General features: G+C 28.0%; 67 protein-coding genes (2 of these 67 running past the window's edge). 19 read left to right on the top strand and 48 right to left on the bottom strand.

The annotated features are described in order from the left end of the window. On the top strand, positions 1-907 hold the 3' portion of the coding sequence (locus ACKU4C_RS05455) for a PAS domain S-box protein (RefSeq protein ID WP_321315133.1). The gene continues 1283 nt to the left of window position 1, outside the view; only the last 907 of its 2190 coding nucleotides appear in the window; its start codon lies beyond the left edge, outside the window; it ends in the stop codon at positions 905-907. On the opposite strand, the gene ACKU4C_RS05450 is transcribed toward ACKU4C_RS05455, so the two are convergent. The 3 genes from ACKU4C_RS05450 to ACKU4C_RS05440 all read right to left on the bottom strand — a co-directional run bounded on the left by ACKU4C_RS05450 (position 904) and on the right by ACKU4C_RS05440 (position 2019). Continuing rightward, on the bottom strand, positions 904-1221 hold the full coding sequence (locus ACKU4C_RS05450; RefSeq protein WP_321315132.1) for a cupin domain-containing protein: 318 nt from the start codon (positions 1219-1221) through the stop codon (positions 904-906). The genes ACKU4C_RS05455 and ACKU4C_RS05450 overlap by 4 nt on opposite strands. A gap of 2 nt (positions 1222-1223) precedes the next feature. After that, positions 1224-1625, bottom strand: coding sequence for a DUF2391 family protein (locus ACKU4C_RS05445; protein ID WP_321315131.1), 402 nt, complete (start codon positions 1623-1625; stop codon positions 1224-1226). A gap of 61 nt (positions 1626-1686) precedes the next feature. Beyond that, positions 1687-2019 carry a hypothetical protein gene (locus ACKU4C_RS05440; protein ID WP_321315130.1) on the bottom strand — a complete coding sequence of 111 codons (333 nt, stop codon included), beginning with the start codon at positions 2017-2019 and terminating at the stop codon, positions 1687-1689. 161 nt (positions 2020-2180) lie between these two features. Between ACKU4C_RS05440 and ACKU4C_RS05435 the strand changes: the two genes are divergently transcribed. Next, positions 2181-2471, top strand: coding sequence for a DUF3144 domain-containing protein (locus ACKU4C_RS05435; protein WP_321315129.1), 291 nt, complete (start codon positions 2181-2183; stop codon positions 2469-2471). Positions 2472-2476: 5 nt separating this feature from the next. Here ACKU4C_RS05435 and ACKU4C_RS05430 read toward each other — a convergent pair whose 3' ends face one another. The 8 genes from ACKU4C_RS05430 to ACKU4C_RS05395 form a co-directional block, all read right to left on the bottom strand. Next, on the bottom strand, positions 2477-4276 hold the full coding sequence (locus tag ACKU4C_RS05430) for a UvrD-helicase domain-containing protein (RefSeq protein ID WP_321315128.1): 1800 nt from the start codon (positions 4274-4276) through the stop codon (positions 2477-2479). A 93-nt stretch (positions 4277-4369) separates the two neighbouring features. Continuing rightward, positions 4370-5014: an adenylate kinase gene (locus ACKU4C_RS05425; RefSeq protein WP_321315127.1), complete on the bottom strand. Its 645-nt coding sequence runs from the start codon at positions 5012-5014 to the stop codon at positions 4370-4372. 75 nt (positions 5015-5089) lie between these two features. Next, positions 5090-5380 (bottom strand): hypothetical protein, encoded by a 291-nt coding sequence (locus ACKU4C_RS05420; RefSeq protein ID WP_321315126.1) that lies wholly within the window; start codon positions 5378-5380, stop codon positions 5090-5092. 104 nt (positions 5381-5484) lie between these two features. Further along, entirely contained in the window at positions 5485-6366 is an 882-nt protein-coding gene (locus ACKU4C_RS05415; RefSeq protein WP_321315125.1) for a GGDEF domain-containing protein, read from the bottom strand. 192 nt (positions 6367-6558) lie between these two features. Next, positions 6559-6681, bottom strand: coding sequence for a hypothetical protein (locus ACKU4C_RS05410; protein WP_321315124.1), 123 nt, complete (start codon positions 6679-6681; stop codon positions 6559-6561). 91 nt (positions 6682-6772) lie between these two features. Further along, entirely contained in the window at positions 6773-7858 is a 1086-nt protein-coding gene (locus ACKU4C_RS05405; RefSeq protein WP_321315123.1) for a N(5)-(carboxyethyl)ornithine synthase, read from the bottom strand. A gap of 272 nt (positions 7859-8130) precedes the next feature. Then, on the bottom strand, positions 8131-8556 hold the full coding sequence (locus ACKU4C_RS05400; protein ID WP_321315122.1) for a hypothetical protein: 426 nt from the start codon (positions 8554-8556) through the stop codon (positions 8131-8133). A 56-nt stretch (positions 8557-8612) separates the two neighbouring features. Further along, positions 8613-9188: a pseudouridine synthase gene (locus tag ACKU4C_RS05395; protein ID WP_321315121.1), complete on the bottom strand. Its 576-nt coding sequence runs from the start codon at positions 9186-9188 to the stop codon at positions 8613-8615. 275 nt (positions 9189-9463) lie between these two features. On the opposite strand from ACKU4C_RS05395, the gene ACKU4C_RS05390 reads away from it, so the two are divergent. After that, on the top strand, positions 9464-10087 hold the full coding sequence (locus tag ACKU4C_RS05390) for a LysE family translocator (protein WP_321315120.1): 624 nt from the start codon (positions 9464-9466) through the stop codon (positions 10085-10087). Between the two features lie 39 nt (positions 10088-10126). On the opposite strand, the gene ACKU4C_RS05385 is transcribed toward ACKU4C_RS05390, so the two are convergent. The 4 genes from ACKU4C_RS05385 to ACKU4C_RS05370 form a co-directional block, all read right to left on the bottom strand. Next, positions 10127-10555, bottom strand: coding sequence for a carboxypeptidase-like regulatory domain-containing protein (locus ACKU4C_RS05385; RefSeq protein ID WP_321315119.1), 429 nt, complete (start codon positions 10553-10555; stop codon positions 10127-10129). Beyond that, the gene (locus tag ACKU4C_RS05380; protein WP_321315118.1) at positions 10555-11241 is read right to left on the bottom strand and encodes a DUF4198 domain-containing protein; all 687 of its coding nucleotides are present in this window, start codon (positions 11239-11241) and stop codon (positions 10555-10557) included. The genes ACKU4C_RS05385 and ACKU4C_RS05380 overlap by 1 nt, the downstream gene beginning before the upstream one ends. 114 nt (positions 11242-11355) lie before the next feature. Further along, a complete protein-coding gene (locus ACKU4C_RS05375) occupies positions 11356-11703 on the bottom strand; it encodes a DCC1-like thiol-disulfide oxidoreductase family protein (protein ID WP_321315117.1) in 348 nt (115 codons plus the stop codon). 251 nt (positions 11704-11954) lie between these two features. Continuing rightward, on the bottom strand, positions 11955-12164 hold the full coding sequence (locus ACKU4C_RS05370; protein WP_321315116.1) for a hypothetical protein: 210 nt from the start codon (positions 12162-12164) through the stop codon (positions 11955-11957). 194 nt (positions 12165-12358) lie between these two features. On the opposite strand from ACKU4C_RS05370, the gene ACKU4C_RS05365 reads away from it, so the two are divergent. Further along, positions 12359-12790 (top strand): hypothetical protein, encoded by a 432-nt coding sequence (locus ACKU4C_RS05365; protein WP_321315115.1) that lies wholly within the window; start codon positions 12359-12361, stop codon positions 12788-12790. Positions 12791-12815: 25 nt separating this feature from the next. Here ACKU4C_RS05365 and ACKU4C_RS05360 read toward each other — a convergent pair whose 3' ends face one another. The 4 genes from ACKU4C_RS05360 to ACKU4C_RS05345 form a co-directional block, all read right to left on the bottom strand. Continuing rightward, the gene (locus tag ACKU4C_RS05360) at positions 12816-13433 is read right to left on the bottom strand and encodes a LysE family translocator (RefSeq protein ID WP_321315114.1); all 618 of its coding nucleotides are present in this window, start codon (positions 13431-13433) and stop codon (positions 12816-12818) included. Between the two features lie 29 nt (positions 13434-13462). Continuing rightward, a complete protein-coding gene (locus ACKU4C_RS05355) occupies positions 13463-13771 on the bottom strand; it encodes a YdhR family protein (RefSeq protein ID WP_321315113.1) in 309 nt (102 codons plus the stop codon). Between the two features lie 52 nt (positions 13772-13823). Next, a complete protein-coding gene (locus tag ACKU4C_RS05350) occupies positions 13824-14681 on the bottom strand; it encodes an SDR family oxidoreductase (protein WP_321315112.1) in 858 nt (285 codons plus the stop codon). A 61-nt stretch (positions 14682-14742) separates the two neighbouring features. Next, positions 14743-15720, bottom strand: a complete 978-nt coding sequence (locus ACKU4C_RS05345) for a chlorophyllase/cutinase-like alpha/beta fold protein (protein WP_321315111.1) — start codon at positions 15718-15720, stop codon at positions 14743-14745. A 344-nt stretch (positions 15721-16064) separates the two neighbouring features. Between ACKU4C_RS05345 and ACKU4C_RS05340 the strand changes: the two genes are divergently transcribed. Continuing rightward, the gene (locus ACKU4C_RS05340; RefSeq protein ID WP_321315110.1) at positions 16065-16793 is read left to right on the top strand and encodes a hypothetical protein; all 729 of its coding nucleotides are present in this window, start codon (positions 16065-16067) and stop codon (positions 16791-16793) included. Positions 16794-16858: 65 nt separating this feature from the next. On the opposite strand, the gene ACKU4C_RS05335 is transcribed toward ACKU4C_RS05340, so the two are convergent. Then, the gene (locus tag ACKU4C_RS05335) at positions 16859-17932 is read right to left on the bottom strand and encodes a DUF2235 domain-containing protein (protein WP_321315109.1); all 1074 of its coding nucleotides are present in this window, start codon (positions 17930-17932) and stop codon (positions 16859-16861) included. Positions 17933-18096: 164 nt separating this feature from the next. Here ACKU4C_RS05335 and ACKU4C_RS05330 point away from each other — a divergent pair, with 164 nt between their 5' ends. Then, positions 18097-18732, top strand: coding sequence for a LysE family translocator (locus ACKU4C_RS05330; protein WP_321315108.1), 636 nt, complete (start codon positions 18097-18099; stop codon positions 18730-18732). A gap of 7 nt (positions 18733-18739) precedes the next feature. Here ACKU4C_RS05330 and ACKU4C_RS05325 read toward each other — a convergent pair whose 3' ends face one another. The 10 genes from ACKU4C_RS05325 to ACKU4C_RS05280 all read right to left on the bottom strand — a co-directional run bounded on the left by ACKU4C_RS05325 (position 18740) and on the right by ACKU4C_RS05280 (position 24937). Continuing rightward, complete coding sequence (locus tag ACKU4C_RS05325) at positions 18740-19087, bottom strand: rhodanese-like domain-containing protein (RefSeq protein ID WP_321315107.1); 348 nt, start codon at positions 19085-19087, stop codon at positions 18740-18742. Between the two features lie 50 nt (positions 19088-19137). Beyond that, positions 19138-19599 carry a hypothetical protein gene (locus ACKU4C_RS05320; protein ID WP_321315106.1) on the bottom strand — a complete coding sequence of 154 codons (462 nt, stop codon included), beginning with the start codon at positions 19597-19599 and terminating at the stop codon, positions 19138-19140. A 154-nt stretch (positions 19600-19753) separates the two neighbouring features. Further along, positions 19754-20005, bottom strand: a complete 252-nt coding sequence (locus ACKU4C_RS05315) for a Txe/YoeB family addiction module toxin (RefSeq protein ID WP_321315105.1) — start codon at positions 20003-20005, stop codon at positions 19754-19756. Then, a complete protein-coding gene (locus tag ACKU4C_RS05310; RefSeq protein WP_321315104.1) occupies positions 19999-20244 on the bottom strand; it encodes a type II toxin-antitoxin system Phd/YefM family antitoxin in 246 nt (81 codons plus the stop codon). Before ACKU4C_RS05310 ends, ACKU4C_RS05315 begins: the two co-directional genes overlap by 7 nt. A gap of 196 nt (positions 20245-20440) precedes the next feature. Further along, complete coding sequence (locus ACKU4C_RS05305; RefSeq protein ID WP_321315103.1) at positions 20441-20734, bottom strand: antibiotic biosynthesis monooxygenase family protein; 294 nt, start codon at positions 20732-20734, stop codon at positions 20441-20443. A gap of 702 nt (positions 20735-21436) precedes the next feature. After that, positions 21437-22030, bottom strand: a complete 594-nt coding sequence (locus ACKU4C_RS05300) for a hypothetical protein (RefSeq protein WP_321315102.1) — start codon at positions 22028-22030, stop codon at positions 21437-21439. Between the two features lie 83 nt (positions 22031-22113). Beyond that, positions 22114-22398: a hypothetical protein gene (locus tag ACKU4C_RS05295; RefSeq protein WP_321315101.1), complete on the bottom strand. Its 285-nt coding sequence runs from the start codon at positions 22396-22398 to the stop codon at positions 22114-22116. An 86-nt stretch (positions 22399-22484) separates the two neighbouring features. Then, positions 22485-23105 (bottom strand): hypothetical protein, encoded by a 621-nt coding sequence (locus tag ACKU4C_RS05290; RefSeq protein ID WP_321315100.1) that lies wholly within the window; start codon positions 23103-23105, stop codon positions 22485-22487. A 78-nt stretch (positions 23106-23183) separates the two neighbouring features. After that, positions 23184-23411, bottom strand: a complete 228-nt coding sequence (locus ACKU4C_RS05285; RefSeq protein WP_321315099.1) for a hypothetical protein — start codon at positions 23409-23411, stop codon at positions 23184-23186. Positions 23412-23734: 323 nt separating this feature from the next. Next, positions 23735-24937 (bottom strand): hypothetical protein, encoded by a 1203-nt coding sequence (locus ACKU4C_RS05280; RefSeq protein ID WP_321315098.1) that lies wholly within the window; start codon positions 24935-24937, stop codon positions 23735-23737. 865 nt (positions 24938-25802) lie between these two features. Between ACKU4C_RS05280 and ACKU4C_RS05275 the strand changes: the two genes are divergently transcribed. Continuing rightward, on the top strand, positions 25803-25970 hold the full coding sequence (locus ACKU4C_RS05275; protein ID WP_321315097.1) for a hypothetical protein: 168 nt from the start codon (positions 25803-25805) through the stop codon (positions 25968-25970). Positions 25971-26033: 63 nt separating this feature from the next. Here ACKU4C_RS05275 and ACKU4C_RS05270 read toward each other — a convergent pair whose 3' ends face one another. From ACKU4C_RS05270 to rpmJ, 9 genes are all read right to left on the bottom strand, one after another. Beyond that, complete coding sequence (locus ACKU4C_RS05270; protein ID WP_321315096.1) at positions 26034-26465, bottom strand: energy transducer TonB; 432 nt, start codon at positions 26463-26465, stop codon at positions 26034-26036. 256 nt (positions 26466-26721) lie between these two features. Next, on the bottom strand, positions 26722-28167 hold the full coding sequence (gene guaB, locus ACKU4C_RS05265; RefSeq protein WP_321315095.1) for an IMP dehydrogenase: 1446 nt from the start codon (positions 28165-28167) through the stop codon (positions 26722-26724). Positions 28168-28190: 23 nt separating this feature from the next. Beyond that, positions 28191-29549 carry an Asp-tRNA(Asn)/Glu-tRNA(Gln) amidotransferase subunit GatA gene (gene gatA, locus ACKU4C_RS05260; protein ID WP_321315094.1) on the bottom strand — a complete coding sequence of 453 codons (1359 nt, stop codon included), beginning with the start codon at positions 29547-29549 and terminating at the stop codon, positions 28191-28193. Positions 29550-29727: 178 nt separating this feature from the next. Further along, the gene (rplQ, locus tag ACKU4C_RS05255) at positions 29728-30078 is read right to left on the bottom strand and encodes a 50S ribosomal protein L17 (RefSeq protein WP_321315092.1); all 351 of its coding nucleotides are present in this window, start codon (positions 30076-30078) and stop codon (positions 29728-29730) included. 14 nt (positions 30079-30092) lie between these two features. Then, positions 30093-31091 (bottom strand): DNA-directed RNA polymerase subunit alpha, encoded by a 999-nt coding sequence (locus tag ACKU4C_RS05250; protein WP_321315090.1) that lies wholly within the window; start codon positions 31089-31091, stop codon positions 30093-30095. A 15-nt stretch (positions 31092-31106) separates the two neighbouring features. Further along, positions 31107-31733: a 30S ribosomal protein S4 gene (gene rpsD, locus ACKU4C_RS05245; protein WP_321315088.1), complete on the bottom strand. Its 627-nt coding sequence runs from the start codon at positions 31731-31733 to the stop codon at positions 31107-31109. A gap of 10 nt (positions 31734-31743) precedes the next feature. Continuing rightward, a complete protein-coding gene (gene rpsK / locus ACKU4C_RS05240) occupies positions 31744-32136 on the bottom strand; it encodes a 30S ribosomal protein S11 (RefSeq protein WP_321315087.1) in 393 nt (130 codons plus the stop codon). Between the two features lie 10 nt (positions 32137-32146). Further along, the gene (gene rpsM, locus ACKU4C_RS05235) at positions 32147-32515 is read right to left on the bottom strand and encodes a 30S ribosomal protein S13 (RefSeq protein ID WP_320033643.1); all 369 of its coding nucleotides are present in this window, start codon (positions 32513-32515) and stop codon (positions 32147-32149) included. Between the two features lie 3 nt (positions 32516-32518). Further along, the gene (gene rpmJ / locus ACKU4C_RS05230) at positions 32519-32632 is read right to left on the bottom strand and encodes a 50S ribosomal protein L36 (protein WP_004509205.1); all 114 of its coding nucleotides are present in this window, start codon (positions 32630-32632) and stop codon (positions 32519-32521) included. Between the two features lie 333 nt (positions 32633-32965). Between rpmJ and ACKU4C_RS05225 the strand changes: the two genes are divergently transcribed. Both ACKU4C_RS05225 and ACKU4C_RS05220 read left to right on the top strand, forming a co-directional pair. Then, positions 32966-34006 carry an HD domain-containing phosphohydrolase gene (locus tag ACKU4C_RS05225; protein WP_321315063.1) on the top strand — a complete coding sequence of 347 codons (1041 nt, stop codon included), beginning with the start codon at positions 32966-32968 and terminating at the stop codon, positions 34004-34006. After that, positions 33987-34349: an HIT family protein gene (locus tag ACKU4C_RS05220; RefSeq protein ID WP_321315061.1), complete on the top strand. Its 363-nt coding sequence runs from the start codon at positions 33987-33989 to the stop codon at positions 34347-34349. The genes ACKU4C_RS05225 and ACKU4C_RS05220 overlap by 20 nt, the downstream gene beginning before the upstream one ends. Here ACKU4C_RS05220 and ACKU4C_RS05215 read toward each other — a convergent pair. The 3 genes from ACKU4C_RS05215 to ACKU4C_RS05205 form a co-directional block, all read right to left on the bottom strand. Then, entirely contained in the window at positions 34346-36988 is a 2643-nt protein-coding gene (locus tag ACKU4C_RS05215) for an ATP-binding protein (protein ID WP_321315060.1), read from the bottom strand. The two genes, ACKU4C_RS05220 and ACKU4C_RS05215, sit on opposite strands and share 4 nt — an antisense overlap. Positions 36989-37112: 124 nt before the next feature. Further along, entirely contained in the window at positions 37113-38183 is a 1071-nt protein-coding gene (gene leuB / locus ACKU4C_RS05210; protein WP_321315059.1) for a 3-isopropylmalate dehydrogenase, read from the bottom strand. A gap of 2 nt (positions 38184-38185) precedes the next feature. Further along, entirely contained in the window at positions 38186-38686 is a 501-nt protein-coding gene (locus ACKU4C_RS05205; protein WP_321315058.1) for a 3-isopropylmalate dehydratase small subunit, read from the bottom strand. 169 nt (positions 38687-38855) lie between these two features. Between ACKU4C_RS05205 and rpoD the strand changes: the two genes are divergently transcribed. Both rpoD and ACKU4C_RS05195 read left to right on the top strand, forming a co-directional pair. Then, the gene (gene rpoD / locus ACKU4C_RS05200) at positions 38856-40727 is read left to right on the top strand and encodes an RNA polymerase sigma factor RpoD (RefSeq protein WP_321315057.1); all 1872 of its coding nucleotides are present in this window, start codon (positions 38856-38858) and stop codon (positions 40725-40727) included. A gap of 1 nt (position 40728) precedes the next feature. Continuing rightward, positions 40729-41415, top strand: a complete 687-nt coding sequence (locus ACKU4C_RS05195; RefSeq protein ID WP_321315056.1) for a hypothetical protein — start codon at positions 40729-40731, stop codon at positions 41413-41415. Here ACKU4C_RS05195 and ACKU4C_RS05190 read toward each other — a convergent pair. From ACKU4C_RS05190 to hemL, 4 genes are read right to left on the bottom strand one after another with little or no spacing between them, the layout of a single operon-like run. Then, positions 41387-41938: a hypothetical protein gene (locus ACKU4C_RS05190; protein ID WP_321315054.1), complete on the bottom strand. Its 552-nt coding sequence runs from the start codon at positions 41936-41938 to the stop codon at positions 41387-41389. The genes ACKU4C_RS05195 and ACKU4C_RS05190 overlap by 29 nt on opposite strands. Next, positions 41931-42242, bottom strand: a complete 312-nt coding sequence (locus ACKU4C_RS05185; protein WP_321315053.1) for an AtpZ/AtpI family protein — start codon at positions 42240-42242, stop codon at positions 41931-41933. The genes ACKU4C_RS05190 and ACKU4C_RS05185 overlap by 8 nt, the downstream gene beginning before the upstream one ends. A gap of 12 nt (positions 42243-42254) precedes the next feature. Then, positions 42255-42572 carry a pyrimidine/purine nucleoside phosphorylase gene (locus tag ACKU4C_RS05180; RefSeq protein WP_321315052.1) on the bottom strand — a complete coding sequence of 106 codons (318 nt, stop codon included), beginning with the start codon at positions 42570-42572 and terminating at the stop codon, positions 42255-42257. Between the two features lie 10 nt (positions 42573-42582). Beyond that, on the bottom strand, positions 42583-43866 hold the full coding sequence (gene hemL, locus ACKU4C_RS05175; RefSeq protein ID WP_321315050.1) for a glutamate-1-semialdehyde 2,1-aminomutase: 1284 nt from the start codon (positions 43864-43866) through the stop codon (positions 42583-42585). A 97-nt stretch (positions 43867-43963) separates the two neighbouring features. On the opposite strand from hemL, the gene ACKU4C_RS05170 reads away from it, so the two are divergent. The 3 genes from ACKU4C_RS05170 to ACKU4C_RS05160 all read left to right on the top strand — a co-directional run bounded on the left by ACKU4C_RS05170 (position 43964) and on the right by ACKU4C_RS05160 (position 50970). Continuing rightward, positions 43964-44749, top strand: coding sequence for an energy transducer TonB (locus ACKU4C_RS05170; protein WP_321315048.1), 786 nt, complete (start codon positions 43964-43966; stop codon positions 44747-44749). Positions 44750-44816: 67 nt separating this feature from the next. Further along, a complete protein-coding gene (locus ACKU4C_RS05165; RefSeq protein ID WP_321315046.1) occupies positions 44817-45743 on the top strand; it encodes a methylenetetrahydrofolate reductase in 927 nt (308 codons plus the stop codon). Positions 45744-46695: 952 nt separating this feature from the next. Continuing rightward, a complete protein-coding gene (locus ACKU4C_RS05160; RefSeq protein WP_321315044.1) occupies positions 46696-50970 on the top strand; it encodes an ATP-binding protein in 4275 nt (1424 codons plus the stop codon). Positions 50971-51047: 77 nt separating this feature from the next. On the opposite strand, the gene speB is transcribed toward ACKU4C_RS05160, so the two are convergent. Continuing rightward, a complete protein-coding gene (gene speB / locus ACKU4C_RS05155) occupies positions 51048-51899 on the bottom strand; it encodes an agmatinase (RefSeq protein ID WP_321315042.1) in 852 nt (283 codons plus the stop codon). Beyond that, positions 51900-53006, bottom strand: a complete 1107-nt coding sequence (locus ACKU4C_RS05150) for an FtsW/RodA/SpoVE family cell cycle protein (protein WP_321315041.1) — start codon at positions 53004-53006, stop codon at positions 51900-51902. 18 nt (positions 53007-53024) lie between these two features. On the opposite strand from ACKU4C_RS05150, the gene ACKU4C_RS05145 reads away from it, so the two are divergent. The 5 genes in view from ACKU4C_RS05145 to ACKU4C_RS05125 are tightly spaced (at most 3 nt apart) and all read left to right on the top strand, a layout consistent with a single transcriptional unit that may run on beyond the window. After that, entirely contained in the window at positions 53025-54011 is a 987-nt protein-coding gene (locus ACKU4C_RS05145) for an RluA family pseudouridine synthase (protein WP_321315039.1), read from the top strand. Continuing rightward, entirely contained in the window at positions 53959-55239 is a 1281-nt protein-coding gene (locus ACKU4C_RS05140) for a hypothetical protein (protein WP_321315036.1), read from the top strand. Before ACKU4C_RS05145 ends, ACKU4C_RS05140 begins: the two co-directional genes overlap by 53 nt. A 3-nt stretch (positions 55240-55242) precedes the next feature. Next, on the top strand, positions 55243-56442 hold the full coding sequence (gene trmB / locus ACKU4C_RS05135; RefSeq protein ID WP_321315034.1) for a tRNA (guanosine(46)-N7)-methyltransferase TrmB: 1200 nt from the start codon (positions 55243-55245) through the stop codon (positions 56440-56442). After that, entirely contained in the window at positions 56435-57097 is a 663-nt protein-coding gene (locus ACKU4C_RS05130) for an ABC transporter ATP-binding protein (RefSeq protein WP_321315031.1), read from the top strand. The genes trmB and ACKU4C_RS05130 overlap by 8 nt, the downstream gene beginning before the upstream one ends. Then, positions 57084-57316: the start of a cell division protein FtsX gene (locus ACKU4C_RS05125; protein ID WP_321315029.1), read on the top strand. It continues 586 nt past the right edge of the window; 233 of the gene's 819 nt are visible here — the first part of the coding sequence; its start codon is at positions 57084-57086; its stop codon lies beyond the right edge, outside the window. The genes ACKU4C_RS05130 and ACKU4C_RS05125 overlap by 14 nt, the downstream gene beginning before the upstream one ends.

The following is a 57316-nucleotide window of genomic DNA, read 5'->3' as shown; positions in this document are numbered from 1 at the left end:
AGATTTTAAAGATACAATTGAAGATTTAATAAGCAATCCAAAAACATTTGAAACAAAACATAAAAGAAAAGATGGAACTCTTTTTGATGTTGAAATAAAAACAAAAGATATAGTTTTAGACGGCAATCCTTATTTGTATGCTGCATCAAGAGATATAACACAAAGAAATAAAATACAAGAAGAGTTAAAACAAAAAGATATGCTTTTACAACAACAAACTAGACTATCGTCCATGGGAGAGATGATAGGAAATATTGCACATCAATGGAGACAACCTCTTAGTCTTATCTCTGCAATAGCAACCTCTTATCAACTAAAAAGTGAAATGGAACAAACATCAACGCAAGAAGAAACGCTTAAAAATATGAAAAAAATCAATGATACAGTTCAATACTTATCTAAAACGATAGAAGACTTTAGAAATTTCTTTAGATCAAGTACAGAAAAAGAGATTTTTAAATTATCAAAAGTTATTAAAGATTGTGAAAATATCACCTCAGCAACATATAAAAATAATCATATAGTTTTAAAAAAAGTAATTGAAGATCCAGATATGGAATATAATGGTGCAAGTAGTATGTTAGCTCAAGTTATATTAAATCTGTTTTCAAATGCAAAAGATGTTTTAGTAGAAAAACAAATTAAAAATAAAATTGTAAAGATAACATTGAAATATGAAAATAACTCAACTATTATAAAAGTAAAAGATAATGCAGGTGGCGTTCCTGAAAATATTGTAGATAAGATTTTTGATCCATACTTTACAACAAAACATCAAAGTCAAGGTACAGGAATAGGTCTATATATGAGTTCGCAAATAATTCAAAAACACTTTAATGGGATTATTAGTGTTAGAAATGTGGAAGATGAAGATGGATTAGGTGCAGAATTTATAGTAAAAATTTAATTATAAAAAACTGCTAACCAAATAGTAACACCATCTTTTAAAGTGTATTCTACTCTATGTTTTGTTTTTGAAGGAATATTTATAAAATCTCCTTCTAGCATAGGAACTTTTTCATTTTCAAACTCAAGTATTGCTTCACCTTTTAAGATGATTACAAACTCATTTTCATCTTGACAATACCAAAAGTCTTTTGGAGAACTTTGACCATTTGATACTATTTTTTCTATTCTGACACTTTTATTTTTTATTATATCTGTAAACTGTTCATTTTTCTTATCAATTATTATATCATCAAAAATATTATCCACTAACATATCTATTCCTTGTCAAATCCATCAACAATAATAGCTCCCATAGAAGCTGGCATTGATATTACGATAATTCTTTTTATAGCAATAATTGTTTCATCGATTAAAGGTAGCTTATCAATTGCTAGAAGTATTAAAAAAACAACAACCATAGCAATCAAATATGCTATAAATACTCTAAAAATAAAAGCAAATAATCTACTTTTTACATTTCCTTGAAATATACCTTGAAAGGTGTAAAAACCAAGAAAACAAAAAGATAAAATAAGTAATAAACCTAGATTAAAAAAAGGCAAAGTTTCACTTAATCGCCAAGCCTCTTCTGAAAATGATATTGGTATTGCTAAAGCAAAAGAACCAATAATTATTTGACTAACATCTTCTAAATTAAATCTTAAATCTTTTGACATAGTTCTACTTTTAAATCTTTTTATTAAGATATAATTATATAGATTAAACTATGCTTTTATCTTATTTTTCTAAATAATCATTTTTCAGACAATTTTCACACTTGATAATATCTTCATAATTTATTTTATTAAGTTCTAATTCTTTGAATTCTTCTTTTATAATATTAATTGCATCTTCATCAGCAGAATATAAAATAGATTTTCCATCCATATTTCCGCTAACTACTTTATCGGTTTTAGAAAGTACCCTATTAAGGCTTTCTTCCCAATATTGAATTAATTCTTCATTATCCTCAATCTCATCATAACGAATATCCCATTTAAGACATAAATCAGGTAAAAGACCGCAAGTTCTTTTATCATAAAAATCTATTGTTATTCCTTGAAGTTCCATAATAAACTCCTTTTATAAATCTTATATGCATAAATTCTATAACCATATATCTTATAAAATAATTTGAATAACAACTAGTATTAATATTTAAGTTCATAAAATAATAAAACAAAAATAGAAGTAAAATTTAACTATAATTCATAAAAAATATAGGATAAAAGATGAATAATAATAATAATGGATTTTTAATAAGAGCAGACCAACATATAGCTTTAGCAAATGAACAATTAGATGAAAATACAACACAAGGGGAAGTTAGTGCATCTTTAATGTACGCTGCAGCAAGATTTAATGCTTGGATGGCTTCAACTTCATTTGAATCAAAAGAAGCGATGGAAGCTGAAAAAGAAAAAGTCATAGAGTACTTTACAGAACAATATAAATTAGCTTTAGGTGAAAATATTGATAACCATATTGAAAACTATGATTTTTCACAAAATGATGTAAAGTAATATCATCAAGATAGGATAGTCTTACTAGCTTTTTGATTGTTTTTAACTAAAGTTGATAAGATATTCTTTTCTTCTTTAGTAATCACTTCACTTTTTAATAGCTCAGCTAAGATAGCGGTTGAAGTTCGCTCTAACTTAGTAGCTATAATGGCAATATTTGTATCTTTCTTGTATAAACTTTTTAATTTTATTCTATCCTCTAAAGACCACTTTAAACCACTTTTTTTGGCCTTTCCTTTCTCTATATTTTTTGTTTCTCTAATTTTTGCAAACTCTTCATTATCCATTTTTGATAAAACAATTTTTTTATCATCTTTTTCAAACTCTTCACTTGTATCAGATATCTTTTTATCAATTAGTTTTTCAAGATTTGAATACATAAGATAATGGAAGTTTTCGCTATCTTTTACAAGTTTAGTTTTTGCTCTTGTTAAAGCCACATAAAAAAGGTTAAACTCATCAATCAATTCTTGATTTGTAAGTTTTTTTAACTCTTTTTTAAACTGCTTTAAACTTGTATATCCCATATCTAAAATCAAGTCTGCAAAATTTGGAAAGTCATCTGCTACAACCACACTATCCCATTCCAAACCTTTTGCTGTGTGAGCTGTAGTTAGAAACAAAATCTCATTTAATCTTTTATCAAAATTATTTAAATCCCTATTTTGCCAAGCTTTATAAAACTTTTGAGCTATCTCTTTGAAATCAAAAATTTGATTTTGGTATTCTTTTACTATTTTTAAAGCACTTCTTAACTCAAAATCATCTGTCTCTTTTGCATAAGAAGCTAACTGTTCTTCATCTTTAAAACCTTTTAAAAAAGGGTTTCTTCTAATCATATCTATTTCATTGTTTAGTAAATAGTAAATTTCTATACTAAGACTAAAAATCTCATCTGGATTTCTAACAGTCACAAAAGGTTTTCTTTGTTCTATTCTTTTTGAAATAACTGAGATTAGGTGAGCATTTGTCCTTGAGATATAACCAAAGGTTTTTAACTCATCATTGTTTTTATTTGATTTTATATCAACTTCTTCATCTTTGAAACTTTTTAATAAAATGTTTGCATAATTTGCAATCTCTTTATTGAACCTAAAACTTTCTGATAAATACAATTGTTTGTCACAAGAGATTTTATCAAGAGCATTTTTACTACCCCTAAAACTATATATTTGTTGATGTCTATCACCTACATATATTTTGATTTTTGAGTTTAAACAGTTAAATATACCTAGAGTTACTTCATTTGTATCCTGTGCTTCATCAAGCATCACAATATCATAGGTAAATTGTGGGATTTGTTCTTTTGAGATAAGTAGATAATAATACTTTAGATAAAAGCTATGCGTAGGTTTTAAAACACCAATTAACATATGGTCAAACATCTTTTTTGCAGTTTTATGCTCTAGGTCTTCTTCGTTTATCTTTTCTTGTGTATTGTTACAAAAATTTTCAAAGATTTTTAATGCACTTAAAGCTTTTGTATATGGTATTTCAAACTCATTTGCAATATCTATTGCTCTATAGTTTTGCAAACGACTTAAATCAATATCTGTGTATTTTTTTATTGCACTATAGGCTAAGCCATGAGTTGTTTTTACATAAGCATTGCTAGGAAAAGTAGAACTTGCCTCATTTTTAATAGCACTATTAAAAGCTAGATAGAGTATTTTTCTATCTTTATACTCATTTGCTATACATCTTAAAGTAGTAGTTTTTCCTGTACCTGCAAAAGCATTTATTTTTATATTTTTATATTTTGAGACAGCTTTTAGTATCTCTTCTTGCTCACTAGTTAAATTCATAAATCAATATTAACAAAAAATATTCAAAAGGAATAGAAATATTGCAGTTTGTAAGATTGAGTTGAAGTAAAACTTCAACTCTTTTGGATTTAATTAAGCTTCAATTGCAGAAAACATATCTGCTGTAACTTCAGATACATCTTTTGTACCATCAAGTTCTACCATAACACCCATTTTAGTATAAAACTCAATTAATGGAGCTGTTTGTTCATGATATGCACCAAGTCTACTTTTTACAGTTTCAGCATTATCATCTTTTCTAATAATAAGCTCACCACCACAGTAATCACATACATTCTCTTCTTTTGAAGGGTTAAACTCAACATGGAAAGATGCTCCACATTTTGAACATACTCTTCTACCTGTAATTCTTCCTACGATTAATTCATCTGGAACATTTAAAGAGATAACTTTATCTAAAGATATTCCCATTTTTTCCATTAATTCACTTAAAGCTTCTGCTTGAGCCAATGTTCTTGGAAAACCGTCAAGAATAAAACCTTTTTTACAGTCATCTTCTGCAAGTCTATCTTTGATAATACCAATAATAGTTGAATCAGGAACAAGTTTTCCTTCATCCATAAATTTTTTAGCTTCCATTCCCATCTCAGTTTTATCTGCAATTGCAGCTCTTAAAATATCCCCTGTAGAGATTTGTGGGATATCATACTTTTCAATTAAAAATTTTGCTTGTGTACCTTTTCCTGCACCTGGTGCACCAAATACCATTAAATTCATAGTCAATTTCCTTAGTTTTGTTGGTGTGATTGTATAAAGAAATTCGTTAAAAAAAGATAATACGAAAGAGTTATATCATTTTTTTGTTGAACAATTTGTTGATTTATTTTTAGGAGGTGGTAATAACTTATTAAAATCATAAGGAACTATATTTTTTTCTATTTGCTCTGAAAAATCATAAAGTTTAATAAAAACTCCTACTAAAATAAACCAAGCAAATATTTGATTTAAAATAATTACAGAAAAATATAATCCAACTAAAACACCTATTATTCCAATGATAATAAGATAATTATGAATTTTTTTTGATTTTGTTAATTTATAGTAATATTTAGTTTTATCTATTAACTTATTATTTTTTAACATTTTATTTCCATTTTTATTTATTTAAATAAATGTTACTATAAAATTTTAGATTGTAATTGTATTTTTTAAAATAGTTTAATTATTTAAACTATATATTAAAACTTTTAGTTTTCTATCTCTATCGTATTTTTTCCATTTCTTTTTGCTTTGTAAAGTGCAGTATCTGACCTAAAAAGAAATGAATTTACATCCTCATTTTTCTTAACTAAAGAGATACCTAAACTAGCTGTAATTTTATTAACCTTACTAAAACTATGTTTTTCAATTTTCTCTTTTATATGATTTGCTAGAGTTAGTATCGCCTCTTTTGAAGTGTGAGAAACAACAATTAAAAACTCTTCACCACCCCATCTGCCTAAAATATCTGTTTCTCTTATAGAATTTTTTAATAATAAAGAAAACTCTTTTAATAAAATATCTCCTATATTGTGACCATAAGTGTCATTTACTAATTTAAAATCATCAATATCTAATAAAATCAAACCATATTTTATATCATGTCTATTTACAATTTTTTGTATATCTTCCAAAACTAAATCAAGATAGTGTCTGTTATATAAGCCAGTCAATTTATCAGTTATAGATATCTCTTTTATTTTTTCTAATGCGCTTTCTAACTCTTGTGTTCTTTTTTTTACTTCATTTTCTAAGGATTCATTTAATCTTTTTAACTGAGTAATTTCTCTTGAAATACCAAAAATTCTTACAATATCATTTTCTTTATCAATAATAGGTAGAATTGTTGTATTCCAATATCTCGGTCCTGTATTATCAATAATATACTTCTCTTCATATGAAATTGGACTATTTTCATTAATACATTTTTTATAACGATTTGAAACTTCAAGATAAGTTTTTTCATCTAAAAATTCTTTTAAAGATACACCTTCAAAGTGTTCTTCAGGTAGGTTAAATATTTTTTTTAATGATGAATTTATTTTTTCACTAATAAATACTCCATCTTTATTTTGCCTAACAATAAACATATTATCGTTGGTTGTATTCCAAAGAGTATGAAATAAAAGTAATTCACCCTCAACAATTGATTCATTATAATTATTATGTACTAACAGTATGAAACCTTTATATTAAATAATATTATATATTTATTTTACTCTTTCTTTTGTAGATTTTATATTAATATATAAAAAAATCTCTTGTTACAATTTTACAGCATGTCAATTTTTTTGTTGTGCAATCTTTTTATTTGTTTCTTTGATAGTATCAAATCTATCTTTCATCAAAACAAACATATATCCAATTGCAATTACAACTAAACTAATAATAAAAATATTTTTCATACATTATCCTAAAATTTTTAATTATAATAACAATTTTTAATTTATATTAGGGTTATTATTTAGCTATTCTAAAATAATATCAATGCTATATTTATATGAAAAGATAAGGGTATGTATCTTCTCTTTTTTGAAATTTTAATATATTTGGTTTTTGAACTATTCCCTTTTCAATATTAATTGCTTGTCGAATAGTCTCATCTTTTTCCCAATTTTCAGATCCACCCATCACTGCTTTTAAATGTACAATTAAAGCTGCTGAGATTGAACGCGTTGCACTTTCCCAAAAATAATTTGGAGTATGATCTACAGCATAATAATCAATAGTATCTACTTTAAAAATTGGATTTTTAAAAGAAGTTGGTTTAGCAAAATAAAAACCCATCCCCTCATCACAACTAACATCAATGATTAAAGAGTTAGGTTTAAGACAAGAGTGTTCATCTTTTATAACATAATTGATTGGATTAGCAGGTTCTTGTAATGTTCCATTTATAATAATATCTGATTCACTTATAAGTTCACTCAAGGCTCTTCTTTTGCCATTGTGTTCAACTACTACCATTCGTGATTCATTCTCTTTTCCTGGCATGATTGTTACATAATTACAATCTAGAACCTCTTCCCTTACCTCATGGCTTGGGCGTTGAATACAAATTGTAATATCTCTGAAGCCATGGGCTTTTAAAGCATATATAGCTCCACGACTAACAGCACCAAAACTAAAAATAATCACTTTTCGCTGATTTCCATAATGTCCATCAATCCCTTTTATTTGCAAAGCATGAAGTACTGCACAATACCCCGCCATTTCGTTGTTTTTATAAAAAGTATGACGACCTTTTTGTCCATTAGATCCCCAAGCAAACATATCTTCAAAAGCAATAAGTGTTTGCTTACGTTCAATTGCAATCTGAGTCATTGTTTCTTGTTGTACACAATGGGGATAACCCCACAAAGTGCCACCTTCTCGAAGCTCTTTTAAATCCTCTTCTATAGGTTTTGCCAAAATAACTACACCACTTGAAGCAAATAATTCACTACGTGAAGCTATACCACCGGTTTGTTCAGCAATAACAGAATCTAAAATCCCAAAGGGTTTTCCATAGCCTTCTTCAAACACCATTTGTTTACGAATATATTCTGGAATACGTACTAAATGCTCGGGATGAATAGGCATACGTAGTTCACCCTTTTTTTTTGAAGTTCCAATAACTCCGAATTTATAATTAGTGATACTAGTTCCTTTTTTTGTGAAACTATTAAGAATAAATAAGCTTAATAGCTTTAATGATTGAAGTCTTCTGTAATAAAATTCTACTTTATGTAGAAAGAGGAGAAAAAGGGGAGAACAAACTTGTCTAACCAAGTATAATATTTATACTGTTTTAATTCACTATACCCTTTTGTTTCTAAGTTGAAGCTTGATAAATAGCTTTTAAAGTTTTTTCTTTAATATTCTAAAAAATAAAAAATTGTAATTCCTGTTTGTTTATCATAATTTTCATTTTTTTTATCTTGAAGTTTTGCAAGTATTTCTCTTGCTTTTATAAATGAGTTTGCAGAACAGATATTCTCTTTTTTATCTTCTGGTGAAATTAGTTTTTTATCATTAGTTTTTTTAAATTCTAGTGCCTTTTCTTTGTCTTTAAAAGTAACTTTTACAATATTTATCTCTCTTTTAACATCTATTGTTGCTTTCTTCTTTTCATCATCAAATCTTAATATTCTGTTTCCGTTAGATGATATTTTCATTGTTTTTGCACTTGTTATATCTTCTGTTGTTTCTAGTATTACATACTCTTTTTTGTTTATTAAAATCTCATCATTATCTAATAACTTTATCTCTTTTATAACTGTTTTTTTACCCTTAGGCATATATTTCCTTATGTTTTTTTGCCATTATAGCTGATATTTTTATTTTTGACTTTTATTTACAAATTTTCCATCAATCGTTGTTCCTCTTCAAGAGTTAAATAACGCCATTTTCCACTCTTTATATCTAATTTAAAGTTTCCAATACTTACTCTTGTTAAGTTTAATACCTTTAAAGAAGTCCAAAACTTAGGATCTTTTAAAGCTGAGAAAAGTCTTCTTATATGGCGATTCTTTCCTTCATCAATCTTAATTCTTAGTTTGGTCTTTGCTCCACCAAAACCTATTTTTTCAACACTAAGAACTTTTAGTATATCTCCCTTACTCTCTACACCTTTTATAGCACAGTTAATATGCTCTGTATTTACATATCCCCTGACCCAAATCTCATACACTTTGATACAATTTCCCGGTTTGGTTAAAGCATTTCCAGTTTTACCATCTTGTGTAAAAAGTAAAAGCCCCTTAGATTCTAAATCAAGTCGCCCTATAGGCATCCAATTATCTTCAAATACCCAAGAGGGTAAAAGTTCATAAACGGTTTTTCTCCCAAGTTCATCTGAACGGGTTACTACATATCCTTTAGGTTTATTTAGAACTAAGAGTTTTTTAGAATCTGTATTTATTTCATCCACTAGGGTTCCTTTAACTCTTCTAATGAGTGTATAAATATGATTATAAGTTCTCTTATAATAAAAATATTTGTAAAATCATTGTAAGTATTGTATTTTTTTAAAGATATTTTATCGTAATAAAGAATAATTTGTTTATTTTTTATTGTTTTTTCTTGAAGATTTAGCCATTTTTTCTAGCTCAAACTTATGTTAAGACTTAGATATTATTTATATTGCTTTATAGATAAATAATTAATATTTACATATAATCTTTTAAATCAATATAAAGAATATATATGGAAGATCTAAACTTTTGGATTGTTTATGTTTTTACAGTTTTCGTAGCTTCAATTATCCCTGGTCCTAGTATGATATTGGCATTAACACATGGAATAAAACATGGGAGTAGATTATCTTTATATACAGCTTTTGGTAATAGTATTGCCTCAATGATACAAGCAAGTATTGCAATAACAGGTTTAGGTATTATTCTTACAACCTCTACAACACTATTTATGATAATAAAATATATTGGTGCTTTATATTTAATCTATCTTGGAATAAAATTATTTAAAACTCCATTTCATATAAAAGAAAACATACAAAATAAGAAGAAAATAAAAAAGATAAAACTTTTCAAAGAAGCTTTTATAGTAGCAAGTTCTAATCCTAAAGCATTAGTGTTTTTTACAGCTTTATTCCCTCAGTTTATAAATGAAAATCAAAATAGTTTTTTGCACTATTTTTTATTAGTTTTAATTCTAGGGATTATAGCTTTTGCTTGTATGATGATATACTCTATTAGTGCAAATAGCATAAAAGTTCTGTTTAATAAAACATCATTAACTAACTATTTTGGGAAAATAATTGGAAGTTTATTTGTAAGTTTTGGAATAGGATTAGCCTTTTCAAGAAGATAAAAAGCTCTAAAAGGTTTGATCTTTTAAAGCTTTTTATTTTTAAGAATTCTTTCTTTGAAAAAAACTAAATGCACCAAAAATACCAAAGATTATCCCTAATATACTTAAAATACCAAGATATCTTTCAATAGGAAGTTTATCAAAATCTTTGACTTTATAATCATCTGATAATTCAATATTAAACTCTTTGTCATGATTTCCATGGTCACTTGACATTGAAACTTTTACATGCCATGTCCCTGCACTATCAGGCATAAAAGCAAAGTTACCATTTATATCTGTATAACCTTTTGCATATGGTAAATTTCCACCAGGAGCGAAAACTTTCACTTTTGCATCACTTATACTAATATTATTAGCAGAGGTGATATGTACACTTACCCCTCCCTCTACTACATCATAAAAGATGCCATGTGCAAATAATGAAATACTTGAAATTAAAAAAGCAAAAAGATATTTTTTAATCACTATTTTACCTCAAATGAAATACTACTTTGAATAGTTATATTATTAACGTTTGGATCATTTATTTCAGTTGAATAATATTTTGCTGCTATTATTTGTAATCCACTTGATTTTACAGGGATATATGCAATACCAAATTTATTTGTTTTTACATCTAAATCTTCATAATCAGATGTTTCAAAACCTGCATTTTGTAAAGCCTCACCATCTTTTAAAACTAATACTGGTAATTTTTCACCTTTTTTTATTTTTAATGGATTTATTAAAGGAATAACCTCCATACTTAAACCTATTGGGTTTATAAATTTATCACTCCAAGTGAAATATCTTTTTCCGTATTTGATACTTTTTAGAGTATTAAAAACTATCCCTTTATATTTACTTGGTTCAATATTTTTATATCCTTCATCTGTTTTAGTCCAATACCCTGCATCAAATGATAATGCTATCATAGAAGGTTTTTTTGCCATAAATAACTGTGAACCTTTTGAATAATCAATCCCCGTTTTTATCTCTTGATTATTTTGGTCATATGCAGTTGCACCTTTTAGTTGTTTTACATCAAAACTATCATATTTTCCATGAGCCCAAAATTCGGCACTATAAACGTTATTGTCAAGTTTTGCTGTTATTTGATGTGCAAAAACAAAACTAGTAGTAAGTATTGCTGATAAAATTATTTTCTTCATTTTTTCTCCTGTAATTTTGTAAGGAGTCTATCATGTGGATTATAAACAATGAATAAAATTATTTTTTTCTTGTGTATTTTTAGAACAAAATTTGATAACAATTACTAAAATTAACTAAATTTTAGAGTTTTTACCGATAAGTATAAGAATTATTTTTCTTAATAGTTTTGCAGAAGGATAAATAAAATTTTTAAAAAACTTGTTATTTTTAAAATAGATTTTCTTTTTTGAAATCTTATTTAGGTAAATTATAGCATCAGAACCTTGATAGAGTTTTTTATCATCTACTCTTATAATAAACCCATCATTTATATCATATCCATGCTTTGTAAACTCATCAATAGTTTTTTTACTATCTCTTGCATTTATAAGAATAAGATTATGATTTTGCTTTAGTTTTATATAGTTAGCATAATATTTACAAAAAGGACACTCTTTATCATAATATAATTCTATTTTCATATATTATTATACTATAAATATAGATTAATCCTTTGTATTTATCTTTAGGTTTTTATGAATGTAATACTGATACATAAACAAAAAAAGATGAAAGATAATAAAATAAACTAAATACTCCAAATATAATTTGGTCTTCATACTTTTCTATCATAACACAGCCTTTAAATGAAAGTAAATCATTTTATATTTAATCTATGTATTTTTGTATGAAAAAATAGTTAGTTTATCAAGTTATATATTATTTACTTATTCTACTTTTTATTTTTCTTTCTTGAAGCTTTTGCCATCTTAGCTTTTTTCTTTGCTTTTTCTTTATTTAAACTTGCGTTTTTTCTGGCATTTACCACTTGTTCTTTTACTGTAGTATCTTTTGAAAATTGTTTGGGAGTAGAATTACTTCCAAGTTTGATAAGATCAACTTTTGAACTTTTTACACTATTATTATTTTGACTTTTAGCCATTTGTAGCCCTAAATTTATTTGTTGAATTTTCATTTAGAAAATTTAATTTCTATTCTAAAAACTTTGAAATAATAGTTATTTAAATATTAATAAGAGATAAACTGTAAATTTTTTAATCATTTTAGCAATTATATTTTATATTTATATCTATTATGTTATATTATAAATTATTGATAAAAATTAAGGAATCTCTCATGTCTTCTATTGATGATTTAGTAAATAGTTTTAATATTGGTTTTTTAAGTACACATATTAATTCAAATGACTCTATCAATCTTAATGTTAATCAACCTGAAGAATTATCAAATTTTAATGAAACATTAAAAGAAATTAGTAAAGAAGCTCTTACTCCACCACCTACAAAATCTGTACAACTTGATGGATATACTTTGGATGAAAACAATAATCAAGTGCCTACAAAAATAATTATAGATGGTGTTTATGCTCAAGATTCATTTTTAGATAAATATGGCAACTGGGATGAAGAATTAGAAGCTCAATCTTATAGAGAAAAAGAATTAGAATATAAAAAAGAAGTAATAGAAGACTGGTTAAAAGATATGAATTATGATTTACAATCTAAAGCTGAATTAATGAAAGCATTATTAGCTAAAACAGAATCTTAATACCCTCCTAATCTACAGCACTTTCTTATATCTTTTCACTAAATGCCAACTTAAATCCAAGTGCCGCGAAACTTGTTGCAAAGAACTTTTGGATATAAACACTAACTTTTTCAGATTTTAAAATATACGCACTAAACAAACCTGATAAAAAACCATATACAATAAAGACAACAAAGGTCATAAACATAAATACACTCCCAAGCAAAAGTATACTGTTTAATGCACTTTCAGTACTACTAGGAATAAACTGAGGAAGAAAAGCCAAAAAGAAAATAGATAATTTAGGATTTAAAATATTTAACATAAACCCTTTAATAACAATATTTAAGTAATTACTTTTCGAATCTTTTTCAGAGATACTTAATGCAGATGATGAATGCCACATTTGCCATGCTAAATATAGTAGATAAGCTGCACCAATATACTTAACAACTTGGAAAGCAACAGCACTAGTGTGAAAAATAGCAGCAAGTCCCAAGCTACTAGCAAGTAAAGCAGGAATAATACCTAAGGTACATCCTAAGGCAGCAAAGAAGCTAGCACGTTTTCCAGTAAATAATCCAGTAGCAATAGTGTATAAAACTCCTGTACCTGGGATCAAAACTACAACTAGTGAAGTGAGTAAAAATTCAAAAGATATCATAAAATCTTTCCTTTTCTTTGTGAATATAATTAACTAATTATCTCTTTTAATATATTGTCAACTATAACTGGGGTTTCAAGATAAATGATTTCAGGCTCAGAACCATATTTTTCACGAACAAACTCTTTCCAGCTTTCAGTATAAACTGCTTCGGCATCTTTACGAGATTGCCAAAGATAAATTCCACCAACTGAATCACCCTCATCGAAGATCACATAACATTTTCTAATCAAACCAGGTAAATCTTTATAGTTTGGTGCAGTACTTAAAAATATATCTTTTGCCTCTGCTTGAGTAATAGGATTTGGTAACTTAAATTTAGTGATAGATGTAATCATCGATTTCTCCTTGTATAATTTATATTTCAAATAAATGACGTAATTTATCTTGTTATCTATTTTTATTATTTAATTTTTTAAAATATTCTTTTAAGGTATGTTTGCCATATTTAGGAGCAACCATATCCATTGCCATAACTGTCATAAAAAATTCAACTGGTCCATAAAATTTACTTGTGCTAAATAACTTTACTATTTTGAGTATTGTAATCCTTAGCCATTCTGGGATATAAGTTATTTTTCGTTTATTCCCCAAAACATCAAAGGCTATTGTTGCAATCTCATTTTGTGTTAGCGTTTCAGGTCCTCCAATTTCAATATTCTTATCAAGTCCATCTATAGCATCGACACAAACAACTGCCAAATCCTTACCATGAATTGGATTAGCTCTAAACTCTCCATTTCCCAAAAGATATATTCGTCCACTATTTGCCATATTAAAAAATTCTGACATATCCGAAAAAAAACCATTTGGGCGAATAATACAATAATCTATTCCTGACTTTTTTAACTGTTCGACAAACAACTCTTTTGCCTTACATATTTCTAAATTTTGTAACTTTTCACCATTTAGAACTGAAACATAAATAAATTTTTTAACTCTACTTTTTTTAGCTTCTTTTAGCAAATTCATATTAGCTTGATAATCTACATCCATATAAGTAAGACCATCTTTTTGTTTTGTGATACCAACAGTGGAAATAACAATATCTATTCCCTTACAACACTCTTTGATAGATTTTGAGTCAGTCAATTCAGCATTAAGGATTTCATTGGCTTTAATACCATTTTTTTCAAGTTTATCTGGGTTTCGAACAATAGTCCTAAAAAATTGAGATCGTTGTTGAAGCTCTTTTGCAATATATCCACCTAAATACCCTGTAGCTCCTGCTAAAAGAACTCTATTCATATCATACCTTTCTTTCTTTTTTATATAAAATACTTAAATTGAAATTCCCAAACTATACCAACTATAATACCTTTTTTAAGTAAGTAGCACACAACTTACCTAGTTCTTTTTGAAAAGCAGCACGATCAAAACCTTCTGGATCTTGTGCAATTATTCCTAATTTTGATTTTAAAAAATCGGGATAAGATGTTAAAAATGAATAATGTCCAGCATTAGAAATCTTTTTGTAAGTTAAAATACCTTTCTTTTCAAGAATATCTTTAATTACTTTAGAGTTATACTTTTCACTTAATTCACTATCTTTTTCAGGAACAAGTAATAATGTAGGTATATTAACATCAGCTAAGGAATTCTTAGATAAAAATACAGCTCCCACAGGAGCCATCAATATTTGTGCTTTTATTCTAGTATCTTTTGAACTAATCTTTATCTCTTGTGTTAAAAGTTTTTCAAAAACTGGTTTACAATAAGGATCAAGAAGAGATGACTCTCTCTTACATAAATCAATTAAATCCTTAGTCTTAGCAATTGCACCTGAAACAACAAGCGCAGTATATCCACCAATGGAGTGTCCTAAAACAGCGATTTTATTATTGTCAATATGAGTACTTAAACTATTCATTGATAGAACTTTATCAATTGATGATGATATTTGCTTTGGTCTATTAATATAATTTTCAACCTTACCTTCAAATGAATTATCTAAATAGTTATTTTTAGGATGTAAAGGCATAACAACAATAAAACCATTAGTAACCAATGAGATAGCTATATCTTTATATGATAAGTTACTACTTCCTGAACCATGAGATAAAACTGCTAAAGGGAACTTCCCCTCTTCAACTTTGCCACCTATTGCCACATTTAAAGTAAATGGACCAAAAGTTACTGGTTTTGGTTTTGATGAAGTTGGATATAGTACTACCATTGAAAATCCATCTTTTGAAACATTATCCACTTTGCGAAAACCAACATCATGTGCATGTAATGATACAAATGTAAATATTAATAAACTTATAACTATTTTAAGATATTTCAATTATAAAACCCTTTTCATATATGAACAATTATGTTACCACAAATATTTTTGAAAAAAGTAAATTTTTAATCTCCTTATTAGCTTTTTTGTTATTTTAATACGAGTTTTATCCATCTTATCTGCTTGCAGTTTTTGCTTCCATTAACACTGTTTTTCCGCTATTTTTTTAACATTTATATCTTATTTTATTGTCAAGAGGTATTTTAATTATTTATTATATATTTTGATTGAATGTTAACTAAACTAATTGACATCAAAAAACCTATATATAATATTCTTGTTAATTAATCTATTTTTTAAAAAATAAATTATACAATTCTTAAATATAGTTGAAAGGATAAATCATGAAAATTTATGGTGAAATAAAAGAACTTCCTGAACCTACTACTCTTGATAAAGATACAATAAATTCAATAAGAGCAGCTCAAAAAAAACTAGATGAAGAAAGAAAAGAATATACTCCTACAAGTAAGCAACTAGATGAAAACCCTTGGTTAAAAAACGCAGCAACAGGTCTAAATAAAGTTTCAGATATTATTAAAGATTATGAGAAAGGCATTGATGGCTCAGGGAAATTTACAATATCTAAATTAACAAATGACTCTTTTGATATTGTAAATGACAAAAATGAAGTTACTAATACCTATGGTATTTTTACAAAAGTAAATGAAACAACTACCCACTTACCTTGGGATGATGAGAATTATACAAGGGAAGGTACAAAAGAAACAACTGGGATAAATTTAAGATACACATATACTTCATATGAAAATAATTCTTTTAAGAGTGCTAACATAGCGTTTGATCTTAAAAATACTGATAAAGAGGTTGATTTTAATAAACTTATTGATAAATTAAAAAGTGACAAAGAGTTTGAAAAAAATTTTTTATCTGCTATAGAAGATTATATGAATAATAATGACAATACTAAGCTTATTAATTATATAAAACAAGTCTTAGAACTTGAAAATGCAGATTTAAGTGAAAAAGAACCTAACAGTTCATCAATATATGGTGATAAGGGAAATTTAAATTTAATAAATAATAATTCACATTTAAACCTTTTAGTATAATTAGAAACTATAAGAAGAATAAATTTTATCTAAAAAAGATCTATTCATCTTAAGTTAAGTATATATTATTTAAAAGATTCACTTGATTTTAAACTCCTAAATCCATTAATTCCATGGTAAACTTCTTCTGAAATATCATTATTTTTATCTAAAACTTTAAATCTTGTATCACGTAATGCATAAGGACGATAACTTTTAACTTCAAAAAATCTATCAATTACACTATGATGAATAATTGGATAATCAGTTGATGAAGGATGATCATTGATATTAACTCTAACTAATCTTGGGGCTAGTAAATTTTTAGATACACCTACTCTTTGTTGTTCATGCATTTTGCCACTAATAAAAGGTAAAATCTCTAAATCATCTTTGCATATATTTGTTTCATCATCTACTTTTAATTTATTATATTCAATCTCATCTATAGAAAGTAACTTTAACTGGGAACTAACATAATCACACATAAATTGTAAAGTTATATCAGATAATGCATCAAACCAATATCCACCTCCTATATCTGAGTGAACACCCGAAAACCATACTTCCAATACTCTATCATCTTTGTTAAATAATGTTGGTTGAAAAGCAATTCTTTTTTCATCAATAGAAACTAAATGAACTGCTTTTTCCACATGTTCTCCTAAAGTTCCATTTTCAAATACAACTCCACTTGCTGGATAAGTGTCACTTTTTAAGTCTAAAGAACCCCTAGTAGCTGCAACAGTATCAAAAACACCAAGAAATTTAACTCTGTATTTTGGATTTAACTGACTTGCAAATCGTCTTGCAATAGCTGCACCACGACTAAATCCAAATATATATATTTCTATATCGTTTTCATCAATATTATTTAAATCTTCATTTGCATCAGCAATGATATCTGACATATCTCCATAAGGAGGAGCAAACCATGTATTAAATTTTTGAATAAACCAATTACCTCGTGTACCAACTCCACTATAATAAAAACTTTCTTGAATACTTGTATCTATTTTGCTACTTGTACCTTTAGGTAATATTCCACCTAAAAAACAATATAGTTTTAAAACATTAGAAATACTTGTATCAGTAAAGAAATCTTGCGAATCAGTAGGATCATTTGACGTGCCATCAAAACAAAAAATTACTTTTTTCATATTCTAATCCTTAAATAAATATTTTAATTATAAAATAAAGATGTCACTTTTAGTGTCAAAAGATAATAAATACTTCATACTATATATAAAAAGTAATCAATTAATATATTGGCTATCACATTTTTTTAGTTATAATTTAATAAATTCCATACAAGGATATGCTTATGGATTTACATATACTTTTTTTATATTCTGTTGTTGCTTTTTTTTATGTAATTAGTCCTGGTCCTGCTGTTTTTTTAGCTATTACAAATGGATTAGTTCACGATATGCGTACAGTTACTACATCTTCTTTTGCAAATATATTAGGTTTATTTATTTTATCTTCTATTTCTATTTCTGGGTTAGGTATTATTTTACTTACTTCTGCAACTTTATTTATGATTGTAAAAATAGTTGGGGCTGGATATTTGATTTATCTAGGAATAAAACAGTTTAAAAGTGCATCTTCTTTAAAACTAAAAAAAGATGAAAATATAAAGATAGAAAAAAGTTTGAAAAAAACTTTTTTAGAGTCTTTCTTTTTGGCTGTTACAAACCCCAAACCAATAATATTTTTTATAGCACTTTTTCCACAGTTTTTAAATCTAAAAAGTAACATTACGCCTCAGTTTTTTATTATGACTGGGATATTTATGTTTTTTTCTTTTTTTAGTCTTTGTATTTATGGTTTTGTGGCAAAATCAGCAAGAGGATTGTTTAAAAAACAAAACTTTATGACTTGGTTTCATAGGATTACAGGTGGAATATTTGTAGGTTTAGGTTTTTCTTTATTGCAAATAAAAAATACTCAAAATTAAAGCTATTTTAAAACTTTAAAAGAGATTTCCACATACCAGCATTATGTACATTCTCAAAACCTTTTGTAATCAAAAGACGTCTTGCTAAACCACTTCTACTCCCACTAGCACAACAAAGAATTATAGGTTTACTATTATCTAACTCATTTATTCTATTTTTAAGTGATTCAAGTGGAATATTGATACTTCCCTCTTTGTGAGATAAAGTAAACTCTTCTTTTGTTCTAACATCAATGATTTGTCCACCCTGTTTTAAAAGAGATGGTACAAGTTTTAATACATTGTATTGAGTATATTTTTTATAAGCTATGAAAGCTATTATTGCAAGAATTGGATAGATTAAAGTTTCATTCATAAATTATTTTTCCTAATTAGTTTTTGTGAAGAGAATTATATCTATTTGATTTAAAAACTCCCCACCTTAACCTCACCTGTAATAGTATTAACAAATATACTAGGTACAGTAACATCACCCATAAAAATAAAATAAGGATTTCTAGGTACAGAATCCAAAGGAGTCCTCAAGGTTACTGAAAGATAAGAATTTTTATATCCTGCTTTTTCCTTAAGCTCATTTGCTTTTGAAAGATCCATATTTATAGGCCAATCAATAATACTATCTTCTAACCAAGGTTCAGGAATAAACACCGGTCTATCAAACTTACCATTGTCAGACTCTTTTATTATTACTGTAGAATTATCAATATTTTGAAAAACTACTCTTAATTGGTCTATTTTATTAGGATCAGTTGTTGGTTCATTACTTTTAACTACACCACCAACTTCATACAACTTAGCTTCAGGATAGCCTTCTTTGACAATTTGAATAGCAATATTTACGCGCTCAATAAAACTAAGAATATCCATTTAATTCTCCTTATATATAATAGTTATAATAAATCAAATCTGTTAAGTTTATCATCTAATGACTTCTTTATAACGTTTAAAATGAGCCAATTAATAACCCGGCAGGGTAATTTGTTGGCTCCACTGATTTGTTATCTTATTCTCCATAATGTGACTACATTCTAGAAATTCTTACTTTCTTTTCATCTTCTTTTACTTCATAAACCAGTCGATGTTGAATATTTATTCTTCTCGAATAGGAACCATTTAAGTTTCCTACTAATTTTTCATAAGGAGGTGGGTTTTGAAATGGATCTTTTTTTATTATTTCAATAAGCTCTTTAACTTTTTTATCTAAATTAGTAATTGATAGTTTTTTAGCATCTTTTAATGCTAATTTACTATAAAGTATTTTATACTCTACCATTCAATATCTTCACTAAACTCACTATCATCTGCATTCATAGACTCTTGAATTGAAGAAGCCATATTTGGTATAGAATTTAAATATAGTGTTTCTTCTATTGCATTCCAGTCTTCTTGTGATAGCATAACTACATTATTTCTTTTTCCAGTAATAAGTATAGGCTCATGAGTTTGTGCTGTCTCATCCATTACATTGTAAATATCAGCTCTTACCTGACTTACCGACATAACTTTTGTCATAGTTAACCTTTTTATTTATTTGCTATATTGTACTAAATATCGTACGTTTTGTCAATAGGTAGTATTTTAAGATAACGTTAGAATTGAAAAATGAGGGAAAATTCAATCCGTTTATTCAATACCATTTTTAAATTCTACTTACAATTTATCAATTTGAAATTGCAAGTACACCCTCGTTTTTATTTCCAATATGTTGTTATACATCTTTTAGTATATATACTGTTGCAGGTTTATTTCTAAATGTAGGACTTAGTTTATCTGCTTCAATCATATGAGGTGTAATATCATGAGCATCTAAATCTTTTTTTGATGCCCATTTTTCAATTAGAATAAATTGATTTTCATTACCTTCAACTTCTTTTAATTCATATTGCAAACATCCACTTTCTTGTAAAACAATTGGTGCTAATTCTTTATAGGCATCAATTTGTTTTTGTCGTTTTCCTTCTTTTGTTTCTATTAAAATCACTAAAGATATTTCTTCATTCATTTTTTCACCTTTGTATAACGTTTAAAATGAGCAATCAAAAAGCCGCCTGCGGGTTTTTGATTGGCTCCTCTGATTTGTTATGCTTTTCATGTGGTAAAACCAACCCAGTTTCTATCTAAATCAAATATATTGAAACTCCCATCCTCCGTATCACACCAAAAACCTATCCAATTTTTAATTAGATCAAACTGGTTAAAACCTCCGTCCCCGGTGGCAACTAAAAAACCAATCCATTTAGAACTACTATCAAAGATCAAGGTTACTTCTTCATCTGCTTCTACAGTAAACCCAATGGGTGTTTCATTTGTTGAAAAAATATAGAAGCCACTAATGTCGGATGATCTATTCGCATCAATATTTGAACTCCTTCTAGGATCTATAGCTGATCTTTTTTCAGGATTTATATGCGACCTTCGGAACGGGTCAACATGTGATCTCCTGTTTGGATCAATATGTGATTGTCGTATAGGATCAATATGAGACCTGCGATGAGGGTCGATGTGACTTCGCCTATTTGGGTCAATGTGCGAACGTCTCGTGGGATCAATATGAGATCTCTTATGGGGATTGATGTGAGACCGCATGTTGGGATTTCGTGATGATGGTATTTTCATTTTTGTTCCATAAATTTTAATTGAGCATAATGTTTAAGTTGAGAAATAAGTTTGCCCGCAGGGTAACTTATTTCTCTCCGATGTTTTGTTATATGTTTCTTTTCTTTTTAAGAAATTTATCATAATATTTTTTTGCTTCTTCCTCATTTCCTAATGCTATATCAAATAGTAATTGAAGTGTTATATTCATGCCTGGCGTTATTTCATCTTCGTTTATTTCTTGACCATCATAATCTGGGTTTGTTGGTATTTCGACATTAATGATCCACCATCTTCCAATTTTTGTTAATAAGTTTATCATATCATTAAATAGTTCAAGTAAGTCATCTTCTGGAATATTTGCAATGAAGTCAAGCATCTCATGTGCTAATTTATTTCTAAAAGTTTTAATTTTTTTAAATTTTTGAATGTCCTTATTATCAATAGCATCCTTATTTTGTAACCATATTAACGATGCTTGTAATGGGTTTTTATGTAAAGCTAAAACTTTAGTTTTGTATTTATCATTATATATAAATCCATTTTCATCTATTCCATCAATAAAAAAGTCTTTCAATTTTGTAATAATGGTGTCTTTTAATATTTCGAATGATGTAATATAAATTGAACCTAAAATTAAATTATTTCTTAATACTTCAGGGTTTAGAAATCTTTCCCAAGATGCTTTAATATTATCATCCATATTTTACCTTCATATAACGTATGAAGTCATCGGACCACAGCCCAGCAGGGCTGATGGTTCGATGCAGTGATTTGTTAGCAGTTTTACAACTTTATCCATGCTGTACATTCACTTGAGTTACCATGAATATTTTCTGACCATGACATATTCTCCAACCTTCTAATAAGGTTGGATGCTTCAAATTTTGCTATCTCTTTACCAATTTGCCCATGAATAACAAAAGTTTTTTCTGAAGTTGCAGAAATACCTGATGCGAAAATAAGGTAAATGTCTGAATGGAATTTGATCAATTGAGAAATAACATAATGACTGTCAAATATCTTATTTTTTGGAATTTCATTCAAAATTGTATGTATAGCTTTTTTCATGTTTTCTCCTAAAATCTGCTAACGACTAACTTGAGAAATAGTTTTGCCCTCTAGGGTAAACTATTTCTCTCCAATGTTTTGTTATATCATCCATGTAATTGGACTTTCTTTTTAGCAATATCGTAAATCTTATTGACTTCTTTTTGAATGTCTTCAAAAAAGAATTTTTGGTTTAAAAGTACTAGGCATTTTTCTTCTATATCAAGTAATTTAAAATATTTTCCGACTTGTTCTTTTTCTATAGTAGTATGACTTTGAATAACTGGCATAGGATAAAAAGTGCCAGCCAGAGTATTTAAGAGAGCAATATCTATTTTTTCATCAAAGTGTTCAAATGTATTACGTATTGATCTATTTTTTAAAGCAGAAGTTTCATCTAAATTGAATTCATTTTTTAAATAATCACTTCTTTGTTTAATGTACTCTTTCATTTCTTTTGGTTGTCTTGAACTTCCATTATTCCAAAAGTAAAATGCTAATGCACCAGCATGAGCAATTGCTTCTTGAACAGCTCCAACCAATTGAATCGAATCAACATCTTTAAAAGTTAATAGATGTTCATAGAATGAAAAAGCACGAGCAGAACATTCTGCTGTATATAGAATTGAATAATAATAGAATATTTGATGAGCTGGCTGTATGCCCATATTCATACTAGTCATATGTTTAGCATACTCAATTGTTTTTAAATTAATCTCTGTATTCAATAGGTTTCCTTTTAGATATAACGTTTGAAGTGAGCTAATAAATTGCCCGCAGGGTAATTTATTAGCTCCTCTGATTTGTTAGATTTTTTCATGTTTTTTAAGTCCATAATATGCAGTTGAAAGCAAAATAATTGGAACAACAAAACTTGCAAGTAATGAAAAATTGTCAAACACTGATGATATTAGATATTCAAGTATTGAATTTGGTTCTTCTTTTGGCCAGAATTTGATAACTAATGGTATGAGTGTAAAGATTATTGTTGGTACAATAAACCAAAAAGTTGTTTTTGCACTTTCCCGCGCCATTTTAGCGCAATAAGCATATATGATGATTACAATAATACCACCAATTATAGAAAATAGATTGACCACTTGTGAAAATAACTCAGACAGAATGAGCAAAATAATTGTTATAAATATTAGTCGTCTTATTGTATATATTTCCATATTCTTACCTTACTATGTTTCCATTTATTAATCTAACGATTGAGTTGAGAAACAAGGGTATGATACCACTTGATTATTTCAATTTTCATTTTAGCTTTTTTGTTCTAAAAAATTTAAATTAACCGCAGTGTACCCTTGTTTTTCTTCCAAGGTTTTGTTAGACAATATAGTTTAATATGTCTCTATATTTTAAAAATTGTATTAAAATCATTATGAATAAATGATAAATAACCTTTTCTTGGCAATAATTTATCTATCATAAATGTATCTATTGCACCTACAATCATTCCTACAGGTGGACTAGCTACTGCACCAACCAAAATAGTCCCAATTAAAAATCTTAGACTTTTACCTTCAGTTGTAGTTGCAAGATTAATTAATTTTGATTTATAATTATTGAGTTGTTCATCAATTTCATTATCACTGTAATTATGAATCTTTGCTATCCATTCTCTAAATTCTATACAGTCTTTACTATCTCTTATTTTTAATAACCTTTCAATATCAATTGTAATAGTTTTATCTATTTCTAATTTTGGAAACTTATATATTTCTCTAAATCTATTAAAGTTTTGTTCATCTTTATAAGAAGATGAAATATTATAAATACGCTCAATTTTCTTATCAAATAGTTCTGATTCATCTGGTTTAAAACCAGAAATAGAATTAAATACGTCCATTTCTTCAATTCTTAAATGCATTCCTAACATTGCCAACATTGATTGTTCAATAATTTTATGAGATTCATTTTGTTTTAAATTAAATAACTTTTCAAGATTATGCTCTACATGAAAATCACCTTTATCTAATTCTTCAATATTTAAATTTATGTTTTTTGTATCAGTAATTCCATGGTTTTTATTTAATAACTTGTCTAAAATAATATTAGTCATATATTTAGTTTCATTTATATTAATACCAATTTGCTCTATAGTTTTATTGCCAAAATTATTTGGAGATTTAACTAAATTATCTACAATTGATAGTTTTAATTTTTTTTGTTCTTTTTTATTAATAGTTTCTATTGAATGTATATTTTTAAGACAACTACTAATATATTCTTTTTCTATGCCTTTCAATATATCAAATGAAAAACACAAAGGTGGAAGTATTTTTTTATTTTGATTTCTTCTTCCAAAAAATTGACCTGTTTGCCCAATTGAATTAGCTTCAACTCGAAGTTTAAAAAAGTCTTGCTCAAGTAATAATAAAAATCCTTCATACCCAATAAGTTTAATAATATATGGAATTTCTTTTAACCTAATTGAATCTAAAATATATTCATCAAATAATAATAGTCTTTGTATAAAATTATTTGAGTCAAAAACTATTTCTTCTTGATTAAGTAAGGTTGCATTACGAGCTAATAATTTTTTATTAGTCAATTTGTTTCCTTATAGCTTATTTTGTATGTCTAACTATTTAATAACAATACATTATATATATTTATTACTTAATTATCTCAATAACTAGACATTCACATAAAATATCCTTAAAATAGGCATTCAATGAAAATTTATTACAAAATGTAATATTTTTGAATTGATTTTTTATTTTTAATTATAATCTAAATATATACTTTTTATCTAGATAACTGTAATAACAATACATTATGTATGTTAATTAGAGAAAAACATAATAATACTACATTTTAGGAGACACATATGGCTAAAAAATTACTTGATTATGAAAGATAAATTCTAAATATTAACTTTTTTGCCTGCAAACAGGATTACATATTGAAGAAAGTAAAATAAAAAGCAACCCACAAAGTTTCGAAGTCGAAGCCACCCTTACACTCTCGTTGAGAAAACTCGCATAAAAATACGCTCCCAGCATATTTTTATGCTCAAACAATTACAAAACTTTTGTCTGCAAGCAGAATTGACATCCGAAACAATAAATAAACACTCGGCTTCTCAAATGTGAAAAAGTGAGATAATGACATTTGCATTTTTTGGTACAATTTTATTTGAACTAGTGCAAAGTCCAACAATTATTATAAAAGTAGAGATTCATTCTCTGGGGTGTAATTTCATAAATTATTTTTCCTGATTAAATTTTTGTGAAGAGAATTATATCTATTTGAGTTTAAGTTATGCACTCATTTTAAGTATTAGTTTAGAATTATGAAGAAAGTGGAGATTCATCCTCAGGGGTGTTATTTAATTTTAAATATTGGCTTATAAATATATAATACAAGATTTACATATATTTTTACTATGATATTATAAACAAAAAAGGAAATTAATGTTTGAATTAATAGCTTTACTCTCTTTTGCTTGTTCTGGAATTATTATTTATTTTATTCAAAAAAAAAGAGCTGAGAATAAAAGAGTTGAAAATCAATTTACACCAACACGTCAAAAAGATATAAAAAAAGCAAAGAAAAAAGCTAGAAATGAGAGTAAAACCTAACAACCTTTTATAAAGTTGTTAAATTAAAAAGTGGAGATTCAACCTCTGGGATATTATTTTTTATCATCTAAAAAAACTTAATGCATCTAGTCTTGTTCTAAAATTTACATCAAAAATAAGTTTTACTTCTTTTTTAAAAATAGGAAGTTTTTTTGATGCTATTTCGACTGCTCGCAAGGCTTCATTATCAAATTCTTTTTTACCTGATGATTTATATATTTTTATTTCAATTAATTCACCATTTTTGTTAATAATTAACAAAATTTTTGTTGTTCCCTCCATTTTTAATTTCTGTAAATTTTTAGGATACTCTAAAGTTTTATATAATTGATCTATAAATTCTGTAAAATCTTTTCCATTTGAGATAACTTTTCCTGAATCTCTTAAACCTTTAATACTATAAGACTTTTCATAGTAATAATAATGTTTATTTGAACAAGCAGTAAATATAAAACCTATAATAAGTATAATTATAAAATCCTTTTTATTCTTCATCTAGTTCCATATAAAATTTTTTATTAAAAATAATTATATCCAATATATTTTTAAATTAAGTAATTTTACTTCACAAATACAAAAAACAGAAAATTTATAAAATAATAAATAAAAATTAAAAAGAAAGTTTTAGATTTTCGTTTTAATCAAGGCGGAGAGTTAAATTTAAGCGGAATGTACATGGAAAGTACATGAGCATTAAATTTAACTATCCAACGCAGAGTAAAGCGAAAAGATGACGCTTTACTTTTATTTTTTAGATGTGGTAGTTAGGTGCCTCATTCGTAATAGTTACATCATGCACATGGCTTTCTTTAAGCCCTGCACTTGTAATCTCTACAAACTCTGCTCTTTGTTGGAATACTGGGATTGATTCACTTCCTACATATCCCATTGAACTTCTTAGTCCTCCAATAAATTGGTGGATAATATCACCGATTGCTCCTCTGTATGGAACCATACCTTCGATTCCTTCTGGAACTAATTTATCAGCTGCTGTTCCTTCTTGGAAATATCTATCTGTACTTCCTTTTGTCATTGCACCAATTGAACCCATACCTCTGTATGTTTTAAATTTTCTACCATGTGAAAGGATAACCTCACCTGGAGATTCTTCAGTTCCAGCTAATGCACTTCCCATCATAACTGCACTTGCTCCAACAGCTAAGGCTTTTGCAACATCACCAGAAAACTTAATACCACCATCAGCGATAACAGGTACTCCATGTTTTGCACCCTCTGCTGCACATTCATCGATTGCTGAGATTTGAGGAACACCTACACCCGCAACAATTCTTGTTGTACAAATTGAACCAGGTCCTATTCCTACTTTAACTGCATCTGCACCAGCTGCAATTAAATCTGCTGTTGCTTCTGCTGTTGCAACATTTCCTGCAATAACATCAACATCAAGTTCAGCTTTGATTAGTTTTACTGTATCTAAAATACCTTTTGAGTGTCCGTGAGCTGAATCTAAAACTAAAACATCAACACCAACATCTACAAGTGCTTTTGCTCTATCTAATTGACCAACACCAATAGCAGCTCCAACTCTTAATCTTCCAAATTCATCTTTGTTTGCATTTGGGTATTCTCTTTTTTTATTAATATCTTTGATTGTTATAAGACCAATTAGTTTATTTTTTTTATCAACAATTGGTAGTTTCTCAAATTTATTTTGGTGCATAATATCAGCAGCTTCATCTAAAGTTGTACCCTCTTTACCAGTTACAAGAGGCATAACAGTCATTTTGTCTTGAACTAATTGAGAATAATCTTTTGTAAATCTCATATCTCTATTTGTAAGAATTCCTAATAAAATATTATTATCATCTACAACTGGAACTCCTGAGATTTTATATGATGCCATAATATCCTCAGCATCTTGTAGTGTTTGTGTTTTTTTAATTGTAACGGGATCAATAATCATCCCAGATTCACTTTTTTTAACTTTTTTACATTGAAGTGCTTGTGACTCGATATCCATATTTTTATGTATAATACCAATACCACCAAGTCTTGCCATTGCAATTGCAGCTCTGTATTCTGTAACAGTATCCATAGCAGCAGATACAAATGGAACATTAAGTGTAATATTTTTTGTTAATTTTGTTTCTAAACATACCTCTTTTGGTAAAACTTCTGATTTTGCAGGAACTAATAAAACATCCTCAAATGTTAAAGCTCTTTTTCTAATTCTCATAATATGCCTTTTGTAAATTTTAATTATTTGTAATCAACAGCTTTTTCTAACGCTAAAGCACCATCAAATAAAGTTTGCTCGTCATAAGCTCTTCCTATCATTTGTAAACCTATTGGCATACCATCACTGTTTTTATCAACTGGTAGTGATATTGCTGGAAGTCCAGCTAGATTTACTGATATTGTGTAAATATCACTTAAATACATCTCTAATGAAGTTTTAAAACTTCCAAACTCAGGTGCTGTTGTTGGTGCAACTGGAGAAAGAATCAAATCTGCATCTTTAAAAATCTCTTCATACTCATCTTTTATTAAGTGTCTTACTTTTTGAGCTTTAATATAATAAGCATCATAATAACCTGAACTTAAAACAAAAGAACCTAACATAATTCTTTTTTGTACTTCATCTCCAAAACCTTGTGATTTTGTTTGAACATACATATCTTTAAGTCCACCCTCACCTTTCCTATTTCCATATCTTACACCATCGAATCTTGAAAGATTTGCACTAGCTTCAGCAGTTGCTACTATATAATAAGAAGAAAGAATCTTATCTGTATCTAACATACTTTTATGAACAATTTCATGTCCTGCATCTTCTAAAGCTTTAATAGCTTTTTCAAAACCTTGTTTAATCTCATCACTTGCTTGTTCCACAAAGTTATCAATTACTGCAATTTTAAGTTTTTTATCGCTGTTTAAGTTACTTGCTACAGGAGTATAATCAACATTTGCAGAAGTTGAGTCCATAGGGTCATGTCCAGAAATAATATCATATAAAATTGCTGCATCTTCTACATTTTGAGTTATAGGTCCTACTTGGTCTAAAGATGAAGAGTAAGCTGTTACTCCATATCTAGAAACCCTTCCATATGTTGGTTTCATCCCAACACATCCGCAATATGCTGCTGGTTGTCTAACTGAACCACCAGTATCAGTTCCTAATGCTGCAATAGCAATACCACCAGCTACTGCTGCTGCACTACCACCTGAACTTCCACCAGCTGTTTTATTAGGATTATTTGGATTTAAAGTTTTACCATAGCAAGAAGTATCAGTACTACTTCCCATTGCAAACTCATCCATATTTGCTCTACCAAATGGACTAAGCCCAGCTTCTCTTAAATTTTTAATAACTGTTGCGTCATAAGGACTAACATAACCTTGAAGTATATTACTACAACAAGTGATATTCCAATCTTTAACATTTATAATATCTTTTATAGCTATTGGAATACCTTCACCTGAAGTTGACACTTCACTATTAGTTAGTTGTTCTACATAAGCACCGATGTTACTTTGCTTGATTTTAGAGTTTAAATCTTCTCTTAAATTTTTAACTTCTTCACTACTTAAACTTAGTGCTTCTTTTAGAGTTATCAAATCTATCTCCTAGGATTAACGAATAGTATATTGCGCGCTATTATATAAAATTTTTGATTAAATTTGGGTAAAGCAATTTTTGAAATAATTTGAAATAAAATGATAGTTTTTGTGTATAAAAAAAGGGGAGATGAAGTCAAGCCTCATCTCCCCTTTTGAATCTTTTTCTTATCTGTGATTAAACAAATGAGATAAATGCCATAGGTGTAGCATCACCTCTTCTAATTCTTGTCTTAACAATTGAAGTGTATCCACCATTTCTTTCTACATACTTTGGTGCAATTTCATTGATAATTTTTTTAGTAGCTTCTTTATCTTGTAATAATGCGAAAACAGCTCTGTGAGTGTTAAAATCTGCATTTCTAGATGTAGTTACTAATCTCTCAATGTATCTTTGTAATTCTTTTGCTTTTGGTACAGTTGTTTCAATCTTCTCTCTTTCGATTAAAGCGATTGCTAAATTCTTTAGTAACGCTTTTCTATGAGAAGAAGTTCTGTTTAATCTTCTATATCCGTGCTTATGTCTCATATCAAACCCTTAAATTATGCTTTAAGTTGCTCAAGCTTTCTTCTTAAAGCCGATGCAACGTTTTCAGGAAGTGTATTCTCAATTGGGAAACCTAAAGAGTCTAATTTCTCAGCGATTTCATCAAATGATTTTTTTCCTAAATTCTTAATATTTTTAACTTCTACTTCACTCATAAGTACTAATTCACCTAAGAATTTAAGTCCAGCTCTATCTAAAGAGTTGAAACTTCTAGCACTTAAATTTAAATCATCAATTTTTACAATTAAATCTTTTAATTCAACTGGCTCTTCACCAGCATCATTAACTGTAACTTCAGATAAATCAAATACTTTGTTAAATACTGACATTTGAGAGTACATAACTGATACTGCTTCTTTAAATGCAGCAACTGGAGTAATTTGTCCATTTGTTTGTACTGTAAATACAGCTTTTTCAAAGTTAGGATTATCTTCAACTAACATTTTTTCAATATCATATACTACTTTTTTTACTGGTGTAAAGAAAGCATCTAATGGAATATAATCAGAACTTACCATATCTCTAATATCCTCAGAAGGCATATATCCTATACCTCTTTGGATAATTACTGAGAATGTTAAGTTACAGTCAGAGTTAATTGTTGCTAAATGAACATCTGGAGAAACCACTTCAACATCAGAGTTTACTAAGTCTTCCCCTTTAATCTCTTTTGGACCATCAAAAGAGTATTCAACAACAACTTGATCTTCCTCACCATTAATTTTAAACTTAATATTCTTAAGATTAATTATAAAAATAGCTATATCTTCAAGCATTCCTCTTAATGAGTCAAACTCATGAGAAGCACCTTCAATTTTTACTGCAATTGGAGCATATCCAACTGATGAGCTTAATAAAAGTCTTCTAAGAGGGTGTGCTAAAGTTATTGCAAAACCACTTTCAAATGGATATGCTGATATTTTAGCTTCATTATCACTGATAGCCTCTATCTCAACCTCAGTTGGTAAAAACGGTGTGTCTGCAAATTTTTTCATAGCCTACCTTGCTTATTATTTAGAATATAACTCTACGATTAATCTTTCTTCAACAGGAATAACAACTTCTTCTCTAGTTGGGATTCTTGTAAAAATTCCGAATACTTTGTCTTTATCTACATCAACCCAGTCAACAAGACCAGTTTGGTTTGTAAGTTCTAATGCTCTTACAATTTGTGGGTTAGTTTTAGATTTTTCTTTAATTTCAATTTTTTGTCCAGGTTTTACAACGAAAGATGGAATATCAACTTTCTTACCGTCTACTAAAACATGTCCATGAGTTGTAAATTGTCTAGCGTTTGCTCTAGTTGTAGCAAATCCCATTCTATATACAACGTTATCTAATCTTTGTTCAATTAATGTAATAAGGTTTGCCCCTGTATTACCATCTCTTCTTGCTGCTTCTTTAAAGTATTTTCTGAATTGTTTTTCAGAAACACCATACATGAATTTAGCTTTTTGTTTTTCTCTTAATTGTAAACCATACTCAGAGATTTTACCTCTTCTTTGTCCGTGTTGTCCTGGAGCAAATGGTCTTTTTTCTAATGCAGATTTTCCGTTAAGTCTTCTTTCACCTTTTAATCCAAGGTCTGCATCCAATCTTCTTTCAATCTTTTCTCTTGGTCCTCTATATCTAGCCATTAACTACTCCTTACACTCTTCTTCTTTTAGGAGGTCTACAACCGTTATGTGGTAATGGTGTAACATCTTTAAACCATTTAACTGTAATACCTTCCATTGCTCCAACAGATTTAACTGCTGTATCTCTACCTGAACCTGGTCCTTGGATTTTAATACCAACATTTTTAATACCATGTTCCATTGCTTTAGTCATTGCATCTTCAACTGCTTGTTGCGCTGCAAACGGAGTAGATTTTTTAGAACCTTTGAATCCTAAGTTTCCTGCACTTGACCATGCGATAGCATTACCTGCTGCATCAGTTACAGTTACCATTGTGTTGTTGAATGTTGCTGCTATATGAACAATACCGTCAGCAATATTCTTTTTTACTACTTTTTTTCTAGTTACTTTTCTTTTTGCCATACGTTAATCCTTACTTAGCTGCTGCACCAACAGTTTTCTTTTTACCTTTTCTAGTACGTGCATTAGTTTTAGTCTTTTGCCCTCTACAAGGTAAACCTTTTCTGTGTCTTAAACCTCTATATGAACCTAAGTCCATTAAAGATTTGATATCCATAGCAACTTTTTTTCTAAGATCACCCTCAACCATATAGTTTTTTTGGATCTCTTGTCTAATTGCTGCTGCTTCATCTTCTGTTAGTTCGTGTGCTCTTTTGTTGTAATCAATTCCAACAGCATCTAAGATTAATCTTGAATTATGTAAACCTATACCATAAATATATGTTAAAGCATACTCCATTCTTTTTTTGTTTGGTAAATCAACACCTGCAATTCTTGCCATCGATTATCCTTGTCTCTGTTTATGTTTTTTGTTTTCGCAGATTACTCTTACGATACCTCTTCTTTTGATAACTTTACATTTATCACACATTTTCTTTACTGAAGCTCTAACTTTCATCAGTCTGTCCTTTTTGTGTATATTACCACTTCCAACAGGGAAAAACTGCTCAATGAAAAACAAAAGTCTTTGTTTTTATAAATCAACAGAGCAAACAAAGACAACGATATAGTCATATTTGTTTTTCAGGTTCTTCCCAACCCTTTATAAAACACAAAAAGATTTTATAAAAAATTCTCTAATGGTTGGAAAAATGGAAACGGATTATAATTAATTTTTGCTTAAATATTGTTTAATTTACATACTAAACTTTATATATTCATATTATATCTTTATTTATTATTTTATAATATCAAATTGGTTATTATATATTTTTAACATAAGGTTATTATAATGAATTTAGAAAATATAAAAGCTGTATATATAGATGATGAACCCGTAAACTTGATGCTATTACAAGCTTATGCAGCTGAATTTAATCTTTCAATAACCACTTTTGAAAACCCTTTGGAAGGGTTAGATTATGCATTAAAAAACGATATTGATATATTATACACTGATTATATGATGCCTGAAATTGATGGTATTGAATTAATAAAAAGATTTAGAAAAGAGTACAAAGAGATTCCCATAGTTGTTATCACTGCAGTTGGTGATGTTCAAGAAGTAAAACTAAATGCTCTAGAAGCTGGTGCAACTGATTTTTTATCAAAACCCATAGATATAGCAGAATTTAAAGCACGCAGTTTAAATTTAATCAGTCTTAGAGAAGCACAACTTAAACTGAAAGATAAAGCTTTACATTTAGAAAGTGAAGTAGCACATGCAACAAAAGAGATTTTAAATAGAGAACATGAAACACTAATGGTTTTAGGTCGAGCAGCAGAATATAAAGATGAAGAAACTTCTAATCACACTACAAGAGTTGCTCACTATTCAAAAATTCTTGCAAATGAATATGGTTTAGATGAAAAGATGCAAGAGATAATATTTTATTCATCTCCCTTTCATGATATTGGTAAAGTTGGTATTCCAGATAATATATTATTAAAAGAGTCATCTTTAGATGAAGAAGAAACAAAACTGATGCGCTCTCATGCTTTTATTGGAAAAGAGATATTAAAAGATACTCAAAGTCCTTATTTGATCGAGGGTGAAAAAATTGCTTATAATCACCATGAAAAATATGATGGTACAGGCTATCCAAATAGGAAAAAGGGTGATGAGATTCCGATTAGTGCAAGAATAGTTTCTATTACTGATGTATTTGATGCCTTAACTTCTAAAAGACCTTATAAAAACCCATGGAGTTTTGAAGAAGCATCAGATTTTCTAATATCTCAAAAAGGGAAACATTTTGACCCAGTATTGGTTGATTTGTTTTTAAATGCAATTGATAAAATAAGGAAAATATATGACGATTTTCACGAATGAATATATTAATATACAAATTGAAAAGAGTGAAATACCTTGGCTTAAAATATTCACAAATGATAATTATAAAGAGTTATCACAATGTCCAACAAATATAAAACAAGATATTTTTAATACTTTAGATATTATTGAAAAGAAAATGATAGCTTATTATAATCCAGAAAAAATAAATATAGCTTCTTTTGGAAACTATCTCCCACATGTACATTTTCATATTATGGCTAGATTTAAAGAAGATTCATATTTTCCTGAGCCAATGTGGGGCAAAAAACAAAGAGAGAGTGATTTATATTTACCCTCTTTTGATATATTTTGTAAAGAGTTAGTTAATCTTTTAGATTAACTCTGCTCATAAACTTTTTTTATTTTATCAACTAGTAAAACTAATTGATTATATTTTTCTTTATAATCTGTTTCTACTTTATCTTTTGCATCGTATTCAATATTTTTCGTTAAATTATAGATTGTATCCATCTTAAGATTTCCAGATGCACCTTTTACTTTATGAGCTATTGATTGAATCTCTATAAAATCATTTTTTTCAATAGCATTATTTAATTTTTCTAAATCTAAATTGATTGAAGTGATAAAAGTTTTTAAAATAGTTTTAAAGATAGGTAATTTTAAGCCTAAGTTTTTTGCACTATCTTCAATAGAATATTCAAAATCATCAATATCAATACTAAAATCTTCTTCAATAGTTTCAATATTTTTATTTGAAGTTTCATTTTCTTTTTTATTTTTTAGATTTAAAAATTTATTCAATACATCATCTAACATATACTCTTCAAAAGGTTTTGGTATATATCCATCCATTCCCTCTTCTAAAAACTTCTCTTTATCTCCAGACAAAGCATTTGCTGTTAAGGCAATAATTGGAGTATGTTCAAGGTTGTTCTCATGTTCAAAATTCAATATCTCTTGTGTTGCATCAATACCATTCATTACTGGCATATTTATATCCATAAAAATAATATCAAAAACTAATCCTGATTTGATTTTATCAACTGCAATTTGACCATTATCAGCAGATTTTGATTTTATTTTTTTCTGAGAAAGCATAGCTTCCATAAGATGTTGATTTACAGGATTATCTTCAACTACTAAAGCAGAGATATTTGAGTGTTCTATAAGTGTAGTATCTATTTGAACTTCTTTTTCAATATCTGGATTTAAAATATCTACAATAGCATCATATAATTTAGATTGATTTATTGGAGATTTTATTATTCTATGTTCATTAGATATCTCTAAACTTTTATCTTTGTAATCACTAATGAAAATCAAAGGTGTTTCAATTTTATCTAAATTTAAAGAGGTTAACTCATCATACCATCCAATTATCAAACTATAATCATTTAAGCCTTTGATTGTATTTGTAACTTCGGGATTGCTATAATTTGATAAATATTTTTTTGCTATTCCTAATTGTGAACTACAATCATACTCTTCACAATAAATTGCAATTTTTGAATTAGTATCTATTTGAGGATATAAATTTTTACTTTTTTCATAATCTAATTCAAGTTCAAAATAAAACTCACTTCCTTTATCTTCTTGACTATCTAAATGGATTTCAGAATCCATTAAGGTGATAATATTTGAACTAATACTAAGTCCAAGGCCAGTACCACCAAATTTTCTAGTCACACTACTATCTGCTTGAGAAAAAGGATCAAAAATCGATTTTTGATTCTCTCTTGCAATACCAATTCCACTATCTTTTATACTAAAAAGTATTTTTACCTTTTTATCAGTTTTTTCTGTTTCTTCTATTCGTATTGTAATATCACCATGTTCTGGTGTAAATTTTATTGCATTTCCTATCAGATTTGAAAGTACTTGTTTTATTTTTAAAGAATCTCCTATTATAGAACTAGGTAAACTAGGATCAATATAAAATAAAATATCAATATTTTTTTCATTTGCTTTTGCAACAAAAAGTTCAATAGCTGGTTCAAACTCTTTAAAAGGATTAAATCTTCTTTTTTCTAGTTCAAATTTTCCACTTTCAATTTTTGAAATATCTAAAATATCGTTAATAATTCCTAATAAAGATTTAGCACTACTGTTTATTATATTTATATACCCTTTCTCTTTTTTAGGTAATTGTCCATTTTCAAGAAGTTTTGCAAAGCCTAAAATACCATTTAAAGGAGTTCTAATCTCATGGGACATATTTGCGAGGAATATAGATTTTGAAGCCTCTGCTTCTTTTGCTTTTTTCACTGATTCTATTTGTTTTGTAATATCTATTGAAAAAGAAAGATACTCAATGATTTCTTCACTTGAATCTAATATTGGAACGATTATTGTTGAAGTATAAAAAATATTTTTGTTTTTATCTAGGTTTTTAATTTCACCATTCCAAATATTTTTGTTTCTAATTGTATCCCAAAGATTAATAAAAAATTGTTCATCCATATCTTTATGTCTTAAGATATTATAGTTTTTATCAACTAGTTCATTTTCCTCATAAGCTGTATTCTTTAAAAGTTTATCATTTACGTATGTTATTTTCCCATTCGTATTAAACTTCAATATCATTGCAGAAGCATCAACAGCTTTTTGATACTCTTCTAATGATTTATTTGAACTTTTTAGTATTTCAATTAAACTATTTGTTTTTTTATCTTTATTAGCTAAATATTTTATTAATTTATTAACTTGAACAACAAAATTATCTATATCTGTATTATCAAACTCTTTTTTAAAAGAATCATATTGGTCATTTTCAATTTTATCTAAAAAGCTTGTTAACTCAATCATTGGGACTTTTACAAATCTATTTGTTACAAATATTGCTATAATTACAAGTGTAATCAATAATAATGTCATATAAAATACAAAAAACATTTTTGTTCTATTATCAATATATGAACCAACTATAACATCAATGCCAATATATAAACTAACAATAAATACAAATCCAGTTAAAATTATAGGAATTAAAATTTTTTCTAAAGTATCATGTTTTTTCATACTATTCCAAGTTTTGTAAGATATCTTAATAATTAAGAGTAAATAAACATTTTAACATATAATTTATAAATAAATGGATTTCAAGAGGTTGAAAGATACGTTTAGGACAAGTGTCCTAAACTATTTATACTAGTGTAACATTATTTGCGATTATATCACCCATTTCTGCAGTTGAAACTACTTCTTTAGCGTCATAAGCAGCTAAATCTTTTGTTCTATATCCATCTTTAAGTGCTTTTTTAATTGCTGCATCAATTTTATCTGATGCTTCATCTTCACCAAGTGAATATCTAAGCATCATAGCTGCACTCTCAATTGTTGCGATAGGATTTGCAATACCTTGCCCTGCAATATCAGGAGCTGAACCATGAATTGGTTCATAAATAGCAGTTTTTTCACCAGTTGAAGCTGAAGGTAATAATCCAATTGAACCAACTACCATTGAAGCAGTATCAGAAAGGATATCTCCAAAAATATTTCCAGTTACAATAACATCAAATTGTTTTGGATTTCTTACAAGTTGCATGGCTGCATTATCAACATACATATGAGATAATTCAACTTCTGGGTAACCTTTAGCAATCTCTTCCATAGTATCTCTCCAAAGTTGAGAAACCTCAAGAACATTTGCTTTATCAACTGAACAAACTTTTTTATCTCTTTTCATTGCTAATTCAAAAGCTTGTTTCCCAATTCTTTCAATCTCTGGTTTTGTATATACCATAGTATTAAATGCTTTAAACCCGTCATTTTCTCTTGGTTGACCAAAATATATCCCACCAATTAATTCCCTTACAACCATAATATCAACACCCTCAATCACTTCTGGTTTAAGTGTTGAAGCATTAACTAATTCATCATAAATAATTGCTGGTCTAAGGTTTGCAAAAACACCCATTTTTTCTCTGAAATTTAAAAGTCCAGTTTCTGGTCTTAAATTTCTAGGAAGAGTGTCCCATTTTTCTCCACCAATAGCACCAAAAAGGCAAGCATCTGAGTTTAATACTCCTGTTACCGTCTCATCAGGTAAAGGTGTTCCTGTAACATCAATAGCAATTCCACCCATTAAATACTCTTTATATTCTAAAGTAAATCCACAAGAGTATGAAACTGCATCTAAAACTTTAATTGCTTCATCAACAATTTCTGGACCAATACCATCACCTTTGATTATAGAGATATCATATTTTTTCATTATTAGTTTTCCTTTTTCATTTCAGCTTTTGCATAATTGATTAATCCACCAGTTTGAATTAATTCTTGCATAAATTCAGGAATTGGAATAAATTTATATGTTTTATTTTGAGTATTATTTGTAATAATTCCTTCAGCTAAATCAATTGAAATCTCCTCACCCTCTTTAATTTCCAATGCTTCAGGTAATTCAAAAATTGGAAGTCCCATATTAAATGCATTTCTATAAAAAATTCTTGCAAATGATGGAGCAACTACAGCAGCAACTCCAGCAGCTTTTAGTGCGATTGGAGCATGTTCCCTACTTGAACCACAACCAAAATTTTCACCAGCAACAATAATATCACCTTTTTGTAATTTTTTTGGGAAATCAGGATCTGCGTCTTCCATTACATATTTTGCTAAATGTTCTGGATCTGAACTATTTAAATATCTTGCAGCAATGATAACATCAGTATCTATATTTGCCCCAAAATTCCAAACTTTTCCAGTAATCTTACTCATATTTTATTTCCTTAAGTTTAGTACTTTTTTTTTAATTTCATTTTCTAAAACTTTGCATTTTACCTAAAATTTTAAAAATTATAGATTAAAGAGACTCTCTTAAAGAGATTTTTAAAAAATTTCGGTATAATATCTGACTTATCTTTCAACATATGAGGAACACCCATTTATGAGTACTAAAGATTTAAATAAAGATATTGAAAATATTGTAAAAGAATACAAAGATTCAATTCTTACTTATGAAAAACTTATCAAAATCTTTCCTAAAGCTCCTTCATCAGCAAACATAAAAAAACTTTTAGCTCTTGTTCAACTATACAATGTAACTTTAATTAGCTCACAAGAACAAGCAAAAAGAATGAATGCTGAAGAAGCGAAGAAAAAAGAGGATTTAAGAAACAAATTAAAAGAAAATGATGAAGATGTTTTTGACTTATTAAAAAGTAAAGAACTTCTTGAATGGTCAAGATCTGACTCTCCTGTTAGAATGTATCTTAGAGAGATGGGACAAATCCCACTTCTAACAAAAGAGGAAGAGATTGAAATCTCTAAAAAAATAGAAATGGGAGAGGATGTTATCCTTGATGCCATTTGTTATGTACCGTACTTAATTGACTTTATTTTAGAATATAAAGAACCTTTAGTAAACAGAGAAAGAAAAGTTAAAGAGCTTTTCAGAAACTTTGATGATGAAGATTCAGATGATGCCAATGACAGTGATGATGATGATTCAGATGAAAATGATGATGTTGAATCTGAAGATGAAGATAGCTCTTCAAAAAAAGCTACAAAAAAACTTGATAAAAGAGCAGAGACTATTATTGCTGCTTTTAAAGTTTTAGAAAAAGCGAAAAAAGACTGGTTAAAATTTCAAGCGAAAGAAGAGCCAAAATCTGATGGTGATGTTGACCAAATGCAATTTAACCTTGCAGTTGCATTCAAAAAAAGAGTATTAAAAGAAGCTTTATTAGATTTAGGTCCAACTTCTAAACTTATTAGTGAAATAGTAAGAGCTATGGAAACTGCACTTAAATCAGAATCAGGTTTTGAAACAGAACTTAAAAAGTTAGAATATAAACTTCCACTTTTTAATGATATTCTTCTTAAAAATCACCAAAAGATTTTAGATAACATTGTAAATCTTTCTAAAGTACAAATTACATCAATGGTTCCAGAAGCTACTATGGTTTCTACTTACATGGAAATTAAAAAGCTTTTCCAAACAGCAGAAGCTAGTAAAGGTGGATTTGATTTAGAGCCAGAAGAGTTACTGGATGTTCTTGAGCAAATTAAACGTGGTAAAAGAATTACAGATAAGGCTAAAACAAGAATGGCTAAATCAAACCTTAGACTTGTTGTATCTATTGCAAAAAGATACACAAATAGAGGGTTACCATTCTTAGACCTTATCCAAGAGGGTAATATTGGTCTTATGAAAGCTGTTGACAAGTTTGAATATAAAAAAGGTTATAAATTCTCTACTTATGCAACATGGTGGATTAGACAAGCTATATCAAGAGCAATTGCCGACCAAGCAAGAACTATTAGAATCCCTATTCATATGATTGAAACTATTAATAGAATCAATAAAATCATTAGAAAAGGTATTCAAGAAAATGGTAAAGAACCGGATGTAGAAGAGATTGCAAAAGAGGTTGCACTGCCAGTTGACAAAGTTAAACAAGTAATTAAAATCACTAAAGAGCCTGTATCACTTGAAGCGCCTATTGGTTCAGATGATGATGGTAAATTTGGAGATTTTGTACCTGATGAAAAGGCACCAACTCCAGTTGATAATATCATGAAAGAGGATTTACAAGGTCAAATAGATCAAATTTTAGCTCAGTTAAATGAGAGAGAACAAGCAGTTGTTAGAATGAGATTTGGTCTTATGGATGATGCATCAGATAGAACACTTGAAGAGATTGGTAAAGAACTTTCTGTAACAAGAGAAAGAGTTAGACAAATTGAATCAAGTGCAATTAAAAAATTAAAACATCCAAAAGTTGGTAAAAACCTTAAAAATTACGTAGAGAGCTAATATGAACTTTTACGAAGAATGGGTTGAGTTAGACCTTAACCCAATAATATCTTTTTCCTCAGCAGGAAAATTAACTTACTCTAATCATGAGGCTCAATTTTTGCTTAGTAGAATTAAGCAAAAAGAGCTTTTTGATTTAGCATTAAAGTATGCACCAAAAACTTATGGTGTAGAGAGTACTTACATTGATTTATCTATAAAAAACTATACTTTTTATGCAATTACAGTTAAATATAATGATGAAGATGAAATCCATATGAAACTTTATAAAAGTGCTATGGTTAAAAAAGATTCACAATTAAGTACTAAAAACACAAATATTACAAATATATTTACACTTGTTGATTTAGCAATATCTAGTAAAAAAATTAAATCTCAAGCAAGGTTTATAAAAAATTATGACCCTTCAATTCCAGAATTTAAAATAAATGCTAGTGAGTTTATTAAAGCACTTAATCTTATTTATGATGCTTTTGATACATCAGAAATGCTTACAACATCAGTTATATTAAAAATTGGTGAATATATTAGAATAGAGGGAGAAAAACACTCTATTATTAGTGTAGAGGTTTTATCTAATAGTAAATGTGATATCTCAACTTTTGACTATAAAGATGAAAATGCATCATTTATAGTAACAAAAGATGAAGATAAAATCACTATTGATCTTCCCCTGATTTTAAAGTAAGTTTAGACACTAAAACAGAAATTGGTACTATTGCCAATCCTATTAAAAATGGGATTGGTAGAAGTAGTTTATTGTTATTCAAGGCAAAAAATCCAAAAACTAAAGCCCCATAACCTAAGATTCTATAAATAGAAACAAAGCCACTAGCAGAGAAAACTGTATTTTTCAATGAATTCTTTTTAACTTTTGTTTTTTCCTCTTTGATTATCTCTTTAATTTTTTCAGGAGTCAATTCCTCTTGGGGAATCTCTTCATACTCACTATATAAATCAAAAGGGTCATCTATCTCATCAACTTTATCTCTATCATCACCTTTTATCTCTTTTGAATAATCAAAGTTTGATAATCTATTACTTACATTTCTTTTATATGAAAGAAAAGAAGCCAGCGTGACAAATAGTGAACCTAAAAAGGCTATTTGAGTATTTAAAAGCCATAAGGAATCTTGAAAAACTAAGCAGTATATTATAAAGCAAAGGTCAACTAATACAAAGACCTTTGCAAATCTAAAAATATTATTCATCTTCGTCGTCGAAAGATTTATCACCGTGTTTTGCTCTATAAGAGTATCTTGGGTCATTTTCTAAACCTTCATACTCTTTCATAGCTCTTTTATATGCTTTATAGACATTAAGTACAGCAGCTGCAATACCCCAAAATAAACCTAACCATAAAGTCCATTCATAACCAGTTAGTTCTTTTAAACCATAACCTATACCAAAACCAATTGCCACGGCAGCAACAAGAGATATACCTAAAGATAAATTATCTAATGCTTGTAATTTACCTCTATGTTTAGGAACTTGATTCTCTTCTTTATTTTCCATGATATTCCTATTTTATAAGTATGTACAACAATAATCAGTTATATCTTCAACTTTTATTTCAAAACTTGAATTAGCTGGAACCTCAAAAATATCTCCAGCCTCATAAGTTTCCCAATTACTCTCCATACCTGATAATAATACTTCAACTTTTCCAGAGATTATTTCCATTTTTTCAGCTGCTTTTGTATTAAAAGTATATTCACCTTGTAACATAATACCAAGTGATTTTATAACTCCATCGCTATCAGTGTAGTTTCTACTTGTAACTCTTCCATCAAAATAGATATTTGCTTTTTTCAGCAAATCAACATTTTTTTCAATAAAACTCATTGTTTTCTCCTTAGAAGTTCTTCATAATATCATCTGCTGCATTAATGCAAGCATCAATCTCTTCATCAGTAATTACAGTAGACATAAACCCTACTTCATATTGTGAACAAGCAAAATAGAAACCTTTTTTAATCATTTCATGATGAAATTTAGCAAATCTATCAAAATCACATAAGTTACTTACTTCACTAAAATTAGTTGGCATTTTTTCAGCAAAGAAGAAACCAAACATACTTCCTCTTGTGTCAACTTGAAGTGCTACACCATTTTTGTCTGCAACCTCTTTTAATCCATTTACTAACTTTTTAGACTTTCTTTCTAATTCATCATAAATCTCTGGATTTGCTTTTAGTTTTTTAAGACTTGTTAAACCTGCTGCCATAGCTACTGGATTTCCACTTAATGTTCCTGCTTGATAAATTGCTCCATTTGGTGAAAGTTGTTCCATAATATCACTTGTTGAAGCAAAAGCACCAACAGGCATACCAGCACCAATAACTTTACCAAAAGTGATAATATCAGCTTTTACATTTATTACCCCATGAGCTCCCGTTAAACTAGCTCTAAATCCAGACATAACTTCATCAAGGATTAATAAAGTTCCATTTTCATTACAAAGTTTTCTACACTCAGCTAAAAACTCTTCACTTGCTGGAACTAATCCCATGTTTCCTGCAATTGGCTCAATTATGATACAAGCAATATCATCTGAATCTTTAAAACATTGTCTTAGATTTTCTATATTATTAAACTCACATACAATAGTATGTTTTGTAAAATCTGCTGGTACTCCTGGAGAACTTGGTGTTCCAAATGTAGCAAGTCCTGAACCAGCTTGCACTAATAAAGAATCAGAGTGACCGTGATAACACCCTTCAAATTTTAATATATTGTTTTTACCAGTTACACCACGAGCTAGTCTAATTGCTGACATAGTTGCTTCCGTACCTGAACTTACAAATCTTACTTTATCAATATTGTCATACATATCTACAATCTCAACTGCTAATTGAGTCTCTAAAACACTTGGTGCACCAAAAGATAAACCTTTTTTAACTGTATCTAATACTGCATTTTCAATATCTTCATTACAATGACCAAAAATAAGTGGTCCCCAACTTTGAACAAAATCTAAATATCTATTTCCATCAACATCAACTAAATAAGCACCCTCACCTCTATCAATAAATGGTGGTGTTCCTCCAACTGATTTAAATGCTCTTACAGGAGAATCAACTCCACCAGGGATAACTTTTTTTGCATCTTCATAAGCTTTGATTGAGTTTTCAAACATTATTACGTCCTATATATTAAACTGCCATATATCTAAATATGGATGATAAAAAATTTCTCTTTATTTTTTAAAAGCATTATTCTACTATAATTCCGTTATGAAACCAATTATATATGCTTTTATTTTATCAATTATTTTACACTTACTTATTTTTCTACCTATTGAATTAAAAAAAGAGGAACCTAAAAAGAAAAAAGAGGAAAAAATAGAAAAAAAATCTACTCTTAGGTATGTAAAACTTATGCCTAAAAAAGTTGTTGTCCCTAAAGCAGAACCTAAAAAAGAAATAAAACCTATACCTAAACCTAAAAATTATAAAGTTGTAGAAAAAAAGAAAATAGTTCCACAACAAAAAAAACAACCAATAAAAAAAGCTAAAAAAATCCCCTCTTCTAAACCTAAAAAAGTTGTTAAGAAATTTAAAGCAAAAAAGAAAGTTGCTATTAAACCACAAGAAAAAAGAAAAACTATTCCAAATAGAAGTCTTGAAAACTTTTTGTTAAGTAATCCTGTTCCAGTTGATTTAAATATGCTTGATGTTTTTACTCAAAAACAGATTAAAACTTATGGAGATGAGTATGATAAATTTACAAATGTACAAAAGGTATTTATCCAAAACAATTTAAAGAATATTGTAGTTATTACTAGAAGATATTATAGATTTCCCCCAATTGCAGAAAAACTACAAAAAAATGATTACAATATAGTCGAATTTTATCTTTATCCAAATGGTGATATAAGTGATTTGAGAATAGTTCAAAAAGGAAGATACTCTTTTTATGATAAATCAATTTTAGAAACTATTGAATTTGCATATAAAGATTATCCAAGACCAAAAGTAAAAACTAAAATAAGATTTTTTATTACTTATAGAACATATTGATTTTACACAATTTTAACTATAAAATAAGTAAAATAACAAAATTTTATAAATACTATTAGGATATTGAATGTTAACAGACAAAATTAGGAATAAAGAAAAAGGGATAGTTTTATATGGTATTACACCACCAAAAGTTAACCACACAGAAGAAGAGATAAAAGAGATTGCTAAAAAACATACTGAAAGAATATCAAAACTTGATGTGGATGGTTTAGTACTTTACGATATCCAAGATGAATCAGACAGAACAGATGAAGAAAGACCTTTTCCTTTTATTAAAACTATAGACCCTTGTGAATATTCACACAACTATTTGCAAGATTTGAAAACACCAAGAATTGTATATAGAGCAGTAGGAAACTATAACACTGAAACATTTACAAAATGGCTTGATTTTACAAAAAAAGATGGACAAGTACATTCAGTATTTGTTGGAGCTGCTTCACATGAACAAAAAAATCCTTTAACTCTAAAAGAAGCATATAAACTCAAAAGAGAAGTAAATGACAATCTATGCTTAGGAGGAATTGCTATTCCTGAAAGACATAAGAAAAAAGAGGATGAACATTTAAGAGTTGCATCAAAGATAGAAAACTCTTGTGAGTTTTTTATAACTCAATGTGTATATGATGTTGAAGCATCAAAAATATTTTTAACTGATTATGTAAAATATGTAAAAGAGAACAATCTTCCAATGGTTCCTATTATTTTTACACTAACTCCTTGTGGAAGTAAAAAAACACTTGATTTTATGAAATGGTTAGGGATTAGTATTCCAAACTATTTAGAAGAGGATTTAAAAGAATCAGGAGATATCTTAAGTGATTCTATTTTAATCTCAAAAAAGATTTTTGAAGAGTTATATACTTTTGGATTAAAAAGAGGGATTCCTGTTGGATGTAACATAGAGAGTGTTGCTATTAGGAAAGCTGAGATAGATGCTTCTATTGAGCTTTTGGAGGAAGTAAAAGCTATAATAGAAAAACATTCTTAGGATATAAAAGATAGATTATCTTTTATTAATGAGGAGTTGGACACTCCTCTTAGTCTCTTGTACTCACAGAGGTGAGTACGCTTTCATACTTTTTAATTGTAAAAAGTATGGCAAAAAGCAACCAGACGGTTGTTGAAGCTAAAGTTCCCTACAGTTTTATAATTATTTCCTGACCTGCGGAACGCCTTCCTAAAAGGTACATTCAGTACCTTTTATCCAGTTGAACGGTCCTCGGTCTTTTCCGAAAATAATTAGAAAACTTCCGGCTTCAACAAAGTCTGGACTAAAATACCCTAGCCTTGAACTTTCTCATACTATTTGAGTATTACACAAATCCAAACAAAATGGTACCAAAAAATGAAAAGGTCATTATCCCCTATCCCCGCATTTGAGAAGCCGAGTGTTTATTTATCTCTTTTGAAAACAAGTGACTAAACTGTCTGAAGCGTAAAAAAATGTGCTGGGAGCACATTTTAGCAAGTTTTTAGGCACTCAAAAGGGATAACTAATAAGCGCGAGGGGAGCTTCCGCCTTCGAAACCTGTGGGATGGTTTCTTTGCTACTTTCTTTTTCACAAAAGAAAGTCGGAATAAGTTAAGACGTACAGTAAAAGTTTATTCACACTCAAATATATTGATAATAGTTACACAATAACACAATATAATATATTTATCATATTGCTAAACTATTAAGATTTTCATCCAATAGTCATACAAAATGATAAGATATTAAGGATATACCTTGATAATTTAACATAAAAAATATTCTACTTTTTCTTATATTATTTTGTATTTCACTAAATTTAGACTATTTAAGGCTTAATTGAGTTAATATCTTTACATTTTTAATGTTAAGATATTAGATGTTTTTATATATTATTAATAATTAGTTAGGTTGCATAAATATATTTAAATAAATTCACAAATATTCAATAGGGAATTCAAAAAACAACATGAGTAAATATCAGTTTTTACCATTAAAAGATGAAAAAGAGTTTGAATCTTTAGTTAATGATTTATGTGTAGAAAAGTATGGTATTGAATTTCAAGTCTATGGAAGAAAAGGTCAGAAACAAAATGGTATAGATGGACTCTCTTTTTCTAAAGACGAAAAACAAATAGTTTACCAATGTAAAAATAAAATAATTGCTAGGGATGATAAAAAGATTCAAGCAGAACTTTTAGATGATATTGATACTGAAGTAAAGTCAGCTAGTGCTGAATTCTCTAATATTGATACTTTCATTTTCGCAAATTCATTTAAACAAGACACAGTTTTACAAGACAAAGCAACAGACTTAACTATACAATATGGATTTACAGTTATTGTATGGAGTTGGGAAGAGATTGAAGGTTTACTTGAAAAACATTGGGATATTGCTAAACAGCATTATCCAGAGATATTTGATAAAAATATATTATCAGAAAGTGATATTAAACATAAGTTTCAAGAAAACTCTGTGACATTGCTTTCTTCTGAAAGTTTATATATTGAAAATAGTTTTATTGAAATGCCTGAAATTAATCAAATAACTGATTTTATAAATAGTGAAAATTTTGATGATAAATTACTAGTTTTAACTGGCAAAGCAGGTATTGGTAAAACAGCAATATTAAGTAGAATACAAAGTAGTTTTATAAAAAATCAAACAGCCTGTTTAAGCATTAAAAGTGATCAGTTTGAGATAGAGAATAAAAAGTCATTATCTACATTTTTTGGGGTGAATGACATTTTACTTTCTATAAAAAAGTTAGCAAGAAAAGAAAAAGTCATTGTTTTAATAGACCAGCTTGATGCTCTATCTTTAACAATGTCATCAAATAAAAAAGTGATTAACATAATCTTAGAATTCATAGAACAGTTAAAATATATTTCAAATGTGAAAGTAATTGTTTCTATTAGAGAATATGACTTAAAAAACGATCCCTTGTTTAAAAATTTAGATGGCACAAACATTATAAATACACAGCTATTAGATTTTGACTATGTTAGTAACAAACTAAAATCTTATGTCAAAGAGTCTACAAAATTAAATAACACTTTGGTCGAATTACTAAGAACACCTTTACATTTTTCAATTTTTATAGAGCTATACCCTAACGATAACAGTTGTATATCTATTAAAACTTTACAAGATTTATACAGAAAATTTTGGGAACAAAAAATTCAAGATAGAAGTTTAGATAAAACTTTGAGACAAAATACTGTTGAATTATTAAAATCAATAGTTCATAGGATGAATGAATTAAATAAAATAGAAGTTCCTAAGTTATATTTTGAAGATGAATTTGAGGATGAAATTGCTCTTTTATTGAGTAGAGGTATTTTAAAAGAGGAAAATAAAAAAATATCTTTTTTTCATCAAACTTTTTATGATTATGTATTTGCAAGGGATTTTGCACAAAAAGATATGTCTCTATACGAATATATATTAACAACTACTCAAGACTTAACTATAAGGGAACAGTTTAAACAGATTATTCAATTTTTAAGAGGGACAGATGAGGATAAATACTTGTCTGAACTTGAAAATATACTCTATTCAGATGAAATAAGATTCCATATTAAACTCTTATTAATCTCTTATCTTGGAAGCATAGAAAGTCCTACTGTTGAAGAGTTTACTTTTATTCAAAAACTTTTTAAAGATAAACCAGATTATGAAAAATACTTTATTGAGAGCTGGATATCCTCTGATTGGCTAATCCATTTAAAAGAAGCAGGTTTTTTTAATACTGAAAATTTTAAAAAGTACAACCTACAAAATAGATTAGAAACTTTTGTAAATAAAGAAACAGATTTGGTTTTTGACATATTAGATAATTGCCAATGTGAAGAGAAAATAAAAAATGTTTCAATACTCAATAGTTTAAATAGATTAGATAACTGGAGTAACACAAGTTTTAAAATATTGAAAAAATATAATAGCTTATTATATGAAGGCGATATTCATTATTATGACTTGAAAAAGCTTTATAAAAGAATCTACCTACTAGATCAAAAATACTCAATTAACTTATTTTTCAATTATTTGAATAATCGTATTGAGGAAGTAGATGACCATGATAAAAAAGAGTTATTAGACCATGATTGGTATGAAATATTTGAATTTTTATTGGAACAAAAAGAGATAGATATATTACAAAGGCTTTTAGAATCAATCCAAAAAATCAGTAATAAATTTAAAAGTGAATACTCTAAAAAAGACTTTTTAATTACTGACAATATATTTGATTCTGGTATGTGGCAACATGAAAATTTATATACAGTATGGAATTTGTATTTAAAAACACTAAAAAAAGTTTCTCAGTTAGCTATAGATGACAAGGACAGTTTTTTAGAACTTATCAAGCCCTATCAAGATACTCATTATCTTGCACTCATTACATTTCTTATATTTGGATATTCTAAAGACCCTAAAGAATATAAAAATGAAATTTTGGACTTATTTACAAATGTAAAGCTTTTAGAAGAATTATCCTTTAGGCAAGATGACGGATATAAATTTGCATTATTATTAAAGAAGTCGTTTAGACTATTTGATGAAAAAGAACAAAAAGAAATCTTAAATTCAATTATACAAGTGAATCCAGAATTTGAAAATAGTTACTATCCAGGTAGATGTCATGGTACATATAAAGGCGAACAAAAATATAAACTTCTATATCAACTTGAAATAGATGATATAAAAAAATTTGGTTATTTTAAAAAATATCAAGAACTACAAAGAAAGTTTCATTGGTATAAACTTGAAAAACCTCATAAATCAAATAATGGCTGGGTTGGAACACCATTAAGTAGTGATGTTTACTCAAAAATGAGTTTGAGTAATTGGCTTCAATCAATGAACGTATTTGATGGTACTCAATCAAGAAAAGATAAAGGCTTTCACTTACGAGGTGGTAAAACTGAACATCATAGGCAATTTGAAAAAGATGTTACAGAAAATCCAGATAAGTTTTTTGATTTTTTATTACAGTTGAAATCTAAAAATATTCATCCTGATTATTTATCTGCTGGATTAAGCGGACTTATAGCATCAAATTATAACGAAGAAAAAGTATTACAAATAATTCATTTGTATTCAGATATTGATGATAAATGGTTAAAACGAACTATACTCAAAGCTATAAAATACTTGATTAGTAAAAATAAATTTGATGTGAGTTTATTAGATATTTTAGAATCTAATAAAGATATAAAATATAAAGGTTTAGTGAGGGATACAACTAAGTTTCAAACTATACATGACCACATGTCTAGCTCAATAAATTCTTTTGAAGGCGATTTTGCAGAATTATTGCCTTTAGTTTATAAATATGTATTTGAAGATGAAAATGCTAAAAAGAGAGTTTTAGACCTTATTAAGGATGTTATCGCAAAAAATATTGACTTTGTAATATTTGGCTTACTAAGAACGATAGGCAATATCGAATCTGTTGATAAATCCTTATTTACAAAGCTCTTGGTTGATTTAATTGAAAAAGATAAAATAGGACAAGTGGCAATTTATTCATTGCAAAATTTTCATTATCTATATATGAATAAATTTGTTTCTAAAGAAGAAGTGGTAGTTTATATCAGAAAATGTATATCTTTTGCAAAAGTTGTAAAAGATAGAGAAGATTCAAGCTACATTAATAATTTGGGAATGTATTTATATTTTTACTATTTAAATGAAGATGATGGGATTTTTGAGAAACTACTTAATGAAGCAATAGATTCAAACCCCCAAGTTATTCATGGAGTGTTACATCAAATTTTTGAACAAGAAATACATTCAAAAGACAAAGAAAAAATTGAAAAATCAAAACAGATTATTCTAAGATTTAAAAACAATGAAGAAAATGACTATTTTTATACATTGGATTTAGTCAAAATGAATGGATTAAATTTTATTCAAGATGATTTTGAATTTGTAAAAAGTTTAGCATCATCTATTCATATAAAGAAAGATGTAAAAAGTTTTATTGAGTATCTTCAAAATGAATATCATGCAGATACAAATATTGCTGAAAAAATATTTGAACTTTTGGAAGAACTGATACAAAAAATAGATTCTTCGAAAGAGACTGGATATTATGATTCAAGACCATTAATTGAGTTTATTTTAGAACTTAATACAAGAACTAAATCTGATGAACAAAAAGTAAAGATTTTAGATTTAATTGATAAGTTTTTAATAAATGACACACTTAGATTTAGTACTAAATCAGCTATTGAATAGGATTAAATAAGAAATGGAGAAAATCAACCTAGCAAAGAACAGTTAAACTGTCGGTGAAGTCAACCGTTATTCCACAACTATTTAACAGTAGCCAAAACAAGCTCCCTTAAAGTCTTACAAGCAACAGCTGTAGAAACCCCACTCGCATCATATTTTGGACTTAGCTCTACCACATCCATCCCTACTACATTTTCAAGTCTACTTAATATAGAGATTATCTCCATCATATGGTGAAAATTTATTCCACCTGGTTCTGGTGTTCCTGTTCCTGGGAATACTGCTGGATCAAATACGTCTAAATCTATTGTTATATATACTGGTTTGTCTTTTATTCTTCTAACACATGATTCTAAAGTGTTGTATGTAAACTTTTCTAAGTGAGTATGTTTTTTTGCCCATTCAAACTCCTCTTTTAGTCCACTTCTTATACAAAATTGATTTACATTTCCATCACCTACTTGGTCATATATTCTTCTGATTACTGTAGCATGACTTAATGCTTCACCTAAATAGTCTTCTCTTAAATCTGTATGTGCATCAAAGTGAATTATGTTTAAATCTTTATATTTTTTACTTAGTGCTTTTACAGGGGCTAGTGAAACTAGGTGTTCTCCACCTATCATAATTGGAATTTTTCCTGCATCAATTATCTCTTGAGTTTTTTCTTGAATCATTCTAAGGGCATTTTTCTTATCCCCAAAAGGGAGTTCTAAATTACCATAATCAAACAGTTTTATATCTTCTAAATCCTTATCAAGATATGGGCTATAACTTTCTAAACCCCATGAATCTTCCCTCATGGCACTAGGTGCAAATCTAGCTCCCGGTTTAAATGATGTTGTTCCATCAAAAGGTGCTCCAAATAGAACAGCTTTTGATTCTTCAAAACTATCCTCAAAACCAATAAAACAAGATAATTGAGCTTCCACTTATAATCTCCTCTCAAAACTATACATATCCATAAATCTAAAAGCTAATAGATTTTCTAAAATAGCAAATAGTACTATAAAATTTATAAAAGAACTTCCACCATATGAAAACATCGGTAAAGGCAAGCCTACAACAGGTGCATAACCAATCACCATCAAAATATTTACACTCATATTTAGAAAAATCAATAGTCCTAATCCGGAGGCAAAACTACGTATTACAAAATCATCTTTAAAATAATAATTCAAGGACAAGAGGTGTAAAATCAATAAAGCATATATTACAATTAATCCAAATGCTCCTAAAAATCCATATCTTTCTACAAAATAAGCAAAAATAAAATCACTTGTTGCAATAGGTAAAAATTTTAATTGTGATTGGGTTGCATCTTCTGCATCTTTACCTAACAATCCACCATTTCCAATTGCAATAATTGATTGTTGTACTTGATAACTTGGTTTTTCTGATAAAAAGTCTTTTATCCTTTTTTTCTGATAATCTTTTATCATATAGGTATAAATCAAAGGTGAAGCAAGTCCTATTACTAAAAATATACCTGCCCAAATTTTCCAATTTACTCCAATAATAAATAAAATTCCATATCCAACTAATAATAAAACTAAAGCTGTACCTAAATCAGGCTCTTTTGCTATAAGAAAAAATGGTAAAAGGATAAAAAAAGAAAAATAAACAAAATCTTTAAAGTTATATCCACTCTCCTCAGGTTGTCTATTTTGTATTAGATGCCCTAACATAAGTATAAATACTGGTTTAAATAGTTCACTTGGTTGTATTGTCATGCTCATCAAAGGAAGACTTAACCATCTTTTTGCTCCAAGTTTAGTAACGCCCCAAAACTCTACAGCTAAAAGTAAAAAAATACCAATCCAATAAAGTAAAGGTATTATTCTTATATTTCTTCTAATAGGCAAGATAAAAACAACAATAAAAGCTATAAGTGATATTGAGAAATATATTAATTGTTTATTTGCAAGGGTAGTATTAGTTTCACTAATCAAATTATATGAAAGTAATACCAAAGGTAGTATAAATATAATAAGTAAATAATCAAAATGAGATATAATTCTTTTATCAAATAAACGCATATGAAAGAGTACCCAAAAATGTATAAAAATTTTATTGTTTTAGAAGCAAATAGATTAGATAAATTTTTAACTTTACATATTGATGCTTCAAGAAATCAAATTGAACAACTTATTAAAAAAGATTTTGTAAAAGTTGATGGCAAAACTATATCAAAACCAGGTATTAAATTAAAACCAAATCAAGAGGTTGAAGTAAATTTTCCTGAAGCTGTTTTTGAAAATGTAAAAGATGAAGAGTTTATAAAAGAATCATTAAAAGATAAAAAGATAGATATTATCTATGAAGATGACTATATATTAGTGGTAAATAAACCATATAATTTAACAGTGCATGATGCCCCAAGTGTCAAAGATGCTACCCTAGTTGATTGGCTAAAACTCAAGAATATAGCTTTATCAACAATTAGTGGAGAAGAGAGACATGGTATTGTTCATAGACTAGATAAAGGTACTAGTGGAGTGATGGTTGTAGCAAAAACAAATGAAGCTCATGTAAATCTTTCAAAACAACTTGAAGATAAAAGTATGGGAAGATATTATCTAGCGATACTTGATTTACCTCTCAAAGATAATATAATAATTGAAAAACCAATTGCAAGAAACCCTAACAATAGATTAAAAATGGCAATAGTTGAAAATGGCAAAAATGCAAAATCTGCCTTTGCAAAAATTGAGACTTCAAATAATGAAAAAAGTGAGTTAATCGCTTGTAAACTTTTCACAGGAAGAACTCATCAAATAAGAGTTCATCTAAGTTCGATAAATAGGCATATATTAGGGGATAATTTATATGGATTTAAGGGCGAATTAAATAAAATAAATAGATTTTATTTGCATGCATATATTTTATACTTAATTCACCCAATTACAAATGAAAAAATGAGCTTCAAAGCTAAGCTTAGTGATGATATGCATCAATACCTAATAAATAATTTTGATATGGAGAAGATTAATGACAAAATTGATGAAACTAACATCATTAGCAACTTTGATTTTATTAGTTAGTGGTTGTAGCTATAAAAATAAATTAAATGAACCTCAAAAACCAAAAATTGATGAAACACTAGAAGTTGTAGATTCAAGTTCAGTAAGATCAATTGCAGATATAAACTCTATTGCATTTGAGTGGAGAAAAGTTGATGACCCAAGAGTTGTAGGTTATCATTTTTACAGAGCAAATATGCAAAAAGATGGAACTAAATTAAAGCATATTGATACAATTGAAAATAGATATACTACACACTATGTTGATGAAGACTTGGAACCAAATACAAAATATGTTTATAAAATTTCTGCTGCTACAGATGGTGAAGTTGAATCAAAAACAACTAATGATTATGTAGTTTCAACATTACCTTTAATGGAGGGTGTATCTTTTATCCAAGCAATTTCCAATCTTCCAAGACAAATAAAAATTATATGGAGACCACACTCAAACGAAAGAGTAAATGGATATAAAGTAGAAAGAAGTTCACCAGAAACTAGTGAGTGGGAAGTTTTAACAACAATAGATGGAAGATTACAAGCTGAATATATTGATATGGATTTAGAAGACAATGTAATATACCAATATAAAATTACAGCTTTAACTTATGATGATTTAGAATCAATGCCAAGTAAAATTGTACAAGCACAAACTAAACCTTTACCTGAAAGTGTATTAAAAGTAACAGCAACTAGAGACCTACCTAGAAAAATATCTATTACGTGGGAAGCTTCAAAATCTTCTGATGTAATTAAGTACAACATATACAGAAGTAATAATGCAACTAGTGGTTTTGATAAATTACATGTAGTAAATGCAAATACTTTTAATTATGATGATTTTATAAACGAAGATGGAAAAGTTTATTTTTATAAAATAAGAGCTGTTGATAAAGATGGTTTAGAAAGTAGTGAACATGTAAATTCTGTGATGGGGTCTACACTAGTTAAATTAAGAAAACCAATTATGACTTTAGCACAAATTCAAGGTCAAAAGGCAATTTTAAATTGGCAACCAGGAGATAATAGAGCAGTATCTTATACAGTATACAAAACAGTAAAAGAGACTTTTTTCAAACAAAAAACTACTAAATTTGAGAATATAAAAGCTCTAAGATTTGAAGATGCTGATATTGCAAGAGGTGTAGAGTATAGCTACTCTGTACAAGCAGTTGATGAAAATGGAATTGTTTCAGAAATAACAAATAACACAGAATTGGTGTTACCAAAATTACAAGAGAAAAATTAATATATGCCGCATATAGTTTTTGATAAATATAAAAAAGAATTAGTAACGCCATCAAAATTCAATAATATCTCTTTTGATTTTGTTGCAAAGTCTTACAACTTTACACAAAAGAAAAGAAATCCAGAATATAAAATAGCAGTTACAAACAATAATAAAGAGTTTTTCCTAACTCTTAAATCAAAAGATGAGAGTTTACTTTTAAAAGCAGATAAAGTCACAAGAGTTACTCCTGTACAGATTGTTAAAGATGCAATAAATTCTTATGCAGAGACAGTAGAGGCTAACGTAGTTTTTAGTAATACTCAAAACTTTAATCAAAAAGTTAAACCTGACCAAGAAAACTTAAAAGATATTGATTTTTTCGTTAATGACTTTCAAACAGATAAAGAGATACAAATTGAGATTGGTTTTGGTAGTGGACGACATCTTTTACATCAAGCAAAAGAGAATCCAGATATTCAGTTTATTGGATTAGAGATTCATACACCATCAATTGAACAACTATTAAAACAATTAACTATACAAAAAATAGAAAATGTTTTAGTTGTAAATTATGATGCAAGACTTTTTATGGAATTTATCAATTCAAATAAAGTTGGAAGAATATTTGTACATTTTCCTGTACCTTGGGATAAAAAACCACATAGAAGAATATATTCTAATGCTTTTATAAATGAGGCTTTAAGGGTATTAAAAATTGGTGGGACTTTAGAATTAAGAACAGATAGTAGAAAATATTTTGATTATTGTACTGAACTTTTAACTAACCTTCCTAAAGGTAAAATAGAAATTGATATAAACAAAGATTTAAAAGTTTCAAGTAAATATGAAGATAGATGGAAAAAGCAAGGAAAACATATTTATGATGTAACTCTTTATTGTGATAATTTAGATGAAGATATTAGTCTTGAGTATGATTTTAGTTTTAATAAAGAGATTGAGTTTTCTAAAATAATCAAAAATATTTGTACAAAGGCAATAGTCGAAGAGGATTACTTTATACATATTGAAGATATTTTTATTATTGAAGATAAAAGAGATTCGGGACTTATTCAGGTTACCTATGGAAGTTTTGACAGACCTTTAAATAAATATATTTTAATAGATGAGAAAAAAGCTAAATATTTTCAGGATACACCTCTACCTACAAGTGCAAATATAAAAGCTCACAATAAATTAAAAGAGATATTGCAAGATGATTGAAGCTAAAAATATATATCTCTCTTATGATGAAAATAAATACATTATAAAAAAAGGTAATTTTTCAGTAAAAGAAAGAGAGTTTATATTTATTGGTGGGACAAGTGGTAGTGGTAAATCTACGCTTTTAAAATCATTTTATGGAGAGATTCCTTTAAAACATGGAAGTTTAAATATAGCTGGACAAGAGGTATTTGGAATAAAAGGAAAACCTCTTAGACGTTTAAGAAAAGATATTGGAATTATTTTTCAAGATTATAAACTTATAAAAGAGTGGACAATTGAAGAAAATATTATGATTCCTCTTAAAATCAATGGATATTCAAGTGATGTTTCAAAAGAACAAGCAATTAAACTTCTAACCCACGTAAAATTAGCCCATAGACAAGGGTATTATCCAAATGAACTAAGTGGTGGAGAGCAACAAAGAGTTGCAGTGGCACGTGCACTAGCTCATAATCCAAAAATCATAATTGCTGATGAACCAACAGGGAACCTTGATGATTATTCAGCTGAAGTGGTATGGAATCTTTTAAAAGGTGCAAATGAACAGTTGGGTATTACAGTTGTTGTTGTAACCCATAGAGTTCCTAAAAACTTTGGTATTAGATTTAAACAACTCTCTATAGAAGATGGTATTATTTATGAAGTTTCTTAAAAACACTTTTGCTTTTATAATACCATTAACAGCGATGTTAATCTCTTTTATTATTTATATTTTTGCTACAAATATTCTTAATAACTATAAAAAAACAATTGCTGATGATTATTCAATTGTAATAATCACAAATACGCCTTTAATAAAAGAAAATATTAGCCAATTAGCTAATATAAAAGTTGATAAGATTATTACACTTCAAAATGATAAAATTATAAA

The organism is Halarcobacter sp. (genome assembly GCF_963676935.1).
Lineage (GTDB): Bacteria > Campylobacterota > Campylobacteria > Campylobacterales > Arcobacteraceae > Halarcobacter.
The sequence above is the reverse complement of the archived record's forward strand: the minus strand, read 5'-3'. Positions and strand labels throughout refer to the sequence as shown.

Bases quoted from the DNA above. Each gene is read 5' to 3' on its own strand.
- ACKU4C_RS05450 (WP_321315132.1), bottom strand. From the start codon at position 1,221: ATGTTAGTGGATAATATTTTTGATGATATAATAATTGATAAGAAAAAT.
- ACKU4C_RS05445 (WP_321315131.1), bottom strand. From the start codon at position 1,625: ATGTCAAAAGATTTAAGATTTAATTTAGAAGATGTTAGTCAAATAATT.
- ACKU4C_RS05440 (WP_321315130.1), bottom strand. From the start codon at position 2,019: ATGGAACTTCAAGGAATAACAATAGATTTTTATGATAAAAGAACTTGC.
- ACKU4C_RS05435 (WP_321315129.1), top strand. From the start codon at position 2,181: ATGAATAATAATAATAATGGATTTTTAATAAGAGCAGACCAACATATA.
- ACKU4C_RS05430 (WP_321315128.1), bottom strand. From the start codon at position 4,276: ATGAATTTAACTAGTGAGCAAGAAGAGATACTAAAAGCTGTCTCAAAA.
- ACKU4C_RS05425 (WP_321315127.1), bottom strand. From the start codon at position 5,014: ATGAATTTAATGGTATTTGGTGCACCAGGTGCAGGAAAAGGTACACAA.
- ACKU4C_RS05420 (WP_321315126.1), bottom strand. From the start codon at position 5,380: ATGTTAAAAAATAATAAGTTAATAGATAAAACTAAATATTACTATAAA.
- ACKU4C_RS05415 (WP_321315125.1), bottom strand. From the start codon at position 6,366: ATGTTTATTGTTAGGCAAAATAAAGATGGAGTATTTATTAGTGAAAAA.
- ACKU4C_RS05410 (WP_321315124.1), bottom strand. From the start codon at position 6,681: ATGAAAAATATTTTTATTATTAGTTTAGTTGTAATTGCAATTGGATAT.
- ACKU4C_RS05405 (WP_321315123.1), bottom strand. From the start codon at position 7,858: ATGCCTATTCATCCCGAGCATTTAGTACGTATTCCAGAATATATTCGT.
- ACKU4C_RS05400 (WP_321315122.1), bottom strand. From the start codon at position 8,556: ATGCCTAAGGGTAAAAAAACAGTTATAAAAGAGATAAAGTTATTAGAT.
- ACKU4C_RS05390 (WP_321315120.1), top strand. From the start codon at position 9,464: ATGGAAGATCTAAACTTTTGGATTGTTTATGTTTTTACAGTTTTCGTA.
- ACKU4C_RS05380 (WP_321315118.1), bottom strand. From the start codon at position 11,241: ATGAAGAAAATAATTTTATCAGCAATACTTACTACTAGTTTTGTTTTT.
- ACKU4C_RS05375 (WP_321315117.1), bottom strand. From the start codon at position 11,703: ATGAAAATAGAATTATATTATGATAAAGAGTGTCCTTTTTGTAAATAT.
- ACKU4C_RS05370 (WP_321315116.1), bottom strand. From the start codon at position 12,164: ATGGCTAAAAGTCAAAATAATAATAGTGTAAAAAGTTCAAAAGTTGAT.
- ACKU4C_RS05365 (WP_321315115.1), top strand. From the start codon at position 12,359: ATGTCTTCTATTGATGATTTAGTAAATAGTTTTAATATTGGTTTTTTA.
- ACKU4C_RS05360 (WP_321315114.1), bottom strand. From the start codon at position 13,433: ATGATATCTTTTGAATTTTTACTCACTTCACTAGTTGTAGTTTTGATC.
- ACKU4C_RS05355 (WP_321315113.1), bottom strand. From the start codon at position 13,771: ATGATTACATCTATCACTAAATTTAAGTTACCAAATCCTATTACTCAA.
- ACKU4C_RS05350 (WP_321315112.1), bottom strand. From the start codon at position 14,681: ATGAATAGAGTTCTTTTAGCAGGAGCTACAGGGTATTTAGGTGGATAT.
- ACKU4C_RS05340 (WP_321315110.1), top strand. From the start codon at position 16,065: ATGAAAATTTATGGTGAAATAAAAGAACTTCCTGAACCTACTACTCTT.
- ACKU4C_RS05335 (WP_321315109.1), bottom strand. From the start codon at position 17,932: ATGAAAAAAGTAATTTTTTGTTTTGATGGCACGTCAAATGATCCTACT.
- ACKU4C_RS05330 (WP_321315108.1), top strand. From the start codon at position 18,097: ATGGATTTACATATACTTTTTTTATATTCTGTTGTTGCTTTTTTTTAT.
- ACKU4C_RS05325 (WP_321315107.1), bottom strand. From the start codon at position 19,087: ATGAATGAAACTTTAATCTATCCAATTCTTGCAATAATAGCTTTCATA.
- ACKU4C_RS05320 (WP_321315106.1), bottom strand. From the start codon at position 19,599: ATGGATATTCTTAGTTTTATTGAGCGCGTAAATATTGCTATTCAAATT.
- ACKU4C_RS05315 (WP_321315105.1), bottom strand. From the start codon at position 20,005: ATGGTAGAGTATAAAATACTTTATAGTAAATTAGCATTAAAAGATGCT.
- ACKU4C_RS05310 (WP_321315104.1), bottom strand. From the start codon at position 20,244: ATGACAAAAGTTATGTCGGTAAGTCAGGTAAGAGCTGATATTTACAAT.
- ACKU4C_RS05305 (WP_321315103.1), bottom strand. From the start codon at position 20,734: ATGAATGAAGAAATATCTTTAGTGATTTTAATAGAAACAAAAGAAGGA.
- ACKU4C_RS05300 (WP_321315102.1), bottom strand. From the start codon at position 22,030: ATGGATGATAATATTAAAGCATCTTGGGAAAGATTTCTAAACCCTGAA.
- ACKU4C_RS05295 (WP_321315101.1), bottom strand. From the start codon at position 22,398: ATGAAAAAAGCTATACATACAATTTTGAATGAAATTCCAAAAAATAAG.
- ACKU4C_RS05285 (WP_321315099.1), bottom strand. From the start codon at position 23,411: ATGGCGCGGGAAAGTGCAAAAACAACTTTTTGGTTTATTGTACCAACA.
- ACKU4C_RS05275 (WP_321315097.1), top strand. From the start codon at position 25,803: ATGTTTGAATTAATAGCTTTACTCTCTTTTGCTTGTTCTGGAATTATT.
- ACKU4C_RS05270 (WP_321315096.1), bottom strand. From the start codon at position 26,465: ATGAAGAATAAAAAGGATTTTATAATTATACTTATTATAGGTTTTATA.
- guaB (WP_321315095.1), bottom strand. From the start codon at position 28,167: ATGAGAATTAGAAAAAGAGCTTTAACATTTGAGGATGTTTTATTAGTT.
- rplQ (WP_321315092.1), bottom strand. From the start codon at position 30,078: ATGAGACATAAGCACGGATATAGAAGATTAAACAGAACTTCTTCTCAT.
- ACKU4C_RS05250 (WP_321315090.1), bottom strand. From the start codon at position 31,091: ATGAAAAAATTTGCAGACACACCGTTTTTACCAACTGAGGTTGAGATA.
- rpsD (WP_321315088.1), bottom strand. From the start codon at position 31,733: ATGGCTAGATATAGAGGACCAAGAGAAAAGATTGAAAGAAGATTGGAT.
- rpsK (WP_321315087.1), bottom strand. From the start codon at position 32,136: ATGGCAAAAAGAAAAGTAACTAGAAAAAAAGTAGTAAAAAAGAATATT.
- rpsM (WP_320033643.1), bottom strand. From the start codon at position 32,515: ATGGCAAGAATTGCAGGTGTTGATTTACCAAACAAAAAAAGAATGGAG.
- rpmJ (WP_004509205.1), bottom strand. From the start codon at position 32,632: ATGAAAGTTAGAGCTTCAGTAAAGAAAATGTGTGATAAATGTAAAGTT.
- ACKU4C_RS05225 (WP_321315063.1), top strand. From the start codon at position 32,966: ATGAATTTAGAAAATATAAAAGCTGTATATATAGATGATGAACCCGTA.
- ACKU4C_RS05220 (WP_321315061.1), top strand. From the start codon at position 33,987: ATGACGATTTTCACGAATGAATATATTAATATACAAATTGAAAAGAGT.
- ACKU4C_RS05215 (WP_321315060.1), bottom strand. From the start codon at position 36,988: ATGAAAAAACATGATACTTTAGAAAAAATTTTAATTCCTATAATTTTA.
- leuB (WP_321315059.1), bottom strand. From the start codon at position 38,183: ATGAAAAAATATGATATCTCTATAATCAAAGGTGATGGTATTGGTCCA.
- ACKU4C_RS05205 (WP_321315058.1), bottom strand. From the start codon at position 38,686: ATGAGTAAGATTACTGGAAAAGTTTGGAATTTTGGGGCAAATATAGAT.
- rpoD (WP_321315057.1), top strand. From the start codon at position 38,856: ATGAGTACTAAAGATTTAAATAAAGATATTGAAAATATTGTAAAAGAA.
- ACKU4C_RS05195 (WP_321315056.1), top strand. From the start codon at position 40,729: ATGAACTTTTACGAAGAATGGGTTGAGTTAGACCTTAACCCAATAATA.
- ACKU4C_RS05190 (WP_321315054.1), bottom strand. From the start codon at position 41,938: ATGAATAATATTTTTAGATTTGCAAAGGTCTTTGTATTAGTTGACCTT.
- ACKU4C_RS05185 (WP_321315053.1), bottom strand. From the start codon at position 42,242: ATGGAAAATAAAGAAGAGAATCAAGTTCCTAAACATAGAGGTAAATTA.
- ACKU4C_RS05180 (WP_321315052.1), bottom strand. From the start codon at position 42,572: ATGAGTTTTATTGAAAAAAATGTTGATTTGCTGAAAAAAGCAAATATC.
- hemL (WP_321315050.1), bottom strand. From the start codon at position 43,866: ATGTTTGAAAACTCAATCAAAGCTTATGAAGATGCAAAAAAAGTTATC.
- ACKU4C_RS05170 (WP_321315048.1), top strand. From the start codon at position 43,964: ATGAAACCAATTATATATGCTTTTATTTTATCAATTATTTTACACTTA.
- ACKU4C_RS05165 (WP_321315046.1), top strand. From the start codon at position 44,817: ATGTTAACAGACAAAATTAGGAATAAAGAAAAAGGGATAGTTTTATAT.
- ACKU4C_RS05160 (WP_321315044.1), top strand. From the start codon at position 46,696: ATGAGTAAATATCAGTTTTTACCATTAAAAGATGAAAAAGAGTTTGAA.
- ACKU4C_RS05150 (WP_321315041.1), bottom strand. From the start codon at position 53,006: ATGCGTTTATTTGATAAAAGAATTATATCTCATTTTGATTATTTACTT.
- ACKU4C_RS05145 (WP_321315039.1), top strand. From the start codon at position 53,025: ATGTATAAAAATTTTATTGTTTTAGAAGCAAATAGATTAGATAAATTT.
- ACKU4C_RS05140 (WP_321315036.1), top strand. From the start codon at position 53,959: ATGACAAAATTGATGAAACTAACATCATTAGCAACTTTGATTTTATTA.
- trmB (WP_321315034.1), top strand. From the start codon at position 55,243: ATGCCGCATATAGTTTTTGATAAATATAAAAAAGAATTAGTAACGCCA.
- ACKU4C_RS05130 (WP_321315031.1), top strand. From the start codon at position 56,435: ATGATTGAAGCTAAAAATATATATCTCTCTTATGATGAAAATAAATAC.